This is a genomic window from Massilicoli timonensis, assembly GCF_900199515.1.
Classification (GTDB): Bacteria; Bacillota_I; Bacilli_A; order Erysipelotrichales; family Erysipelotrichaceae; genus Massilicoli; species Massilicoli timonensis.
This window is the reverse complement of the sequence record NZ_LT963434.1, coordinates 139,400-197,070: the sequence shown is the minus strand read 5'-3', so window position 1 is coordinate 197,070 and position 57,671 is coordinate 139,400. Positions and strand designations below refer to the sequence as shown.

Genomic DNA, 57,671 nt, shown 5'->3' with positions numbered 1-57,671 from the left:
CTAAGTCTTGGCAATAATTGATTCGACCCGACATCGATCGCATAAACATGCTTTGCGCCCTCTTTCAGACAGACATCGCTGAAACCGCCGGTACTGGCACCGATATCGGCGATGATGCGCCCGTTCAGATCGATCCCAAAATCAACCAACGCACCGTATAGCTTAAAACCGGCTCGTGAAGCAAATTGCAGCTCACGGTGCAGCACTTCGATGGTATCTTCTTCCTTTAGCACATAACTGCTTTTGACAACGGTCGTACCATTGACCTTGACATAGCCGCCCTTGATCGCATCTTGTGCCAGTGTTCTTGTTTCAAATAAGCCGCGGGCTGTTAAAGCCACATCTAAGCGTGTTTTAGCGGATGACATGCAGCAGCTCCTCAAATAAGGTATTCAGATCGATATGCTCCTGCTTGCGCAAATTCGGCAGTGAGCCGTGTTCGACAAAATGATCGCCGATGCCGATGCGATGGATCTTCCAGTCTTTGCCACTGTCATTTCCATATTCCAAAATGGCGGAGGATAAGCCGCCCGCAAGCAGATCCGTTTCATAAACGAAGATCGGCAAGTGCATTTGTGCCAGTTCATCTAAACAGTTATGGTCTAACGGCTTAAAGAAACGGGCATTCACAACGAGCAGTGCGATCTCATTGACCTTTGCCTTTGCGATGATCTTATCCACATCGCTGCCATATGCGATCACGATTGCTTTCGCTTCAGCAATACATGGATATTTCACCCAAGTACCGCAGGTGATGGCTTCGCACTCCGTGCTCTGTGCTTCACTGCCGCGCGGATAACGGATCACAAAAGGATGACTGCCGGAAAATGCCAGTTTCAACAGCGAACGCGCTTCCTTTGCATCCTTTGGCTGGGCGATGATGAGGTTGGGAATACTGCGCAGCATTGCGATATCAAAGACTCCATGATGCGTTTCCCCATCTTCGCCTACCAGACCAGCGCGATCGACACCGATCACCACCGGCAGATCCATTCTGGCCACATCGTGGTTGATCTGATCATAGGCGCGCTGTAAGAAAGAGGAATATACACTGATAAAAGGGCGAAATCCGTTTAATGCCAAGGCAGCCGCAAAAGTCATCGCGTGCTCCTCCGCAATTCCACAATCAAAGCTGCGCTGCGGATAGGCGCTAAAGAAACGTTCTAATTTACTGCCGCTGATCATCGCCGGTGTGATCGCTACGATCTGTTTGTTTTGCTCAGCCAGATCGCAGACCGCATCCGTTATGATCTCGCTCCAGCTTTTGTGTCCATGCGGCAGCATGGACAGCGAACGTCCGCTTTCAATATCAAAGGGCGAAACACCATGCCATTTCCCTTCTTTGTCGTTTTCTGCATAAGGATAGCCTTTCCCTTTTTTGGTGATGACGTGTATGACGAGCGGTCCCTGATGCTGCTTGGCACTTTCAAATACTTTGATCAATTCGCCGATGTCATGTCCGTCTACCGGTCCGATATAGTCAATGTGCAGTTCCGTAAAAATATTGTCCGGAATCACATTTTCCTTCACAGCGTTTTTTACGCTGCGCATCGCTTTTAATAGTGCATTTCCTGCCTGATTGCCTGATAACGCGCCTTTCAGGTCGCTTTTTAATGCCGTATAAGACTTCGATACCCGCATCTTGGTCAAGGTCTGCTGGATCGCTCCGACATTTTTAGAAATCGACATATCATTATCATTCAAAATGATGATCATATTGCGCTGCTGTTCACCGATCTGATTCAATGCCTCAAAGCTCATCCCGGAAGCAAATGCGGCGTCGCCGATCACCGGAATGACTTGATAGTGCTCCTTTTGCAGATCACGGGCAATCGCCATACCTAACGCCGCGGAAAGCGATGTTGAAGAATGACCTGCTTCCCAGACATCGTGCACGCTCTCACGCCGCTTCTGAAAGCCGGAAAGTCCTTTATACTGCCGCAGGGTCTTAAACTCTTTGATCCGCCCGGTCAGTATCTTATGCACATAGCTTTGATGTCCCACATCGAAAAAGATCTTATCACGTGGAGAATCAAACACTTTATGCAAAGCGATCGTCAATTCGACGACACCCAGATTGCTGGAGAGATGACCGCCGGTCTTAGCGATGCTCATTATCAGAAAACGGCGGATCTCCTCGGCAAGCTCTTTCAGTTCTTCTTCCTTAAGCGCCTTGATATCGTCAGGCGATCGCAGATCAAAAAGATTCATACTATCCCTCCTACTTAGAAGCTGCGGTGGGCAAGTGCCTCAAATACTTGTAACAGCGGTTTTGGATCGATCGCCAACGTATGAAGCAAGTTCGTCGCTTCCTCATAATAAGCTGCGGCCAGCGCTTTGGCCTGCGTAAGACCCAAAAGCGTTACATAAGTCGTCTTGTGATTTTCTTCATCACTGTTGATATTTTTACCGAGGACCGCACTGCTGCTGGTCACATCTAATATGTCATCCTGTATCTGAAAAGACAAGCCCAAGCGTTTGCCGATTTCTTCCCAAATTGGCAGATCCGCTTCCCTTTCGCATAAAACGGCCGCTGCCAGAAAAGGAATCGTCAATAACCTCCCCGTTTTGTTTTCGTGGATCCGCTCTAACTGTGCTGCCGTTAGATCGCCCCGCTCCCCTTCCATATCTAAGATCTGACCGAGCACCATGCCGTTTGCCCCGCTGTAAAGAGAAAGCAGCTTGATCAAAGCGACCTTTTGTCTGTCATCACAATGACAAAGCGTCACCTGATAAAAAGCTTCGCTCAACAATGCGTCACCGGCCAAGATCGCCGTTGCTTCATCAAAGGCTACATGACAGGTCGGCTTGCCTCGTCTCAGCGTATCGTCATCCATCGCCGGCAGATCGTCATGGATCAAAGAATAGGTATGGATCATCTCCAGCGCTGCCGCAAAAGGATAGATCTGCTGAGGATCTTTTCCATATGCTTCCATCGCCGCTATGGCGAGCTGTGGGCGCACCCGTTTACCACCCGCAAATAAGGAATAGGACATCGCCTCTTTTACCCGTGAAGCGTCAAGATGATCAAGCGTCGTTTGCAAATACGTATCAAAGTGCATCTTCATCACGCTCCTGATACTGCTCCAATAAAGCGCTAACCTTTTCTTCAAAGCCTTTCAGCTGTCCATCACACTGATGGATCAGCTTCAGCCCCTCTTCAAATAAATCAATGGCTTCTTCTAAAGCGATATCATTTTGTTCCAACTGTGCAGTGATTTCATCTAAACGCGCCATTGCGTCCTGAAATGTCATTTTTTCTTTCATTTGCTTTCCTCCTGATTCACGACTTCGACTTGTATGCGTCCATCCTGCAAGCGAATGCTCAAACGATCCTTGTCATGTACATCGCGGATCGAGCGAATGATCCCTTCTTCATCAGAAACGATCGCATAGCCTCGCTTTAACACCGCAAGCGGATTATAAGCATCTAACAGAGCAATCTGCTTTTCCATCGTGTTCTTGGTGATCTTCAGTTTTTCCTGTATGTGAGAAAGGAGCGTATGTCTTTTCGTAAGCAATGCCTGTTCCTCTTTTTTCATGCAGCGGCTGCTCAAATAGGCGAACTGCGCACTGCGTTTCTGTAAAGTCTCACGCTGTTTGTAAAAGCGCTGACGGGTTTCCAAGAAACGGCGTTCCTGCATCGCGAAGCGCATCTCTTCATCATGCAATAACAGCATCGGCTGATCGAAATAACGAAACCGTTTGATGAGCAGCAACTCGCTATGTGCATGACGCAGTCTTGTCCATATGCGTTCATAAAGATATTTCCTCATCGCTTCCAGCTGTTCTTTTACTTCCCGTAAGTCCGGGACGCTGTGTGCAACGGCTGCCGTCGGTGTCGCAAATCGCTGATCGGCAACATAATCGACAAGTGTCGTATCGCTTTCATGACCGACCCCGGTAACGATGACCGTTTTCAGATCATAGATCAAACGTGCCAAACGCTCGTCATTGAAACACCACAGATCCTCAAGTGAACCGCCTCCGCGTGCCAGTATGATCAAATCATGACCGGCTTCATCCGCCTGAAGCAAACGCTCCATCAAATTCAGCGCCGCTCCTTCTCCCTGCACCAAGGAAGGATAAAGCGATATTTTGGCGATTGGCCAGCGTTTGTTCATCGTCGTCATGATGTCATGGACCGCCGCTCCTTCTTTAGCGGTAATGATCGCGATATCCATCGGATACAGCGGCAGCTTCTTTTTATGGGCATCGTCAAACAGTCCTTCTTCCCTTAGCTGTCGCTTCAGCTGTTCAAAGCGAAGAAACAGATCGCCGATGCCATCTGCCTGCACCCCGGTTACATAAAGCTGCGTAGAACCGGTTGCCTCATACATAGACAAAGAAGCATGAACGATTACTTTCATGCCTTCTTCCAGTTTGATATTCAGTTTCCGCACATAGCTCGCAAACATCACGCAGCTGATCCTGCCGCTTGTATCCTTCAAAGAGAAATAGTAATGTCCGCTGCGATGTGCAGTGAAGTTAGAAATTTCACCTTTTACCAAAATCGCACGCAGTTGTTCGTCTTGTTCATAGCTTGCTTTGATATAGCGAAGCAGTGCGCCGACCGAATATACCGGTTTCATAGACGATCCAATACACCGTTGATCAGCTTGTAAGCATCATCATCGCAATATTTCTTGGCCAGCGTGATCGCTTCATCAATCACGATTGCTTTTTGCGCCGTTTCCAGATCCAGTTCACAGCACGCCATTAACAAGATCGCCTGTTCGACATAGCCCAGACGATCAAACGACCAGTCTTTGTTGATCACGGCATTGATCTTTTGTATGTAGATGTCTTTATATTTCATTGCATCAATGGTGATCGTATATAAAAACGGATCGATCTCATTGCTTTCACTGTTTTCAAATACGATCTGGCGAATGTTGCCGTTCAAAAGAAATGACTGATACAGACAAGTCATCCCCACCTCGCGCAGCTGATGTCTGTTCATCCCTTTTTTTGCCTGCATAATGATTCCTCCATTCATCTTCCCTATTTTATCATAAATCACAATTATGTGGCTACTATTCGTTGTAAAAACACCACAAATTTGATCATGATTCCCGCTTTGGGTACGCAACTCTGGCACTTGGCACAAATGCACTGGCCGCTTCCCCATGAACCTGCTGATCATCAAAGAAAATATGCGGACGAAATGCCGCCAAGATTGGCTGTTTGCTTAGTCCGCCCAAGAAAAAGGACTGATCGACCGTAACATGCCATGCCCGAAAAGTCGATACGACCCGTTCATGCGCCGGTGCATTGCGGGCGGTTACAAGCGCAGTGATGATCGGCGCTTCTCGCCCCTTGAATTCCTCTTGCAGCTGCGCAATCGCCTGCAAGAAATGCGCAAAAGGTCCCTGTGGAAGCGGTTTGGCAGCGTTTTCTACTTCATGGCGGACAAAGGCGTCCAGTCCTTCTTTCTGGTAGATCTGTTCAGCTTCATCGGAAAATAAGACCGCGTCGCCGTCAAACGCAATGCGGATCGGCAGTGCTTCATACTCGTTGCTTACAGAAGGATAGATCAAACCCGCTGCATAGTGATGACGGATCGCCTCTTGCACATCGCTTTCCTCTGCCGATAAAAACAGATCGATCGAAAAGGCACGCAGATAAGGAAACAGATCATGATCGCCGCAAAATGCCGCTCGCGAAATATCTAATTGATAGTGAGCGATCGAATGAAAGATACGTAATCCTGTTTCCACACTGTTATGCGACAAGATCACCACTTCCACCCGTTTGCGTTTCGGTTCCAGGTCATTGAGTGTTAATAACGAACGCACGAGCGGAAAACCGGTGCCGGGCTTCAAAACATCATGCTCATGTTCTCGCTGATAGTCTGTATATGCCTCTAGTCCCGCCTTTTCAAAGATCGCATTCTCATAAGAGAGATCAAACAATGCCCGGGAACTGATCCCTACGGCCAGACAGCCCGCTAGTGATTTGGGCATGGATGTATCGCTCCTTCTCCATCCTTTGATAAGATGATGTCATGACTGAAAAAAGCGCTTAAAGCAGCGATCATATAAGCAGTGTCCTTGGCGCCGCCGATTTCATAGGCGGAATGCATTGCCAGCTGTGCCAAGCCGATGTCGATGCTGGGAATCGACACATGTGAGCTGGAGATCGCCCCCAGCGTTCCTCCGCCGATGATTTCATTGTGATTGACAAAATCCTGTACCGGCACGTCTGCCTGCTCACAGAGCGTGCGAAACAGCGCCGCACTGAAAGCGTCGGAAGTATAAGCTTTACGGGCACTGTGCTTGATCACGACCCCTTTGTTTAGATAAACATGATGGTTGGGATCTGCTTTTTGCGGGTAATTCGGATGGAACGCATGCGCATTGTCACAGGACACAAAGAAAGATCGTGCCCGTATCGCCGCCTGCTGGGCGGGTGTTTTCTCATAAGCCGCATCGATGCGCACCATCACATCGGCAAGAAAGCAGCCGTCTGCTCCCTGTCTGCTGCCGCTGCCGATCTCCTCATTATCGAAGCAGCAAAGCATGCTGACGTGACCCGGATGATGAGCCTGCAAGAGCGCCTGTAAAGAGGAAAAGGCACTTTGCAGATTATCCAGTTTCGGACAGCCGATCCATGCGCCGCCATCACCAAGCAGCGTTCCCTGTGCACGTGGATATACATACAGCTCATGCGTTACGATCGCATCTTTCTCTACACAGGCTGCCTGTGCGACACATGCCAGCAGATCAGTGTGTTCACCCATCGCGTACAAAGGCAAAATATCATTCTGCGCGGCGATGCGGACTCCTTGATTGGCCTCACGATTCATATGAATGGCTAAATTGGGAATGATCAGCAGATCCTGATCGACATTGACATATTTGGATACGATCTTCCCGTCTTCCTTTACCAGCAAACGGCCGGCTAAAGAAAGCGGACGATCAAACCAGGTGCTCAATAAAGTACCGCCGTACACTTCTACATTCAGCTTGATAAAACCTTCGCAGGCAAGCTCTGCATGCGGTTTCACTAAAAAGCAGGGAGAATCGCTGTGGCTGGCGACGATCTGGTAATGATAATCGTCTGTCTGCGGCATGCGAAAAGCGATGATGCTGCTGTGATTGCGGGTAACCATATAGTCCTTTCCCGCCTCCAGCTTCCATGGCTTTGTTTCATCCAGCAGGATAAAACCATGTGCCGCCAGCTCTTTTTTCATCGTATCAACCGCGTGAAACATACTGGGACTGTTTTTGATAAAAGCGAATAATCGTTCATTTACATTCATATAATATACCTCCTCATCAAACAAAAAGAAAAAACCACACGAAGTGGATTTTTACTTATTCAAACAGAAATCCGACAATGCGAATATCGATCACATCGGGACTGTAATCGCTCATATGTGAAATACTGTCATAAATCTTCGCCTGTAAACGCGCGCAAATCTCTTCGACCTTGGCAAGATATTTTACTTTCACATCAAGCGTGATGATCAACTGATCATCGGTAATCTTGCATGTGAGGGCAGATCGAAACGCCCCATCCGCCAAAGCAAGCTGTTCTTCCTCTTCCACCGCGATCTTCGCGATCGTTTCGAACACCGATTTGCTGAGTGCGATCTGTCCCAACTGATTTTTATTTTTGGCTAATAAATATTCTTGTGCCATGCTTATCACCTTCTGCCACCATTATAGCAGATATTATTCGCTTTTGAAAGTAACTTCCACAAAATATTGCTGGCCTACGATATCATATACCTGCTTTAATACGATTTTCGCATTTTCTTTATTGTCCTCACTGTGAAAGATCGAAACGCTGCACACTTCATCCTCGATTTCCACAACGCTTTCAAAACCGCTTTTCTGCAATGCTTCCTTGATCTTTGTTTCGGTCTTTTTCGTATCCTTGATCGCATCCATCGTTTCCAGCGCTTCTTTCTTGTCTTCCTCGCTGGCGGCTTCATCGGAAAGCGTTGCCGATTCTTCGCTCAGCTGCTGATCCTTCTTTTCATCGGCGTTTTCCTGCAATGTTTCACTGGTTTCTTGCTTTGATGTAGTAAGTGGCTCGCTGTTATGTTCCTTTGTGGATACGCTCATATCATCGGCAGGTATGGTAACATAGTAGACCGACAACATCAGGATGAGCGAAAACAGCGTTAAGAATGCCAAAGCTTGTCTGTTCATAAAAAATCCTCCTTGCTACTTCACTGTATGCAAGGAGGAAACAAAACATGCCTGGATCAAAAGAAGCGATGAATGCGTTTCAGCCATTCCTCATAGTAAGCTTCTTTATAATGGCGGAAATCATCGTAGGAGATGACGCGTTCTTCCAGTTCATTCACAAATTCCACAAAGGCCTGATTGATCATGATCATCTTATCGTCATGGATCATGCGAATACTGCCGATCTCCACCAAAGCGTCCGCTAGGATCTTCCATAGATCATGATGGATCTGTTCACTTTCCGCAAGCGGCAAGCGGGCAAAGCTGGTGTCCAGCCAATAGGAATCGACCAGATAGTTCTTGATGACCTTCAAAAACAGAGAAAAATCCTCCAGATCGTCGCCCGGTTCGATCACAAACAGCATTTTGAAGAACACATACCAGTCATAATCAAAATTGATGATGGAAAGCAGATAATTTCCCAACGTATCAATAAATACATCGGATGAAGAAAAATTACCGGTGATACGAATTTCGTTTTCAAAGTCGAGATCGACGCTGTTTAACTTCTTGAACGTCGCAAATAAGCGGGACACCTGATCGCTGTTCTTGCTCTCATTGCGAAAATCCTTGATGAACAGGTAATGGCCTAGGATCGAACTCGTATTTTTGATATTCAGCGTAAAGCCGATCGAGGCGCTCATCTTCATTAAGAATAAGTCGTTGATCGCCTTGATGATCACTTGTTCAAAATCATGTTCAGACATGCCATGTCCATCACGCGACATCTGATCCATCTGTTTGTAAACGATCCGCAGCTGTTTGTCCAAGATCGTTAAATTGGCCATGATCGAAGCCAAGATCTCTTTCATGAAATTATCATAGACATAGAAATTGGAATTCTTATATACCAGCTTATGCTCGATCTCTCCCCAAAACATGTGTACCAAAGACTTGATCTGTAATTCAAAACGCACTTTTTCCTCATGATTCACATAATAACCGTCGATGCGATAGATCGAAAACCCGTTTTTCTGCATCTGTGGCTGCGGACTGTTCAATTCCAGAAATAAATGGGCATCTTCCTCACAGCGTGAATAACCATCATCCGTTAAAGAAGGAATCGTAAAACGACTGCGCAGTTCTTGCAGGATTTCGTTTTCTTCATCGATAAAACGGCATTCGATCGCGAACCCGATCAGATCGCTTAGATCCGCTAAGATCTGCTGCGGACTGTCTTTTTCAATATAAAGACGATTGCGGATGATTTTCTCACGCAGGCTTTCCTTCCCTTTTACGCGGGAAGTCACATCGACGATCGCCTCCTGTTTATCGATAAAGAAGTTCATCCAGAAGCGTTTGACTTGGCGGCGGATCTTTTCCAGCTGGGTATTTTTTTTATCCAGCAGACACAAAGTTTCATCAATCGTTCTAAAAACCGGTAGCTGCACTTTCTTTCCCTCCTACTCTGGCATATGCAGTAATGCGATCGCCCGCATCTGATCCTGCTTTAACTGCTCGATCAGAGCGTCTTGCGATGCAAACTTTTTTTCATCACGCAGATAATCATAAAACGAAACAGTTAGATGGCGATCGTACAGATCACCGCTAAAGCCTAATAAGTGGACCTCCAAAGATAACTGTTCTTTTAAGTTAAAGGTCGGGTTATGACCGATATTCAAAATAGCGCGGTAGCGTTCACCACCTACTTCCGCATAACCGGCATAAACACCGGAAGCAGGCAAGTACTGCTCTTTTTCACATCGTAAATTAGCCGTCGGAAAACCGATGGTCCTGCCTAATCCTCTTCCATGAACAACCATGCCCTCTACACAAAACGGCCTTCCCAAAAGCGCTGCTGCCAGTTCTACATCGCCATGATCCAGCGCCTGCTCGATACGGGTGGAAGAAATCTTTTCATCCAGCAGCTTGACCTCCTTGCAGATGATGACATCGAAATCACGCTGCTCTTGCAAAGTATCACAATTCCCCGCACCAAAATGCGCATAGTGAAAATCAAAGCCGCTTACCAGCACCTTTACCCGTAAGCTTTTTAACAGTGCATGGAAGGCAGAAACCGATAAGGAAGCCATCGCTTCATCAAAGTGCAAAATGATCCAATAAGCAAACCCAAATGCTTCTCCATAGGCAATTCTTTGTTTCATCGTCATCAGATGCTTTAATTCCTGCTGCTGCTTCGTAATCGTCCAAGGATCCGGATCGAAGGTAATGAGCGCGGATCGTAAAGCACTTTGCTTACAAACCTGAAATACCTGATGAAAAAGCGACTGATGCCCGATGTGCATCCCGTCAAAATAACCGATACAGGCACATAGATCATCTGGTATGACAATTTCTCCTGCATGGATCTTCACTGTAATAATTTCCATATGCTCACCTACCAAAGCCCGCGCACACAGGCGAACACACAGTCATGGTGCCTTCTGTAAATCGCCAGCGGTTCATCCTGATACGTAAACAGGAACTGGTCGTAAGGCACATCCAAACGCAGATGTTTCCCATTCAGCACATCACTTGGATCCGTAAGGGCGACTTGCGGATAATGCCGCAGCGCTTCTTTCAGCGGGATGATCTGAAACATGCCTTTTTCCACTTGTTCCAGCGTTACGGCATCGCTTAGCTTAAAACGGCCAACCTGAGTGCGCACCAAGGATTTCATGCAACCCAGATTACCGCTTTGCAAAGCCATGTCTCGGCAAATGGCCCGCACATACGTACCGCTGCTGCACCTGCAGCGAAACCGCAGGCTTGCCTCCTCTAATACTTCCATTTCATAAATTTCCACCTGGCGCGGTTTAACGGTAACGCTTTGCTTGGCCCGTGCATACTCATAGAGCTTTTTACCGTTTACCTTGATGCTGGAAATCAACGGCGGCACTTGCTGCTGCACACCGATCATGGAACGCACCAGCGCAGGAAAATCTGCGATTGGCGTTACTTCTCTTACTTCCTGTACTTCTCCCCAAATATCATCACTGATCGTTTTGCGCCCCAGTTCCATTTCCGCAATATATTCTTTATCGACATCTTCTAAATAAGGAAGCGCCTTGCATGCTGTTCCAAGCAGCACGACCAGCAATCCGCTCGCCTGCGGATCCAGTGTGCCGGTATGTCCGATTTTTTTCATATGCAGGATCTTACGCAGCCGATTGACTACATCATGGCTGGTCATGCCCTTTTCTTTATTGATCAATAAAATTCCATTCACAATATCACCTATTCATTCCTTTTAGCATTATATCATAGAAATCCTATCGAATATCATTGATTTGATGTGAAATCACCTCATTTCTTCCCCTTTCCCTGCATCAGGTTTCTAATTTTCTCAAAATACGCTATAATAGGAAACGAAATGAGGGATCTAACGATGGAATTAAAAAATATACTGGCAAAGCTACGCAAAGCAGATCATCACTACCATATGATCGAAGAAGGAGATCGCATTGCGGTCGGTGTATCCGGCGGTAAGGATTCAATGGTGCTGCTTACCGCTCTGCATTGGTATTCCAAGTTCAAAGATAAGCATTTTGAGGTAGTCGGCATTCATATTGAAATGGGGTTTCCCGACATGGATTTTACAGCGGTCAGGCAATACTGCGCAAAATATGGGATCGCTTATGAGGACTGTCCCAGCAATTTATATGCGATCTTGAGACAATATCCGGGAAAAGATGGAAAGATCCAGTGTTCGCGCTGCTCTGCCTTAAAAAAAGGCGCTGTGATCAAAGAAGCAAAAAAACGCGGCTGTAATAAAGTCGCTTTCGGTCATCATGGTGATGATGCAGTTGAAACGCTTTTCTTAAATATGATGTATGGCGGAAAATTGGCAACCTTTGAGCCGAGCATGTACCTTACCCGTGAAGCGATCACCTTTATCCGCCCGCTCATCTATTGCTTTGAAGAGGAAATCACCCATGCCTTGCGGACGAACGACATCCCGTTTGTTGCTTCTACCTGTGAAAAGGAAGGCATTACCAAACGCACGGACATGAAGCGTTTTTTACAGATGCTTTATCAACACGATCCGCTTGCCAAAGAGAACCTGCTGTTAGCGCTTCATAATGAAGAACAGGTAAAGCTCTGGCACAAAGATCCCACTTTTGAAAACAATAAACGCGCTTTTCACGCCGCTCGCGCACAGCTGAAGCAAAAATAAAACCTGCGTCAAGCAGGCTTTTTTTCTTAAAGTTCAGAAGGTGAGATCTTTCCCTGTCAGTACAGGTGGGTATCCTGTGTGATTTTTTAGGATCCCTGCAAGCTTTGCCGGTATTCGACACCAAAACACAACGTCCGGATTCCCTTATCTCAAAGTGTAGGAAAAATGTTATCCTTCTGAACAATTATAGTATAACACGGTTCCCGCAAATGATACACTCTTGACTTTTAGAAGTTTCTGAATATAATATTTTGCGCTTTTCCTCATCATCCAAAACGATTTCGATACGATCAAAAAACGGCAGTCGCTGAAACTGCCGTTCGTTTATTTTTCATCAGTTGGCTGAATTTCTGCCTCCGCCTGCAGTACCGCCGCATTTTCTTCCTCTTCAGAAATATCGGCCTTGGAAACCAATACCCAGCGAATCGTTTTACCATCTGCCTGTAAAATCTTAAATTCGAGATTTTTGAAGTAAATGACTTCATTGACGGCAGGCACATGTTCACTGATTTCGATAATGAAACCGCTCAAGGTATTAGAGTCGTAAATATCATCTTCATACAGATCGTACAATTCAAATACATCGTCAATATTTACGGTTCCATCGATCTTATAAATATCATCGCCCATCGGCAATATTTCTTCTTTCACTTCATCGTGCTCATCCCAGATCTCGCCGACCAGCTCCTCGATAATATCTTCCAGCGTGATAATGCCCGCTGTGCCGCCAAACTCATCGAAGACGACGCCTAAATGTACTTTGCGTGATTGAAATTCTTTCAGGGCATCGCTGATGGAAGTAGTAAGCGGCAGATAAGCCGGAATCTGGATCACAGACTCGATCGGCTGATCGTCACCCAGTTCAAAGAAATCGCGGTAATGGATAAAACCAACGATGTTGTCGACGCTCTTGCGATAAAGCGGAATACGCGAATAAGGATAGTTTTGAAACAACTGTGCCAGTTCTTCACGAGAGTCATCCAGATCAAAAGCGATCATATCCACACGCGGTGTATAAATATCAGCAATGTCTACCTCACTAAATTCGATTGCGGACTGGATCAGTTCACTTTCCTCTTTTTCCAGATTGCCTTCTTTTTCGACTTCCTCGATCATCGTGATCAGTTCTTCGCCGCTCATGCCTTGATTGTCGTCATCCTTGAAAAAGCTGCCGACTAATTTCTGCCATACATTGAACAGGAACACGATCGGCGTTAATAAAACGATCGTTGCTTTCAAAAGCGGATAAGCAAACATCGCAAACGCATCCGGACGATAGCGTGCCAATGTTTTCGGCGTAATCTCACCGAAGATCAAGATCGTTACCGTCATGACCACAGTCGAAACACTAGGTCCCTGTGTGCTGCCCAGAAGGCTGGTAAACAACATTGTTGCGATCGTCGTCGCAAAGATATTTACGAAGTTATTTCCGACCAAAATACCAGAAATCAACTGATCATAATTTTCAGCCAGTGCCAGTACCTTGCCGGCTTTCGCGTTGCCGCGGTTGTGCATTTGCTTCAAACGAATCTTATTGCATGTCGAGTATGCCGTCTCTGATGCGCTGAAAAAAGCGGAGCACAATACCAAAAATACTACCAAAATAATTAAAGTCTGCTCGGGGACATCGTCCATATATTCAATTACCTCCTCGTTTCTTTCATGAATCGCCGCTTTTTGAAGCAGCCATTCAGCCAGAAACATTCTGAATGGCATTATTGTAGCATTCCTATGCGTATCTGTCAATTTTTCAAGTATTGCTGATCATACAGATGCCAAGATATATTGCCAGTTTATGCTGCTTACAGATCGGTGATGCCTTATTTTCTGTTTTTTATCTATTGTACGATCACATATATAGATCGATATGCGGATAAGAAAAAAGCGAAACAGCTCGCTTTATTCTGTAATCGTCAAATGTAATTCTTCCAACTGTTTTTGATCGACGCTGCTTGGCGCTTCACTCATCAGATCAGAGGCACTGGCAGTCTTTGGAAAAGCCACCACATCACGAATATTATCGGTACCGGCTAAGATCATGATCAAACGCTCCAGGCCGATTCCTACCCCTCCATGCGGTGGGGTGCCATACTGAAAAGCATCGAGAAAGAAGCCAAAACGCGCCTTTGCTTCTGCTTTTGTCATGCCGATCGCTTCAAATACTTTTTCCTGTAACTGTTGGTCGTGAATACGGATCGAACCGCTCAATAATTCATAGCCGTTCAAAACCAAGTCATATGCGCGTGAATAGCAGTTTGCCTTGTCATCGAGCAGTTTATCGACATCTTCTAAATTTGGCGAAGTGAACGGATGATGTGCCGCGACATAGCGCTGTTCTTCCTCGCTGTATTCAAACATCGGGAAATCGGTTACCCAGAGGAACTGGTATTTGCTTTCATCGATCAGATGCAGTTCTTTCCCAAGCTTCAAACGCAGTGCGCCTAAAGCCGTCTGCGATACGCGTTTTTGATCAGCCACAAAGAAAAGCAGGTCGTTTTCTTCTACCTCCAGCATTTTGATCAGGGAGGCTTGCTCTGCATCACTTGTCACTTTGGCAATGCTGCCGGTAAACGTGCTATCCTTGTATTTGAGATGTGCCAGCGCTTTTGCACCATAGATCTTAACATATTCCTGTAACTGATCCAGCTGCTTGCGAGAGAAGCGATCTGCGGCATTTTTTACATTGATCGCATTGATTTCTCCACCCTGTGCCAAAACCTGCTGAAAGATCGTAAAATCGGTATGAGCGAAGGCTTCATTCACACAGTGCAGTTCCATCGCAAAGCGCATATCCGGCTTATCACTGCCAAAGCGCTTCATACATTCCACATATGGCAGTCTGGTAAAAGACGGCAGCTTGATGCCTTTGATCTTATCAAAGATCTCACCCATCAACCCTTCCACTAAGGCAAATACATCGTTTTCTTCTACGAAGCTCATTTCAATGTCGATCTGGGTAAATTCCGGCTGTCGATCCGCACGCAGATCTTCATCACGGAAACAGCGGGCAATTTGAAAATACCGGTCAAAACCGCCGATCATCAATAATTGTTTATAGATTTGCGGCGATTGCGGCAAGGCATAAAAACCACCTTTGGTAATTCTGCTCGGCACTAGATAATCCCTTGCCCCTTCCGGTGTGGATTTACAAAGGATCGGTGTTTCGATCTCATAAAATCCTTTGTTCGCCAAATAATTGCGTGTCAATAGTGTAACCTGATGACGCAGCTTTAGGTTTTTCTGTAAAACGCTGCGGCGCAGATCCAAATAACGATACTTTAAGCGTGTATCTTCTAATGCGTCGGTTTCATCAGCGATAATGAGCGGCGTTGTTTTGGCGCTGTTCATGATCGAAACCGCTTCTACCAGCACTTCGACATCACCGGTGGCGATCTTCGCGTTTTTATCCTGACGCTCTACGACTTTTCCTTTCACGGACAATACATATTCATTTCGCACTTCTACGATCTGTGCGGAAAGGGTTTCGTCAAAAACCAGCTGGGCAATGCCTTCACGATCTCTTAGATCGATGAAGACCAATGCTCCGAAATTGCGGCGCTTCGCTACCCAGCCTTTTAATACGACTTCTTTCCCGACATCGCTCATGCGCAATGCGCCGCAGTAATGTGTTCTATTCATGGTGATGTGCTCCTTCCTCTTCTTCCATCAACCGATCCATGACTTCTACCAGCTCATCGATCGCTCCCTCAAACTGCATGCGATCCGCTGTACGCTTGATCGTAAGCACACCGCTTTGCACCTCTTTTTCACCGACCAAGATCGCATATTTCGCATGACGGCGCTCTACGCTTTTGAACTGTGCTTTGAAAGAACGTCCCAGATAATCGCGTTCACAGCGATAACCGGCAGCCCGCAGCATCGTCGTGATCTGCAGCGCCGCAACCGATGCCGATTCATCTAAGCAAAGCACGTAAGCATCCAGTCCTTCTTCTTCTGATAAGACGATCCCCTCCGCTTCACAAGCGAGGATCAGCCGCTCTAAGCCCATTGCCCATCCAATACCGCTCATGCCTTCCGGACCGCCGAAATAGGAAACCAAGCCGTCATAACGGCCGCCCGCAAATACGGTGGACTGACTGCCCATTTCCTGATTGACCGATACGACCTCAAAGACGGTATGCGTATAATAATCTAAGCCGCGTACCAAACGATCATCGATTTCATAAGGAATGCCTAAGGCTTCCAATCCTTCGCATACTTTCGCAAAATATGCTTTTGATTCCTCATTTAGATAGTCTTTCATATGCGGCGCTGTTTTCATGATATCTTTCTCAGCGTCGATCTTACAATCTAAGATGCGCAGCGGGTTTTGTTCATAGCGACGTTTGCAGTCTGCGCACATGTCGTCGATCGCATCGGCAAAATGTGCCTTTAAGGCTGCGCGATAAGCATCTCTTGAAGCATCATCACCCAGTGTATTTAATAAGACCTTCATATCTTTTAAGCCCAAAGCATTCACAAAGGACCATCCCAGTGCGATCACTTCCACATCCAACAATGGATTTTTCGCACCGATGACTTCGACGCCGAACTGATGAAAGATGCGCTGCCGTCCTTTCTGCGGACGTTCATGACGAAACTGCGGTCCCAGATAATACAGCTTTGCCGGCAGCTCCGCATCGCCATACATCTTATGCTCGACAAAGCTGCGTACGACACCGGCTGTCCCTTCCGGACGCAAAGTCAAAGAAGTACGGCTGTTTGTTAATTGAAATGTATACATTTCCTTGTTTACCATATCGCTGGAATCGTTGCCGCGCTTAAAGACCTCGGTATGTTCAAAGATCGGCGTGCGGATCTCGTTATAGTTATACACATAGCAAAACTGCCGGATCAGCTCTTCCAAACGATGCCATTTTGCAATATCCTTCGGTAAAATATCCTGTGTGCCTCTTGGCATTTGATAACTCATGTTTCATTCCTCCTTTAGTATAAAAAAACGTCCTTGTCTAAGGACGTATGATACGCGGTGCCACCTTAGTTCATATCGAAACGATATGCCCTTTCATGCGATAACGCCGCCGACGGTACCTGTTTTGCAGATACTTCTCCAAAGTGTCCCAGTCCTTCGCATGCAGGAATTTTCAGCGTCCTTCCCTCTCTGTGCCATGCATCCGTTCTTTCTCTTCTTCATCGAATCTAGGTACAGTATAATCAAAAACAGCGTTCTTGGCAAGTATTTGTCATGAAAATCGCATGGTTTTTCTTGTTTTCACAAAGGGGCGTCCTATAAAACGACTCGCTCCACGCTTTTGACCGAATTGACCTTACTGAGATTCGCGATCAGCGTGCGCAGATGCTGCGCATCGTTTACCACCACCGTCATCTTGGTCGTTGCCGTAACACCATCCTCATTGACCTTACTGTCCACATGATTTAAGCCTGCTTTACACTGTGAAACAATGGTTACGATATCCGAAAGCAGATAATTGCGGTCATTGGACTTGATCAGCAGCTTCACCTCATAATTACGTGATTCAAGATCATCATCCCATTCCACTTCAATTAACCGCTTGGTTTCATTTATAATGTTTGGACAGTCTTTGCGGTGTACTTTTACGCCCTGTCCCTTGGTAATATAGCCGATGATCTCATCACCCGGCACCGGTGAGCAGCACGCCGCCAGCGTGATCTTCATGCTGCCGATTCCCGCCACACTGATACCGGAACGCGAGATCGTTTTTTTCCGTCCTTCTTGCCGGTTAAACATTTCGATCATTTCCTGATTATCCAACTGATTGAACTGTTTATGCTTCGTCAATCGTTCAATGACCGAAGAAACGGATACGATCTTAGTGCCGATGGCGTACATGATATCGTCATAAGAGGCAAAGCTCATGGAATTGGTAATTGCATTGATACGCTTTTCTTCCATGAAAGAAACATCCAAGCCGCGTTTCTTCAATTCCTCTCCCAGCAGTTCTTCCCCTTTGCGGATTCCTTCTTTTTTCCGTTCTACCTCTTGTTTGGCAAAAAAGGCACGAATCTTATTGCGGGCATGTGAGGACTTGACGATTTTAAGCCAGTCTTCGCTTGGACCGTTGGATTGATTGCTGGTGCGAATCGATACAACATCACCTGTCTTTAACGGTGTATTCAACGGCACGATGCCGCCGTTTACCGTCGCCCCGATCATTTTATGTCCGATTTCCGTATGGATGCGATAGGCAAAATCGATCGGGGTCGCTCCATTTGGCAAAGCGATCACCCTGCCCTTAGGCGACATGACATACACATTGGCTTCAAAAATATCCTTTTGCAACAGATTCATATATTCCATTGCATCATCACTGACCTCATCGCTCATAAGCGAGAAATCACGCAGCCAGTGCAGTTGTTCCTCAATTTCCTTCTGCGGCACTTCTTTTCCGCCATTGCGGTTTTCTTTATAGCGCCAGTGCGCTGCGATCCCCTGTTCGGCGATCTCATCCATCTTTTCCGTACGGATCTGCACTTCGAAAATATTGCCTTCTTCCGCAACGATCGTCGTATGCAAGGACTGATACATATTGACCTTCGGCATTGCGATATAATCTTTGAAGCGACCCGGGATCGGCCGATATTTCGCATGGATATAGCCTAATATTTCATAGCATGCCGTTTCATCGCTGGTGATGATGCGGATCGCCAGAAGATCAAGTATCTCCTCAAAGCGTTTTTTCTTGGTCACCATCTTTTTATAGATGCTGTAAAGATGCTTGCTTCTGCCGAATATCCGATAAGCGATATGGTGTTCATCCAGTAAAGCCGATATTTCATCGATCATCTGGTGCACCTGTTCATCCCGCTCGGTTTTGCGTTTTTCTACCAAATGCGCAATTTCATAATATTTCTCCGGATTCAGATATTGGAAACAAAGATCCTCCAGTTCATTTTTGATTTCGCTGATACCCAAACGATGGGCGATCGGTGCATAGACCTCCAGTGTTTCCGAAGCGATCTTTTTCTGCTTTTCCTCCTTCATGTATTGCAGCGTGCGCATATTATGAAGACGGTCGGACAATTTAATGAGAATGACGCGGACATCCTGCGCCATCGCGATAAAGATCTTGCGGTGATTGCTGGCAAGATATTCTTTTTCATCCTTGAATTTCAGATTGCCAATCTTGGTAACCGCTTCTACCAGCCGATACACTTCTTCCCCGAAGCGCTGCTTAAAATCATCATCGCTGACACTGCAGTCTTCGATCACATCATGAAGCAGTCCTGCTGCGATCGTCTGCGGCCCGGTGCGCAGCTGCGCTAAAATATAGCCGACCTGGATCACATGTACAACATAAGGCTCGCCGCTTTTGCGAAATTGCCCTTCATGCTTTTCATGAGCAAACGCATAAGCATCTTCGATCAGCTTGATATTTTCTTCCTTATGAATGTACTGTCTGACTTCCTCCATCAGTTCCGGATAGCCGACCGCTGTCTTTCTTACCATACCATCACCCTCTTTCTATTTCAAAAAGGGGGAACGCCCCTTTGTTACTCGTATGAGATCAATGTCTTGATCGGTGTTTGTACCCCGATCGCAGCACGACCGTTCAGATCCTTCAATTCGATCAAAAAGGCACAGCCGACAACTTCACCGCCCAGCTGCTTGACAATATCCATTGTTGCCCTCACCGTTCCACCGGTTGCCAGTAAATCGTCAATGATCAGCACTCTCTGTCCTTTTGTGATGCCGTCCGCATGGACATGCAGTTCATTGCTGCCATATTCCAGATCATAAGAAACGCTGACGGTCTTGCGCGGCAGCTTCCCCGGTTTGCGCACCGGCACAAAACCGATGCCGAGCTGATAAGCAACCGGACATCCGAAAATAAACCCTCTAGATTCTGGACCGACGATCACATCTGCTTTTACTTCTTTGGCAAAGGCGATCATTTCATCACATGCTGTATGAAACGCTTTGCCATCAGCCATCAAAGGCGTAATATCTCGAAACAAGATCCCTTCTTTTGGAAATCCTTCGATATCCGCAATATATTTTTTGTAATCCATAACCATGCCTCCCTGTTTATCGCTTGTTTTATAGATAGTATCATTATATCAAATATTCCGTGTTTTTGCATTACATAAATCAGTGCATTTTCATCCGCATCGATCTTTCTTGCGGAAACAAATACCTATAAGAGCACACTGGTACCATCGCTTACGGAAATCACATCCTGTATTTGAAGCAGCACACTTTGTTTGCCGCGATAATGCTTGATCGCAACGGATACGACAAACGCATGATCGTCCTGATCAAAGAAAGCTTCATCTAACTGCGGAGCGTTAAAATAGATCAATTCCAGATCTCCTTTGTTGAATTTTAAGTGTCCGCCTTTTAAGCGCGTCATCGTCAGATCGTCTAGTTTCACAAGAAAAAGCGGTTTCTTCCACCCTTCTCCAAAGGGCGCCAAACGCATCAAGTCCAGCGCTGCTTCCAAGGTGATTTCCTCCGGCTCTAAGCAAATCAGCGTTTCATCGTGCTCCTCTTGTAAGAGCGTTGGATCGATTTCCTGTTCACAATACGCGCGCAGCTGCGGCAGCTGTTCTGCGTCTATCGTGATCGCGCAGGCTTTTTGATGTCCGCCAAAGCGGATGAAGCGATCTTTCCATGGCGCAAAAAATGTCATCAGATCCAAACTGCCGACACTGCGCACACTGCCGCTCACATGATCGTCTTTCTTTGTCAATACCATTGTCGGAACATGCAGCTCATTTGCAATACGTCCTGCCGCGATACCTAATAAACCCTCATGAAAGGTTGGATCATATAAGATCTGAAACTGTGTTTGTGGAAACGTTAGCTGCATGCAGCGCTGATACATCTCCTCGCTTTTTACCTTGCGGTAGGCATTGAGCGCAATGATCTGCTGCGCACACTTTTCGATTTCTTCCATATTGCCGGACAACAGATAGCGCACTGCCATGTTCGCATTGGCTTCATCTGCCATTCTGCCGATCGCATTCAGTTTGGGAACGATCTGGAATGCCACAGCGGTTTCATCCCATTTCACAAAAGGCGCCGCCAGTTTTTGGATCGGAACTGCGAAACCGCGTCGCAGATAAGAAAGCCCCTTGCGCACGATCATCCGATTTTCCGCCTCCAGCGGCATGACATCGCCGATGGTCGCGATCATGGCCCAGATCATCGTATCATACTGTTCCCCGATCAGTGCATTGGCAATGAGCAATGCCATCGCCGCCCCGCACATATTAGCAAAACGCTTCGGCAAGATCGCCGGATGTAAAAACAAAAGATGCGGCGGCAGTTCCTCATATTGGTGATGATCCGTCAAGATCAGATCTAACTGTAACGCCTGTGCCCGCTCACATGCCGCAAATGCCTTTACTCCGTTATCGACGGTAATCAACAGCTGATAGCCCTTTTCATAAGCCAGCTCCACGGTATTGCACGATAAGCCATACCCTTCTCGAAAACGATTGGGAATATAATAGCCACAGGTGATGCCATAGCGGCGCAGTGCATAGACCATGATCGTCGTCGCACAGATCCCATCTGCATCATAATCACCGCAGACCAATACGTGTTCCTGTCGTTTTTTTGCCAGCTTCAGACGGTCGATGATCTGCGCAAGCGGTTCGATCTGTGCGGTTGACGCAAGCAGTGGATCTGCCAGTAATTCATGCAGCGTTTGATCATCAAGCGCTTTTGCACAAGCAACTTTTGCGGCCAGCTTCTTTAAGGAAAAGTTTTCTTCATAATACTGTGTATCGGTTATAGCAACGATTTTATAATTCATAATTCTACCTCATTTTTACTATTGTAACACAAAAGCGTTGATCCTACATCTGCAATGCCAAATAAAAACTGCACCATCATAAGACGGGCAGTTCATGCATGCATATAGATTTCTCAGTCATTTACGCCGGGAATGATCATCTCTGTCAATTCATCTAATTTTTTCGCTTTTTTACGCTTCTTTTGCTTTGGTTTGTGATGTAAACGGATAAAGTACCAAAGCTGTGCCGCGATAAACATCGAAGAACCCCCGCCGGCAACTAATCCAACGATCAACAGCAGGTTAAAGTTAAAGATTGCCGAGCTGCCCATAAACAACAGACAGATGACCGGAAGCATCGTTGTAAACGTAGAGAACAAGGAACGCAGCGCCGTATCGCCAAGCGCACTGTTTACAATGCTAATCAAGCGCTCCTTCGTGATCTCATGTGGTTTTACGCCTTTCATGTAATCACGGATCCGATCGAATACGACGATCGAGTTATTGATGGAGTAACCGACGATCGTAAGCAGTACCGCTACGATTTCCGTATTGACCTCCAAGCGCAGGATCGCACAAGCAGCCAAGATGATGATCACATCATGTAATAAGGCCACGATACCGCTGATGGCATAGTCCCACTTAAAGCGGAATGACACATAGATCAAAATACCGATCCAGGCAAGTATCGAGATCAAAACCGCCGATTTTACCAAGTCGCGGCCGATTACCGGAGTAACGACATTGTCACTGGCAGGATAGCCATATGTATCTTTCAGATAAGCTTTCACTTCCTGCATCGTTTCAGAATCGATCACATCGGTAATGGAAATCTCGGCACTTGTTTTATTTTCGCCATTGATCTGAATCGTACTAGGCTCAATATCAAAACGGGCAAGATCTGCTTTTAAGTCCGATTCATTTAATTTCTGATCGCTTTGAACGGTTATTTTCGTACCGCTCACGAAATCAATGCCCAAATGGAACGGCCCTTTTCCCTGTGCGATAGAAAAGAACATACAGCCAATCGCAATGACGATGATCGCCAAAGATGTTGCCACAAAGTATTTCGCATTCTTGACAAACTGAAAGCGATGGAAGAAGCCGAAATAGAATCGTTCTTCCCCCTTTGCCACATTGGCAACCTGATCTTGCTTGACGCCAAACCAGCTGAGTTTTCCATCCAGCATACCGCTTTCTACCAACTGTCCTAACAGGAAACGTACAATGCCGACGATCAGTGTGATCGTTGCCACGACCGAAACGATCAACATCGTCGCAAATCCCTTTACCGAACCACTGCCGAGCGCAAATAAAATAATAGCGGAGATAAACGTCGTCAGCTGTGAGTCAAAGATCGTCCAGAAGGATTTTGAAGTTCCTTCATAAAAAGCGCTTTTGATGCTGCGACCGCTGTACAGCGCATCCTTGATACGTTCAAAAGTAATGATGCTGGAATCCACTGCCATACCAACGCCAAGCACCAGCGCCGCTAAACCGGAAAGCGTAAAGACGCCGCCCATCAGGTTATAGATAAAGAATACCACAAAGACGTAGGCCGCAATCGAAATCGCGGAGATCAGGCCCGGCAGGCGATAATAAACGATCATAAACAGCATGATCAAAGCAATGCCGATACCGCCCGCAAACATCGTCGTTTCAAAAGCCTGTTCGCCAAAACTTGCGGTAACCGCTTCTGAGTACAGCTCCTTCATCTGGAACGGCAGTGAACCGGAATTGATCAGATCTGCCAGCTGTTTTGCTTCTTCCTTCGTAAAAGAACCGTTGATGATCGCATCACCGGAAATCGCTTCGCTCACGCCGGCAACGGAAATGTATTTTGGATTCTCCTTGACCTTTTCACCGTCATAAGAGTCTTCTCCCTCCACAAAGTCAAGCCACGTTACGATCATATTTTCACCGGATGATTTCTGCGCCAGCTCGCTTGTTACTTCATAAAACAGATCTTGATCGGCGATCTTCAAAGAAACCGCCGGTTTTCCTAAACTGTCGCTGCTGAGCGCCGCGCCGCCTTTCTTCAAAACGGTCGCATCCATCAACAAATTGTCATCAACATCGCGAAAAGATAAGTTTGCCGTAGAAGAAATGACCGTCCGTGCCTGCTCAATGTCATTTACACCGGCAAGCTGCACCCGGATCCGGTTATCGCCTTCCACCTGAATATCCGGCTCATTTACACCTAAGATATCAATACGTTTGCTGACGGCCTGTGCTACCGAACTCATATCCGGCAGTTCATCGCCCTCCTTCAGCGGTTCGATCTCATAAACGATTTCAAAACCGCCCTGCAAATCCAAACCGAGCCGCATCTGCTTGCTGACATCGTCCGCAAAAACGGCAATGATCGCAAAAATAGCGATTACGCTCAGCAAAAACGTATAAAAACGTGATCTCTTTTTCATCTAATGTCCTCCTATTAAATCCTGAAAATCATCCAGTTCCATCTGCGAGCCGACCACGATCGCCTGATTCGACAGATAGCCGACGATCTCACCCAACTGTAATGCGAAAATATCATCAACTGCCTGATGCAGCGAGGCAGGCTTCTTATATTTCCAAATATAGTGAAGCATCGTTGCTTCCACCTGCTGATAAGTAAGGGAAGCGAGCTCTTCTCTTTGCAAGTGCAGATGCTTGAGTGAAATGGCGAGCTTCACCTGTGGATTATGAACAATATCTTCGTAATTCATAATTCCCTCCTTAACATCATAGACAATATTATAATCGAAAAAGCGAGAAATGTGGAGTGAAAATGTGAAAAAAACAATATTTATATCGACCTGTACTTTAATCCTACTATCTGTTATCGCCAAAGCCGCTTCCTTTTTTATACGCATTTTATTGGCCAGAGGCATGAGCACTGAGGCAATGAGCCTTTATTCATTGGTATCGCCGACGATGCTGATCCTGATCACCATCGCGCAAATGGGAATACCGGCCGCAATCTCCAAAGTAATGGCACAAAACGATCGTTATCAAAAACCGCTGTTTTCCGCTTTGCTTTTCACCATCGTTACGACTGTGGCAACCGTTGTGCTGTTTGCCGTCTTCATCCCTTTCCTTTCCACCCTGCTGTTTCATGATGCCGCAATCGATCAGATCCTCTACGCGATCCTTCCTTTGATCCCATTAGTGGCATTATCAGGGCTATGCAAAGGCTATCTGTTAGGAAAAAGGCACCATTTGCTTTCTACCTCTTCACAGATCATCGAAGAAGCAGCACGCATCGCCTTTCTGCTGTTTACCTTTCAACGGGTACACACCTTCGATCCCTATCAAATGGCAGCCTTGGCCATGTTTTCCATCAGCATCGGTGAATTTGCTTCCGCTATCTACATGATGCTTTGCATGCACCTATCTTTTTCTTCCTTAAAAGCCTTTCCACATGCTGTTCCCACGCTGAAAAAAGAGCACTATGATCAAGTGCTCCAAATCTCCATTCCGATGACATCTTCTCGTTTCATCGGATCCTTTACCAGTTTTTTAGAACCGCTGCTGATGCTTGCACTCATCAAAGAAAGCATGCATGCCGCCATGATCGAAGCATATGGTATCATAAACGGCTATCTGTTGCCATTGCTAACGATGCCTTCTTTTTTAACGATCACGTTATCCAATATGCTTTTGCCTGCTTTTACGTATCGGCTTTATCGCCATGATGCGCAAAATGCCAAAAAACTTTGCGTGATGATCCTGGGGACTTGCTTGCTTATCGGCAGTGGGTGTGCAATCATCTGTTTCTTATTCCCATCACAACTGCTTCAGTTATTTTATCATCAAAGCTTAGGGGCAAAAACACTGAAACATCTGGCGATTCCCTTTATTCTATACGCTTTGCAGCCTCCTCTCACTTCCCTGCTGCACGCTTTATCCTGTTCCAGACAGGCGATGTGGGATACGATCCTTGGATCTTTGCTGCGCTTGTTCTGTGTTTGCTTTCTTTCTCCGTTCTTTCAGGCAGATGTGCTGAGCATCGGTTTATGCGCCGGTATGTGCCTCACGACATTGTTACATGCAATTCGGCTGTTTGGACGGTTCCTCCATCATGAACAAGGTTCATTTCTTCCAAAAGCATAATGCTTTCATCAGGCGGTTGGTTGACTTCGTCTCTTTTTTTAACACATACCAGCCGCTTTTCAAATACATTGCCATAAATACCTCATCTATATCGCGGATGCCCTCTTTATACATCTGTTTCCGCAGCCATGTCTCATCCTGATGCAAATCTTTCAAGGCTGACTGGTTGATGATGCCATCACTGATGATCGGAAAAGGATGTTTGCTTTTACAGTCGCTTTTGGCAACGACTGACAGCGTTCCTTTATTTTCCAGTACTGCGAATCCGACTTCCTCAGGAGTGGTCAGCTGGGCTTCTCGAACCTGTGTCATCATATCATCGATCGTATAACGTTCTTTTTTCATTCGATCCTGAAAGATGTGCCCATTGTGGATCAAAACGACCGGTTTACCGTCAATCAGATCACGGATGCGTTTGCTCTTTAAGGAAATGAGTGAAAAAACGATCTGTAAGATCGCCAAGGTTGCGATCGGAATGAGCGAACGAAAAATACTGCCGTCATTTTCAATGGAAATCGCCAAAATCTCTGACATTAACAAAAAGATCACGATATCGAAGATCGAAAGCTCGCCGACTTCCCGCTTGCCCATGACACGCAGTGCGACCACAATGACCAAATAACACATGATACACTTTGCAATCAGTGATAAATAAAAATCCATATCCTTTCCTCCATACATATTTTTCAAGCTTTTTTCATATGTTTGAGTGAGGTGAATGAGATGAATGTCATTTTGAAGAATCCATTGCTCCGTTTCGCCGCACTGTTTGTGATAACAGTATTAGTGTCGGCATTAACGGCTTATTTATACCATAGATCGCTTTTATCTTTTTCGATCTATGCGGCGTTGATCCAGTTGTTTGCGCTGCCGCTCTTTCTTTTATTGGGACACTTGTTTGGGAGTGCTTTAGCAAAAAAAGAATTTATCGGCGCATTAGTAGTTGTTTTTTTATTTTTGGGACTTTCCTGGATGATAAAAGGATGGTCGATTTTCTACCTCTGGCAGTTGGTCAAAGGAGTCGTCTTCTGTATCGGCACATTGCTTGCCAAAGCAAAGAAAAAACCGCTAGATCGATCCATCTAGCGGATGTAGCATCATATCTAAGATACAGTGATCGGTCTCTCGCATACCGATGCGTCCCAGTACACCGATCGCATCAATGGTCTTTTCAATATCCTGCTGGATGATGCCGGTATCTGGCTCAAATACATGCCCGCACATGGCCAGATTCTGTGCGATCATACCACTGTACAGCGCACTGGCGATCTTAGCGGCGCAGGATGGCTTCGCCCCGTCGCACACCATGCCGGATATGCTGCCGAGCGTATTGATGATCGTGTGTTCGATCTGTTTCATCGTACCGTTTTGCAAATAGGTGATCGCGCTCATTGCCCCGCACGCCGCACAGACGACACCGCAGTAAGCGGATAAACGACCGATACCGGCCTTTAAGCGAACCGTAACCAAATTGGAAAAGGCCAGCGCCTGCAATAAACGTTCATGAGAAAGATTGTTTTCCTGTGCATATACGATAACGGGAACGCTGGCGGTAATGCCCTGATTGCCGCTTCCCGAATTGGCGACCACGGCCATCGTACAGCCGCTCATGCGGGCATCGCTGCCGGCCGCCGCATAAGCGATCGCCTTATGAAAATTATCACTTGCTTTGGCAAGCAGGCTGGGACCTACCTGTGCGCCATAGCCTTTTTTGATCCCTTCTTCAGCGATTGCCAGATTATAATGGATCTGATCTTCTAAAAGCGGCTTGACCGCCGATAGATCCGCATGCGATGCAAATTCATAAATAGCACGGATATTCAAACAGCTGCGATCCGTTAAGCTCGCATTCAGATCGCTGTCATCACAAGGACGATCCAATAAAATTTCCTGATTTTTTACGATACGGATCACATTGGTATGCGTCTGTTTGATCTGTACGCTCACATGATCCTGTTCATGATACAGATGGATCAAAATATCCAGGCCGGGGATATTTTCCATCAGTTCTACTTGGCAATAGCGTTTTTTTAATAAAGCATGCGCTGCTTCGATCTGCGCTTGGTTTATATCTTCCAGTACCGCCAAAGATTTGTCGGCATTGCCGCCGATGACCCCCAGCACCGCCGCCGCCTCGACCCCTTTCAATCCACCGGAATTGGGTACGATGACGCTTTTCACATTTTTGATGATATTGCCGCTGCAGCATACTTTGATCCGCTGCGGCTGCACTCCGAGCACATCACGTGCAATCGCCGCTCCATAGGCGATGGCGATCGGCTCCGTACAGCCAAGTGCAACCACCAGTTCTTCTTTTAAGATCTGCTGATACTGTTTTTTGGTTTCATCCGAGATCCTCATGGCAGCTTTCCTCCAAACAAATCGTCCTGATAAGCAATGCCCAAATGCTGATATGCTTTAGCGGTAACGACACGTCCCCGCGGCGTACGATTGATAAAACCGATCTGAAGCAAATAAGGCTCATACACATCTTCTAAAGTCATCGCTTCTTCGCCAATGCTGCTGGCGATTGCCTCCATGCCGACCGGACCGCCCTTAAAGCGTTCGATGATGCCTCTTAAATATTTATGATCGACATCATCTAAGCCCATATGATCGACCTTTAAGCGATCAAGCGCCATCGTAGCGATTTCCTCAGAAACCACACCGTCATTCATCACCTGTGCAAAATCCCGCACCCGACGAAACAAACGATTGGCAATACGCGGCGTCCCTCTTGAACGGCGGGCAATCTCCATAACCGCACCTTCCGCGATCTCATTGCCCATCACTTTGGCAGTTCGGGATACGATCTTGCACAATTCATCTAAATGATAAAACTGCAACTGATTGACAATACCGAAACGATCACGCAGCGGCGCACTGAGATCCCCTGCCCGCGTCGTTGCCCCTACCAGTGTAAAAGGCGGCAGATCCAGACGGATCGAACGCACGGCCGCATCTTTGCCGACAACGATATCAATGCAGAAATCTTCCATTGCCGGATACAGTACCTCTTCTACCTGTTTTGGCAAACGATGGATCTCATCAATGAATAAAATATCGCCGGGTTCCAGCTGTGAAAGAATCGCCGCCAGATCACCGCTTTTTTCGATTGAGGGCCCACTTGCCGTTTTGATGTTGGTTCCCATCTCATGCGCTAAAATGTAAGATAAGGTCGTTTTTCCAAGACCTGGAGGACCATATAACAGCACATGATCCAGCGCCTCTTCCCGCTGTTTAGCGGCTTCGATAAATACCGCTAAATTTTCCTTCAGATCCTTTTGTCCAATATATTCCGCTAATGTCTGCGGACGCAAAGATGCATCGTCATCCCGCTGATCCGCATGTCCGTCAACCAATCGATTCATCTTTACACACCCTTTCGTTTCAGCATCAATGCCAGACCTGTTCTTACATATTCATCCACGCTTTTATTTTGATCCTTCGCCAGTTCTTTTTGGATCGCATTGATCTCGCCCGGCTTATAGCCAAGCGCCTTTAATGCCTCCAGCGCATCATTGAGATTTTGATTTCCCGCTTGCGGCGCTGTTTCACTTTCCGTTTCCACCAGCTTTCCTTTTAGATCTAAAACGATCTGCGAAGCGCTCTTCGCACCGATTCCCGGTAGTTTTTTCAAAAAGGCGGTATCCCCCGCTTCGATCGCGGCGATCAGTTGATGCAAAGAACATGCGCCTAAGATTGCCAGCGCACTTTTAGGACCGACCCCTTTTACGGAAAGCAAACGCAAAAATAAATCATGCTCCTCCATATCGGAAAAGCCAAACAGCACGATCGCATCTTCCCGTACATGCTGATAAGTATAAAGCGTTACTTCTTTTCCCATTCCGATCATCTGCGGATTCGGCGTATAAATGCGAAATCCAATGCCCTGATGATCGATTACCACGCTGTCCGCATGCATCGAGCAGACAACGCCTTTTATAAATGCTATCATGTCATCACCTAACTCATCTTCCTAACGACAATCATTATACCATACTTTCCTCTATCCCCCTAACAATAATCATGACTTTGCTGCATAAATTTTACGCAATATTTTACCTGTTCCTATTTCATCGCTCTAAAAAAACGAAGTCAAGAGGGCTGATCTATCAAGGACAGAGAAAATAATATCGCAGAAAGTGAGATGCAGCGAATCAAACAGCAACAGAATACGAGAAAATCACAGGTTATACGAACGTTTATGACGTGATGATGAAATCAAAGATGAGGTGTGATATGAAATTGCGATTACACCGGATAAGTGATATAATGACGATATTAAAAGACGATAAAAAAATTGAAACTCATGGAGGAAATGAAAATGAAATTGAAAAATCCTATGCTGGTGGTAACAGATATAGACAAATCAGTTGCGTTTTATAAAAAAGTATTCGGGCTTCATGTGATTATGGATTTTGGAGCAAATAAAACTTTAACGGGCGGTTTGGCTTTGCAGACAGTTGAAACATATAAAGACTTTATCGGAAAAAGCGACATTTCTTTCGGTGGCAATAACTTTGAAATTTACTTTGAAGAAGATCATTTCGATGAATTTGCGGATAAGCTGAAAGAATGTGATGTTGAATATGTCCACCCTATTGTTGAACATGCATGGGGACAGCGTGTTGTTCGTTTCTATGACCCAGATCAACACATTATCGAAGTTGGCGAGAACATGAAAATAGTATGCAAACGCTTCTTAAATAGTGGAATGACCCCGGAACAAGTAGCAGAACGCATGGGCGTACCTATGAAATTTGTCCATGCCTGTATGCGTTAAACCCAGTTGTTATTTTGAAACCGCCTTGTATCGTTGCGTAGTAGGCAATTGAAAAAAGCCTATTCTTGCAAGGCTTTTTTTCAGTGTTAAAATCGCTAAGACGGGATTTTATGCCTTTGCCCCCAAAATGGGTTTCTATTGCATAATAGAGCCATTGAAAACATACAACCACTACCCGCAAAACAGTTAAGAATACCGCCGCGCAAACGCAGTCAGACTAACGAAAAAAGCGACATGCGTGTTTATGAATGATCGCTCCATTTCGCTCAGACAAACAGCGCAAATGCTTCCTCTCTCCTTGATCGTCATTTCATAAAACCGTTTGCACTGCCGACACTGTAATGAAAGTAGAAGCATCTTCTCGATCCTTATCATATCCGACATATGCTTGACTTGGATATATCTCATCTTCGATTACGTGTTTCATCATAGTTGTTTCCTTCTGTTAGCTGATGTCTAATTCGATCGGACAGTGATCGCTGCCCATTACCTCCTTATGAATGATCGCATCCACCAAACGTTCCCGCAAACACTGCGATACCAAAAAATAGTCGATGCGCCAGCCGATGTCCTTCATTCTTGATTGAAAGCGATAGCTCCACCAAGTATAAGCGTTTTCTTTATCAGGATAAAAATAGCGATACGTATCAATGAAACCGCTGTTTTGTAAAATACGCATCTTTTCTCGCTCCGCATCGGAAAAACCGGGATTCAAGTGATTGCTTTTCGGATTTTTCAGGTCGATCTCTTCCTTGGCAACATTCATATCGCCGCAGATGATGACCGGTTTTTTCTGTTCTAATTTTTTGACGTATGCCAAAAAGCATTCTTCCCATGACAAGCGATAAGGTAAGCGCACCAGTTTTTCCTGACTGTTTGGTACATAGACATTCACAGAATAAAAATCCTTAAATTCTAAAGTAAGCGCACGTCCTTCCTCATCAAAGCGCTCATCGCCGATTCCTTTCTGTACGGAAAGGGGAGCTTCTTTCGTATAGGTGATTACCCCGGAATAGCCTTTGCGCAAAGCGCTGTGCAAATACATATGATAGCCAGGCATGTCGATATCAGCCTGTCCTTCCTGCATCTTGCTTTCCTGAATGCAGAATAAATCCGCATCGATTTCTTGAAAAAAATCGTCAAAGCCTTTCTTTTTACAGGCACGAATGCCGTTTACGTTCCATGATATGAGTTTCATTGTTCTTTCATGCTCCTTTTCGTCATTTCTATTGTAACATAAGGCGCTCATAGAAAGAAATGCTTTACCTAACAAAAAAAGCTTTGACCATAAAAGATCAAAGCAGTTCATTTATTCCACAAAGGTAAATTCTACATTGCAAAGCGTTACGATATCGCCATCTTGGCAGCCGGCTTCTCGCAGCGCATCATCTACTTTCATCATCCGCAGTTTGCGGGCAAAGCGCATCGCATCTTCATCAGAATCGATCTTGCTTGTTTTGAAGGCGCGTTCAATTCCTTCTCCATCCAACAGCCATCTGCCGTTTCCTAAATTATGAACCGCAAATGCCGGCTTTTCCTCTTCAAATTTATAAACGACACCTTCCATCGTTTCTTCTTCCTCATCGATCAGCGGGAACATCGGCGCATGTGCCAGCGCATCCGCAATGGCATAAAGCAACGGTTCCATTCCCTCAGCGATGATCGTCGTCGTTTCAAATACGCGAAGATCTGGGTAAGCCGCTTTGAATCGTTTCAAATTTTCCGCTGCGCCCTCTAAATCCATCTTATTGGCAACGACGATCTGTTCACGTTCCATCAATCGATAAGCATATGCGCTCAGCTCTTCATTGATCACACGGTAATCTTCTAACGGATCGCGTCCATCATGCGCGCCCATGTCGATGACATGCACAATGACCCGACATCGCTCGATATGACGCAGGAACGCATGTCCTAAGCCTTTTCCCGCCGCAGCACCGGCAATGAGCCCCGGCAGATCGGCCATCACGAAGCTGCGCCCATCTGGAACCTGTACCATTCCTAAATTCGGAACGATGGTCGTAAAATGATAGGCCGCAATTTCCGGTTTTGCTTTTGATACCACTGACAACAAGGTGGATTTTCCTACCGATGGGAAGCCGACCAAACCGACATCCGCAAGCAGCTTCAATTCCACCTGCACATCGCGTTCCTCACCCGGTTCGCCTAGCTCGCTATAACGCGGTGCGGTGTTTTTTGACGTCCTGAAACGGAAATTGCCACGGCCGCCTTTGCCTGCGTTCGCAATGATCGCCTGCTGATGATTGTGCGTAAGATCGGCTATGATCTGATTGGTGCTCGCATCTTTTACGATCGTACCGAGCGGTACTTTCACGATCGTATCCGCCCCATCGGCACCGTGCATCTTCTTGATCTTGCCGTTCCCTCCGTTAGGCGCGTTCACATGTTTTTGATAACGCAGATCTAATAAAGTCGTCTTATTGCTGTCAGCTTCAAAGATGACGTTGCCGCCGCGTCCTCCATCTCCTCCGCTCGGTCCACCCAAAGGCACATACTTTTCCCGGCGAAAAGCAACCATGCCATCTCCGCCTTTTCCCGCTTTTACGTGCAGTTTTACTCGATCGATAAACACTTTCACACCTCCTTTTCTTTCTAAAAGAAAATCCCCTTACGGGGACTTTTTTGAAATATTATGCCTGAGGATAAACAGAAACCTGTTTTCTGTTTTTTCCTAAACGCTCATATTTCACGATGCCACTTGTCATTGCAAACAAAGTGTCATCGCCGCCTCTACCCACGTTTTTACCTGGGTGGATTTTCGTACCGCGCTGACGATAAATGATGGCGCCTGCATTCGCATGCTGACCGTCAGCCAATTTTGCCCCAAGGCGTTTTGATTCGGAATCACGGCCGTTCTTAGTGGAACCTACACCCTTTTTAGAAGCGAATAACTGGTTATCTAATACGAACTTAAACATTGATCTACACCTCTGCTTTCCTTACTTTTATATAGTTTTGATTGGTATATTCAACCGTCATCAGCTGAATTTCCAATGTTTGTAAAATGATCTGCAGTTTCGCGCTGCTTTGGATCACTTCAATGTGAACATATCCGCTCTCCATCTGTATCTGACAGGCAGAGGGACACAATTCTTCAATCGCATTCAGCACACCGACTGAAATAGCGCTGACTTCGGCACAGACCATATCGATCATCGCTGTACCGGAATCGGCATGACCGGCAATCAAAACGGAAACGATTTCCTCATGATCGCGATCAATTCGAACATCAATCATATTAAGCCTCGATTGATTCTACAACTAATTTCGTATAAGGCTGACGGTGTCCCTGTTTGCGACGGGTACTGCCCTGTTTGCTGTTGTAACGGAAGATCGTAATTTTCTTGCCTTTTCCCTGTTTTTCCACTTTTGCAGTTACTTTTACTCCCTTTACATAAGGTGTACCGACACGTGTCGTACGGTTTGAATAAGCAACGACTTTGTCAAATACGACCGTTTCTCCTTCAGCAGCGTTCAGTTTTTCAGTGAAGATCACACTTCCTTCTTCCACCTTGATCTGCTTTCCGCCAGTTTCGATAATTGCGTACATTTGCGCACCTCCTTTATGATTCTTTAGACTCGCCACAATAGGTGATGATTGCTCATGCTTATTGCCTATTAAGAGCGGTTGTAAGCCTTAAAGGACATACAACGTAGATATACTACCATAAAGCAAACGATTCGTCAATTCTTTTTTATCGTATCATCTACCCCTGTATGAATCGAAAATGATAATGTCTTAATGAAACGAAATTGAATTTGTCCCAAAAGTGATATATGATAAACCTTTCGTGAAAGAGAGGTTAATATGAGAGAGGTTGTATTAAGAATGAAAGAACAATATAAATATGAAATTATTAAAAAATTAGTTGATACCAACGGAAACAAGAAAAACGCTGCTTTGAAATTGCATTGCACGATCCGTACCGTGAATCGTTTGATTCTGTTATATCAGAATGAAGGAAAAGAAGGTTTTATCCATAAGAATAGAAACAGGAAACCTTCTACCACTATTCCTGAAGATACAAGACGTAAAGTGATCGATCTGTATCGTACTAAATATCATGATGCCAATTTTACTCATTTTTCTGAACTCCTTTTGAAGAATGAGAATATTTCTGTTAGTGATTCTACCATTAAGAAATGGTTATTTGATGAAGGGATCCTTTCTCCTAAAGCAAGAAAGAAAACGATCAAAAAAATGAAATCTATCTTGAGCGAGCATAAGAAACGATCAAATTCTAAAAAAGAACTGGTTAAGATCGAGGAAAAACTTGAACGCTTAGATAGATCTGATGCTCATCCTCGCCGTCCTCGTTGTGCTTACTTTGGTGAATTGATTCAGATGGATGCCTCTCCTCACCTTTGGTTTGGTGATACCATCTCCCATCTTCATTTAGCGATCGATGATGCCACCGGTATGATCGTGGGTGCTTATTTTGATCGTCAGGAAACATTAAATGCTTATTATCAAATTACCTACCAGATACTCACTGCTTATGGCATCCCCGCTAAGTTCTTCACAGATCGTCGTACTGTTTTTGAATACAAAAGAAAAAACGCATCTTCTGATGAAGAAGACACGTTTACACAGTTCTCTTATGCCTGTCATCAATTAGGGATCGAATTAGAATGTTCAAGCGTTCCGCAAGCAAAAGGGCGTGTAGAACGCTTGAACCAAACCCTGCAATCTCGTTTACCTATTGAACTTAGACTTGCAGGTATTTCCACCATAGAGGAAGCCAACGAGTTCTTAAACTCCTACATAAAAGAATTCAATGACATGTTCTCTCTACCCTTAAATAATACTAAAACAGTATTTGAAAAGCAACCGGAGAACACAAAAATCAATCAAATCTTAGCTGTATTGAGTACACGTAAAATAGACAACGGTCACTGTATACGCTATAAGAACAAGTATTACATACCTGTTACAAAAAATGGAATCAGGACATACTTGAAAAAAGGTACTACAGCCATGGTCATCGAATCCTTTGAAGGAAGTTTATATGTCAATATTCTTGATCAGCTTTTCGTTATGGTAGAAATTCCTGAACATGAAGAACTGTCTAAAACTTTTGATGTACAATATGAGAAACCTAAACAAAGAAAGTACTATATACCGCCTATGTCACATCCTTGGAAACATGCTTCTTATCTCAATTATGTGGCAAAACAAAAGCACCGAATGAATGGTGCTAATGTTTGACTTTTTTTGGGACATTTTCATTTTCGCTTGACATTCTTTTTTATCGTATCATCTACCCCTGAAGCTGTACTTTTACCATTGCTTTTTCATCCATGATGATGCCCGCATAGCAAGCCGTTTCAACATCGTGAATGCCATTCATATAAATGCTGTCAAAAAGCACGTTCCCTTTTTCATCCAGCAAGATCATACGCGCATTTCCATAGCAGGTCAGCTGCTCGAAAGAAGCCGTGATCCGATACCAGTGCACCTTGGCGTCTCGAAAACGATATTCTCCTTCCTCCAGCAATGGCAAGGCATCTGCACACCGGTAGTGATACATGCCATATTGCAGCTCTTTTTCATTGATCCATAAAAGATTGCCGATCTCAGCGGCATTGGTGCCGGGAAAACGCAGCGTATTGACCGCTTCCCGCTCGTTTTGTTCCCAAAGCGGATGTGTCAAGCATAGATATCCGCCATAGCCTTCTAAATGATGCGGGCGGATCAATAGCGGCTGATGGGCGAATTTTCTTTGGAAAAGCCACTCATCGTCCTGCAAATAAAGGTGTCCGTCCAGCTGCAGCCATTTTGTCTTTTTCGCTTCGCCTGGTATTAACTGCTCCGCATAAACAAAGCGGCGCTTTAACGCAGAATCTAATGGATGCGGCGTTACCAGTACCATATAAACATGCGCATCTGCCGCAGTGAGCCGTAACTGTGCATCGTGATGACGAAGCAAACTGCCGCTTTCTGAAACAAGTGCGCCCGATCGATCGGTGTGAAGCTTCTCCGCTCTTACCCAAGTACCGTTTTCATCTAGCTCCAGCACATAGTGATCCATTTCTTTGCGCAGCCGCAAGATCCCTTTGTTATAGGCATATACACCTTCCCATTTTCGCATATCGCATGGTTTTGGCAAGCTATTTGAAACAGGCCGTTTCACTAGCGGCATCGTCTCACTTAAATACGCCAACGCCAGCTCCTCATTTAATAAGGTCGGACTGCCTTTCTGCGTACAGAGGGTAACCGCACAGCTGAACTGCTCCTTCAACAAGAGAATGGAATGAGAAGAAAAGCCGAACGTGCCGCCGCTTTTTTCACATGCCGTTAAGCCATACTGGCAAAACAGCGGATTTTCGACATCATCCCAGCCAAACCCATAACGCGCGTCGCTGTAAGCGCTGATGCCACAGTGATCTGCCGCATGTTTGGTATTCATAAGCGCCAAAGTAGCAGGGTGAAGCAGATTCCCTTGCATGAGATGATCAAAAAAACGACAAATATCTTCCGCCGTGCTGTAAATGCCGCCGGAGCCGATGCCATTTACATATTCCTGCGGATAATCGAAATCAAAACCGCTGTCCGCATGCAAAAATTTGCCTTCTTGCAGAGAATGAAGCGGAAAATCGGTATGCTTCATCTCACAAGGCCGTAAAATTTCCTCTGTGATAAACTGTGCATAAGTTTGTCCGCTCACTGCTTCGATCAATGCCTCCGCCAAAGAAAAGCCATCGTTGCAATACGTACTGCACATCCCCGGTGTATCTTTTAAGCGCACTTGATTGGCATAAGCGATGCACTGCTGTAAATGCCTGCGATTCACGGCATTGCCATATTTCCCCTGGTAACAGTTTCCGGCCAAGCCGCAGCTGTGATCCAAAAGCATGGATACACATAGCTTTCCTGCTCGCTCATCGGGAATATGCAGCTCTTTGAGATACCGCGTAACCGGCGCATCCAGCTCCACCTTGCCCTGCTCAACCAGTTTCAAAACCGCAACCGTGGTCATGATCTTAGAAATCGAACCGACAGAAAAAAGCGTATCTGCCTTTGCTCCGGCATGATAGGTGTAAACACATCGATCATGGTGATGAATGCTGACTGCCATCGCTTTCACCTGATACGTTTCTTCAAATTTCTTACAGATCTGATCTAATTTCTCCATACAAACACCCGCTGTCATACGATTTTCCTTTCTTCCGTGCAACTATCATAAACCCTACACCTCCCTTTTTCACAAAACAATCATAACACTTTTTCTACCAAAAACCTATGTCCAAACACAAAAAGCGAATCAGATGATTCGCTATAAATCAAAATTCAGATTTTCCACATGCACATCCTGAGACGGCGTTTCCTGCGGCGCTGTTGCAAAGTGAATTTCCGCAATGCCGCGATAACGATAATCCTGTGCCTTTACGCTGCCTGAGAAGGTAGCGTCTTTATTCATCAAAGTGAAATCCGTCACTTCATAAGTTTCCATCTGTTCTTTGACAAAATGAATCTGTGCATGACTTGGCACGGCGATCGCCTCGCTCATAACAAATGGCTTGCTCTTCACCTTTTTACAGATGAGATTGCCCTTCGCCGGACGTCCGGTTACCGTAATATCGGAAAGCTTGATGCGTTTGCTTTGATATTGATCATTGATCACGATCACAAACACATCCTGCTCGGTAACCGCATTTGCATCGACAATGTGGTCTTCACTTAAATTCATCGCTTTGACCCCTTTTGCCTTCAAGGCGGTTAGCGGGATCAATGAGAGCGGATAACGCACCATATAGCCGTTTTGCGAAAGGATCATCACTTCCTCTTTTTCATATGCCACAAAAGCAGCCACCACTTCATCATCACCGCTTAAGCTCATGGCGGTAAAAGTTTTATTGCTGCGGGAAACCGCAAACTCTTTCAACAGTGACTTTTTGATCATGCCTTTGCGGCTGACCGTAATGACATAAGCATGTGAAGTAAAGTCTTTCAGCGCATAAGCACTGATGATTTTTTCCTGTGAGGACAGCTTCATGATCGAGCTGATATGACTGCCGACTTCTTTCCATTTCGTATCTTCGATCTCATACACCGGCGTATAGCCATAGGTTCCCTTATTTGTGAAAAACAGGATCTGATCAAAGGTATTCATTTCCCGATAGCCGATCAGCTGATCGCTTTCCTTCATGCCCGGCAATCCTTCGCTCGCGCCAAAGGAACGCATCGAAACCTTTTTCAGATAGCCGTCGCGGGTAATCGACACCATGACCTGTTCATTGGCGATCATCGCCATTTTATCAATGACGATCTCTTCGATTTCCTGTTCGATCTTCGTCAAACGCGGTACGCCGAATTGTTTTTTTACTTCCTTTAACTCATCGATCATAACTTTCTTTAAGATCTTCGGATTCTCAATGATGTCATGCAGTTCCTCGATCTCATTCAGCAATCTCGCATATTCTTCCTTTAGCAGGGTCACATCGGTATTAGACAGACGGTATAAGCGCATCGTAACGATTGCTTCCGCCTGCGCGTCGCTGAAATGAAAGCGATCGATGATCTTGTTTTTGGAATCGGCTTTGTCTTTGGCGCTGCGGATCAGTGCAATGATCTCATCTAATATAGAGATCGCCTTGATCAGTCCTTCCAGAATATGACAGCGCTGTTCTTTCTTCTTCAGTTCAAAAACCGAACGCTTATAGATCACTTCATGACGATGGTCGATAAACGCATCCAGCATTGCGGCTAAGCCGATCTGCATCGGTCGCTTATTGACGATCGCGATGATATTGTAATTGTAGGACACTTGTAAATCGGTATTTTTATAAAGGTATTGCAAAATGAAATTGGCATCGGCGTCTTTTTTGAGATCGACTACGATCCTAAGACCGTTACGATCTGATTCATCGCGGACATCGGTAATGCCGTCGATCTTTTTCAACAAACGGATCGCATCGATCTTTTTTACCATATTTGACTTAACTACTTCATATGGAATTTCTGTAATCAGCAGCTGCTGCGCCGTCTTGCTTTGGACGATCTCCACCTTAGAACGGATCATGATCTTGCCTTTTCCGCTTGCAAACGCATCCCTGATGCCCGCTAAGCCCTGCACGATGCCGCCGGTCGGGAAATCAGGACCTTGTATATATTCCATCAATTCATCCAACGAACAGTTTGGATACTGGATCCGATAGATCGCCGCATCGATCGCTTCACTTAAATTGTGGGGCGGAATATTCGTCGCATAACCGGAAGCGATACCGGTGATCCCATTTACCAAAAGATTCGGATAACGAGCTGGCAGCACCGTCGGTTCTACTTCCGTATCATCGAAATTCGGTGCCCATGCGATCGTTTCTTTGTCATAATCCTGCAGCATCATCTGTGCGATCGGCGCCAATCTGACTTCCGTATAACGCATCGCGGCTGCCGGATCATCATCGATCGAACCGTTGTTTCCCTGCATGTCGATCAAAGGGATCCTGCTTTTCCAATCCTGCGAAAGGCGCACCATCGCGTCATAGATGCTCCCATCCCCATGCGGATGGAAATTACCCATGATGATACCGACCGCCTTGGCGCTTTTTCGATATTTGTGCTCATGTGTATTGCCTTCGATCTGCATGGCATAAAGGATCCTGCGCTGCACCGGTTTGAGCCCATCACGCACATCCGGCAAAGCACGATCCTGGATGATATATTTAGAATAGCGGCCGAAACGATCGCCCATGATTTCTTCTAAAGGCGTCGTGATGATCTTGGAATGATCTGCAAATTCCGGTTTTTTTGCCATTATCGCTTCACCTCCACCGTAAAGGAATCTTCCATCGTAAAGGATACATTTTCTTCGATCCAGTTACGTCTGGCATCCGGCTTATCTCCCATCAGCGTATTGACGCGCATCTCCGCCATGATCGCATCGTCGATACTGACCTGAATCAGGGTGCGGGTCGATGGATCCATCGTCGTTTCCCACAACTGTGAGGCATTCATTTCACCCAGACCTTTATAACGCTGCAAGCTGTATCCTTTGTGCGTCGCTCGCATCGCCTCTAATTCCTCTTCTGTCCAGGCATAGGCGATATTTTTATTTTTTTCCAGCTTAAACAACGGCGGCAGGGCGATATACACCATGCCCTTTTCTAATAGTTCGCGCATATAGCGATAAAAGAAGGTCAAAAGCAGACACTGGATATGAGCGCCGTCGGTATCGGCATCGGTCATGATGATCACTTTTTGATAGTTGGCGTCCTCTGCCCGAAAACTGGCGCCGACCCCTGCTCCCAAAGCATGAATGATCGTATTGAGCTCTTCGTTTTTTTCAATCGAAGCGATGCTTGCCTTTTCCGTATTCAGCACTTTCCCACGCAGCGGCAGGATCGCCTGATAGCGGGAATCACGCCCCTGTTTGGCACTGCCCCCTGCCGAATCTCCTTCGACCAGATACAGTTCCTTCAAACGTGCGTCTTTCGACTGTGCTGCCGCCAATTTCCCGGACAGTACCTTTTCGCTTTTTCCTTTGTTTTTCCCTTTGCGGGCATCTTCCCTGGCTTTTCGCGCCGCTTCTCTGGCTGAGGAAGCACGCACCATTTTCTTTACCAGAGCGCTTGCCAGTTCCTTGTTTTCCTCTAAATAAAAACTCAACTGTTCACTGACGATCGATTCGACGGCAGATTTGGCTTCCGGCGTACCGAGTTTCCCCTTTGTCTGTCCTTCAAACTGCAACAGATTTTCCGGTATGCCCAAAGAAACGATCATCGTTAAGCCTTCCCGTACATCGCTTCCTTCAAAATTCTTGTCCTTTTCCTTTAACAGTGCATATTTTCGAGCATATTCATTAAAGATCTTCGTAAAAGCGCTTCTTGCACCGACTTCATGTGTACCGCCATCCTTGGTGCGCACCATATTGACAAAGGAAAACATGTTTTCCTGATAGTCGTCGCAATACTGGAAGCAGCACTCGACCTTGATCTCACCGACCGTTCCCTGAAAAGACACCGGTTTATGGAACACCTGCTTATCTTCATGCAAATATTCCATAAAGGCCTCTAAGCCGTTTTCATAATGATATTCCTCTACACGGACATCCTCTTTTTTACGGCAGTCGGTTACGATCAAGCGCAGTCCTTTCATTAAAAACGCATCTTCCCGTGCCCGTTCACAGATCGAGGTAAATGAATATTTTAAGGTCGAAAAGATGCGATCATCTGCCCGAAAACGCACTTTACTGCCGCGTTTATGCGTTTTGCCAAGCTTTTCCAGCTTGCCGACTTTCTTGCCGCCGTCCTCAAAACGCATAAAATATGCATTTGCCCCATCATAAACACTGACCTCTACCCAACGGGAAAGCGCATTGACGACGCTCGCACCGACACCGTGCAGACCGCCTGATGTCTTATATCCGCCTTCGCTGCTGAACTTGCCGCCCGCATGCAGCACCGTAAAGATCACTTCCAAGGTAGAAACACCGCTGGCATGCTTGCCAACCGGCATTCCCCGTCCTTCATCTTCCACACAGATCACACTGTCTTCTTCCAAGGTAATACGAATCGTATCGCCATATCCGTTCAGCGCCTCATCGATCGCATTATCCACGATTTCCCAAACGAGGTGATGCAGCCCTCTGCCATCCGTACTGCCGATATACATGCCCGGACGTTTTCTGACCGCCTCTAACCCATCTAATATCTGAATGCTGCTTGCATCATATGTCTGCTTTTCCATATTTCACGCTCTTTTCCTTCTTTTTTCAAAATCGCTTCGCTTTTTACAAACGCATGCACAATCTCAAGATATTTTATCAAAATTCAAACTGCTTCGCAAGAAAATTCCATACTTTCCATAAAGGTGAATGATTCGTATCCATGAGATAAAAACATAACCTTTTTCATTGAGCGTCTTTTTTATTTTTCTAAATAATGATAAAATAAATGAGGTTTTAAGGAGGAGTCTTTATGAGTGAACTCAATTTATTATATGGGGTCGTGATCGGCTATCTATTGGGATCGATTCCCGGTGCGTTATTCATCGGCAAGGTTTTTTATCATACGGATATTCGTGAATACGGCAGCGGCAATCTCGGCGGTTCCAATGCCGGACGTGTACTGGGCAAAAAGGCGGCGATCGCCGTGATCGCTATCGACATCGGCAAGGTCGTGCTGGCGGTGGCGCTTTGTTCTTTATTTGATCAGGAAGCGAGCATCTGGGCCGGACTGGCCGCCGCATTTGGACACTGCTATCCGCTGTTTGCCAATTTCAAAGGCGGTAAAGCCGTTGCGACGATGTTTGGCTTTTTACTGTCCACCTCGATCTTTACTTTCCGCGATGGCTTATTTGTGATCGTACCGCTGGTCGTATTTCTCATCGTGCTCTATCTTGGCAAGATGGTATCGCTGGCAAGCATCTTCGCATCTTTGACATCCACGCTTTATATCGCCATCGCACAGGATAATCTTTCCATTACGATCGCATCCTGTCTGCTTACGGTACTGATCATCTATCGCCATCGTGCCAATATCGGCCGCATCGCAAACGGCACCGAAAATAAGGTATCATGGCTGTAACAAGTGAGCTGTTAAAGCGGATCCTCTTTTTTCTCATCGGCTTGATCCTGATCGCGCTGGGCATATCGGTTACGATCATCGCCGATTTTGGCTGCGGCGGCTGGGATGCGACCAATATCGCGCTCGTGCGACATTTCGGCTTAAGCGTCGGCACTTGGCTCAATATTTGGGCGTTTGTTTATCTGCTTGTCGCCTGTATGATCGAGCGAAAACGCTATCGTATCGAATGTATGGCGACTTCCCTGATCATCGGTGCAGGCGTCGATCTGTTTAACTATCTGTTACGCTTTGCTGTATTTGAGGAAGCTTGGCTCAAACCGCTTGTTTTTATTCTCGGAACGATCATTATTTCCCTTGGTGCCGGATTTTATCTCGTATCAAAATTACCGCCTAACCCCACCGACTATATGATGATGTGCATCAAAGAGCATTTTCATCTTTCCATCACCTTTGCCAAAACATTGGTGGAAGCGATCGGTATTGTGCTTGCGCTTTTACTGGGTGGACCGGTTGGCATCGGTACATTTTTGATGATCGTGATCTTCGGGCCCTGCATCGACTTTTTCTATCAGATCGCAGAACATTTCTATCAGCGTCTTTCACGTGCATAAAAGCACGTTTTTTTGAAGATGAAAAATTTGTAAGGTACAGAAGCAAAAAAATTGCTATAATAAGGACAAGGAATTGGTGATGACAGTGGAAAAGCAAAAGGAAACGCGCGTACAGGTCAATCTGCGAAACGGATTAAATAAAAAACAGGTCGCAGAGCGCATGCAGGCACATCTCTACAATGAACAGTTGAAGCAGACGACGAAGTCTTATCAGCAGATCATCAAAGACAATGTCTTTACCCTGTTCAATTTTATCAATGCGATCTTGGCCGCTGCGATCATTTTTGTGCAGTCCTACAAAAATCTTTTGTTTCTCGGTGTCATCATCAGCAATATCGCCATCGGTATCTTTCAAGAGATTCGGGCAAAAAGGGTGCTGGATCGCCTGTCTTTGATGGCTGCGCCAAGCGCAACCGTGATCCGAGATGGCGTACAACAGGAAATCGACATTGAAGAAGTCGTCTTAGATGATATCATGGTGCTGCAAAGCGGTGATCAGATCTGCAGCGATGCGATCATCAAAGAAGGACGCTTAGAAGTAAATGAAAGCTTATTGAGCGGCGAAAGCGATGTCATCATCAAAAGCTGCGGCGATCTGCTTTATTCGGGTAGTTTTGTTACCAGCGGCAAGGCCATTACCCAAGTGGCGCATGTCGGCAAGCACAATTACATATATGAGATCATTAAAGAGGCAAAGACCTTGAAGCGCCATAAGTCGCAGCTGCGGGACTCGATCAATGTCATTTTGAAGCTGATCGGGTTTATCATCATTCCCCTCGGTGTTCTGCTTTTTCTCAAGCATTACTGGATCGCCTCTTACAGTTTTACAGAATCTGTCGTTTCCACGGTTGCGGCACTTGTCGGCATGATCCCGGAGGGGTTGGTGCTTTTGACTTCCGTAGCACTTGCGGTCGGCTCCATCAATTTAGCAAAGCGTAAGACCTTAGTGCAGGAATTATACTGCATTGAAACGCTCGCTCGTGTCGATACGCTTTGCCTTGATAAGACCGGTACGATCACCAAAGGCATGATGCAGGTGGAAGATGTGATCACGTTATCAAACGATCTGCCGATCAAAACGATCCTGGCCGCATGCAATCATGCGCTGCAAGATGACAATGCGACCGCTCAGGCGTTAAAGCAATATGCGGGATGTGAGAGCGATTGGAAATCCGAGGTACTGCTTCCTTTCTCCAGCGTTCGCAAATACAGCGGTGTTACCTTTCAGGAATACGGCACTTATTATATCGGCGCCTATGAATTTCTGTTTGCACAGAAAGATCCGGCAGTCATAAAACAGCTGGAACAGTATGCAAAGCAAGGGATTCGGGTCATCGTATTGGCGCACTGCCAAGAAAGCATCGAAGAAGACAAACCGCCGCATGATCTGGAACTGCTCGCCTATTTATTGCTCAGTGACCCGATTCGCGCAGAAGCAAGTGAAACGCTGCTGTATTTTGAAAAACAGGGCGTTGATATCAAGATCATTTCCGGCGACCATCCGGCAACGGTCCATGCCATTGCCCAAAAGGCCGGCGTACTGCACTGCGATGCCTATGTGGACGCATCCACATTAAGTGATGACCAGCTAAGCGATGCGGTAAAAAAATATGCGGTATTCGGACGCGTATCGCCAAAACAAAAGCAGTTGATGGTCCGTTTATTAAAAGAACAGGGGCATACGGTCGCTATGAGCGGCGATGGCGTCAATGACGCCATCGCATTAAAGGAAGCTGACTGCTCGATCGCCGTTGCCAGCGGCAGCGATGCAGCAAAAAATATCGCCAATTTGGTACTGCTCGACAATAACTTTGCGAATATGCCGCAGATCGTATTAGAAGGTCGCCGCGTCATCAATAACATTCAGCGCGCCGCTTCCTTATTCTTAGTAAAAACGACTTTCTCCACGATCTTGTCAATACTCGTTTTATTCTTAGATACACGCTACCCGTTCATGCCGATCCAATTAACGCTTATCTCTACACTGACGATCGGTGTGCCTTCCTTCTTTTTGGCACTGGAGCCTAATTATGAACGGGTCAAGGGCAATTTTATCATGAACGTACTGGGACGCGCGCTCCCGGGCGCATTGAGCGTCATCACTTATATGATCGCAGTCAATATCATCTGTTCGATTCTGGGTTATCGTGATGAAATCGCTTCTACCATGGTCGTACTGCTGACCGGGGCGAGCGGCTTAAACGTATTATTGCGGGTATGCAATCCTTTTACCTGGACCAGAAAACTGCTGTTTTTCAGTATGTGCTTCGGTTTTATCGCAGCAGTCGTACTTGTTCCCGGTTTGTTTTCTCTAGTAGAACTGCCGACCGTCGCTTTATTATTTGTATTGGGCGGTACGCTTACGATCCCTTTTTATATGGCATTGCTCAGCAGCGTATTGTCCCGTATGCAAAAAGCAAAGCACATCGTAGAAACGATGATGAAAAAAGAAGATGCAAAAGACTAAACTACTTTCCAAACAATAAAAAGAAAGCATCTGTCACAAAGCAACAAAAAAAGACCGACTTCATGTCAGTCTTTTTTATCTTTGTCATGGAAAGAAGCAATGATCGATTCGATCCGATTTCCTTTTGCCAAAGAGCGATCTTGAATAAAAGTTAAGCTCGGCACTTTGCGCAGCTTCATCCGCTTTGCCAATTCACTGCGAATAAAGCCTTTGCTTCTTTCTAATGCCGCCAGTCCCGCATCATTGCGCTCCTGTTTACCGAGAAAAGAAACATAGATCTTGGCGATCGAAAGATCATTGGTTACTTCTACATCGGTAATCGTCACAAAACCGATCTTGGGGTCCTTTAATTGAAACTGAATGATCTCTGAAACATTTTTTAAGATGATGCCGGCAATTTTTTCAGTTTTTACGCTCATCTGTTATGCCTCTACGATCTGATCTTCATAGGCCTCAATGATATCGCCTTCCTTGATGTCATTGAAATTCTCGATCGTTAAACCGCAGTCATATCCGGCTGTTACTTCTTTCGCATCGTTTTGGAATCGTTTTAAGGAACCCAGTTTTCCGGTATAGATCACCACGCCGTCACGAATCAATCGCACGCTGCAATCACGCTTGATCGAACCGTCCGTTACCATCGAACCGGCAATCGTTCCGACCTTGGAAACCTTATAGATCTGACGTACTTCGGCCTGCCCGATGATGACTTCTTCATATACCGGCGCCAACATTCCCTTCATCGCCGCTTCCATCTCTTCGATCGCTTTATAGATGATATTATGGAGACGAATCTCAACGCCTTCTTCTTCTGCTTTTTTACGGATATTGGCGCTTGGACGGACATTAAAGCCATAGATGACCGCCTTGCTCGCACTGGCAAGCATGATGTCTGATTCTGAGATCGCACCGGCAGTTGAACGAATGACGCTCACTCTGACGCCGGATACATCAATTCGCTCTAAGCTGGCCTTTACCGCTTCAGCTGAACCCTGTACATCTGCTTTGACAATCACATTGATATCGGCGACATCGCCTTCCTCAATGCGCTTTGCCAGATCATCCAAGGTCATGGCACTGGAGCTGTTACGTTCTGCTTCGATTCGTTTTTCCAAACGTTCTTCAGCAATCTGACGCGCTTTCTTTTCCGAATCAAATGATTTGAACAGATCTCCTGCTACCGGTACATCATTTAATCCGATGATCTCTACCGGTGTGCTCGGCTCGGCCGTCTTGATTTCCCGTCTTTGATCATCTACCATTTTTCTTACACGTCCAAAGGCAGTACCTACCACCAACGCATCTCCGGTATGCAGCGTACCGCTTTGCACCAACAATGTCGCCACCGGTCCACGGCCCTTATCCAGTTTTGCTTCAATTACCGTACCCATTGCATTTTTATGCGGATTTGCTTTGAAATCTTCTACTTCCGCTACGACCAAAATCGTTTCCAATAACTCATTGACACCGGTTCCCATCTTCGCGGAAATCGGCACGAAGATCGTATCGCCGCCCCATTCTTCCGGCATCACGCCGTGCTCTGCCATTTCTGACATGATCCGATCCGGATTCGCACCGGCTTTATCCATTTTATTGATGGCAACGATCACCGGCACTTCGGCAGCTTTCGCATGGTCGATCGCTTCCTTCGTCTGCGGCATGACACCGTCATCTGCCGCTACCACGATGATAACAAGATCGGTAACTTTGGCACCGCGGGCCCGCATTGCTGTAAAGGCTTCATGACCCGGTGTATCCAAAAAGGTTACTTTTTTCCCTTTTACCGTTACCTGATAAGCACCGATATGCTGGGTGATCCCACCAAACTCACCGGCTGTAACATGTGATTTACGAATCGTATCAAGCAGTGTCGTCTTTCCATGATCGACATGCCCCATGATCGTAACGACCGGCGGACGGCTTTCCAAGGTGCTTGGATCGTCTTCTTCTACCTGTTCCTCGAAATCACTTTCTTCAATGATGATTTCTTTATGCACATCAATTCCAAATTCCATGCAGATCAGTTCAATGGTTTCATCATCCAGCATCGAATTGATGGTTACCATCGTTCCCATCATAAACAACAGTTTGATGATCTCGCTGGAATTGCGATGAATCAGATCTGCCAGTTCGCCCACAGTCAAAGAGCCGGAATAAGTGATTTCCTTTACTTCTTCTCTTTGTTTCGGTGGGAAATTGCCGTAACTGCCCTTATTGTGATTCTTTTTATGGGCATGATTCGGCTTTTTTCGATTCGGCTTGTTATTTGCCATTTACATCACGTTCCTTTCCATTTCCGAAGTGCGTTCGCAAACCCCTGATCGCAGATCGCAATCGCCTTGCGGTTTTGCCCGATCGCGTTCATGATCGTCTGCGCACGCGGTGCTATCATTATTTCGATTCCATAGAAGGCACATTTATCATTCAGCTTCTTGCGTGTGTTCATTCCGATGTCCGCATCGATCACAACTAGCTTTGCCTGCTTTTTGCGGATGCTTTCCCAGATCAGATCGCCGCTGACCACCTTCCCCGCGCGTTTAGCAAGTCCCAGTGTTCCTTCAAAGTTATTCATGCGGCACCATTTTCAACAAGGCGTCGTAGATCTCTGCCGGGATCTCACAGGACAGCGCTCTTGCCAGCGCCTTTTTCTTTTTCGCAAGCTCGATCGCCTCTTTGCTGAGCTTCAAATAGGCACCGCGCCCATTCGCTTTGCCGGTTACATCGATCTGTACCTCGCCCTGCGGGGTACGAACCACGCGGATCAGTTCTTTTTTCGGCAGCTGCTCCTGCGTTGCGACACAGCGCCGCATCGGGATCTTTCTCATAAACGCCCTCCTTGTCTATTCCTCGTAATACTCATCGTATTCATCAAAGTCGATATCGTCGTTGATCCAATCATTGGCACGCTCTTCCTCTTCCTGTCGAGCGATCTCTGCCAGCTCTTCTTCGGAATAGATTGGCTTAAACTCATAATCCCTTTTCTTCGGATCAAAGGTCGGTTTACGACGTTCTTCCTTATCCTCTTTTTCAGTGCGTTTCTTTCTGCTCACCGTTTTTTCTTCGCTCTTTCCGGAAGCATCAGCCAACTGTTCCAGTTTAGAAACATATTCATGCTTCACGCTCATGCCGCTTGCCTTTTTCTTCTCTTTGGCAATACGTGCCGCTTCTTCCAATTCATCTACGACAACCGTCGTTTCCAGCGGTGCGCTTTCCTTGCTTTCTGCAACCGCAGCATCCCTATTTTCTTCCTGCGCAATGACATCCGCCACATATTCTTCAATGATCGGCGTATGGATTTCTTCCGGCAGCACGCTTTCCTCCTGCTCCATTTCATTGCGAACAGAAGCAAAGTGCTCCATCTGTTCCAAAGCCCGACGCTCTTCCAGCTTCGCCCGCGCTTCTTCCTGCTGACGAATGGCGATCGCCCGCCAGTCAATGCCCATTGCTTCAACATCGCTTTCCGATTTGATATCGATCTTATTACCGGTCAGTTTTACAGCCAGACGTGCGTTCTTGCCCTTTTTACCGATCGCAAGCGACAGCTGATGATCCGCTACGACGACCAACAGACCGCGTTTTTCCTCGCTTGGAATGACCGCCAGCACTTCAGCCGGTGATAAAGCGTTCTTGATCAGTTCGCTGACATCCTCGCTCCATTCAAAAATATCGATCTTTTCACCGCCCAGCTCTTCAATGATCACCTGTACGCGGGAACCTCTTGGACCGATGCAGGCACCGATCGGATCAACATTTTCATTATGACTGTAAACAGCCATCTTCGTACGTTCTCCGGCATCACGGGCAATCGCGCGAATCTCAATCACGCCCTGATAGATCTCCGGCACTTCTTTTTCAAATAAACGCTTTACCAAAGCCGCATCAGCACGGGATACCAGTACCTGCGCCCCTTTGGTTTCTTTGTTTACTTCCGTAATCACTACTCTTAGGCGCTGATTCTCATAATAGCGTTCCCCCGGGATCTGCGCCGTTCTCGGCATCAACGCCAACGTTTTGCCGATATTGACCAAAGCAAATTTCTCCTCGACCGTTTCAACGGTGCCGACTACCATTTCTTCGACCTTATCGCAGTATTCATCATAAATGACCTGCTTTTCCGCTTCTCGGATCTTCTGCTTCATGACGTTTTTCGCCAAGATCACCGCTGCCCGGCCCAGCTTGGTGATATCCACCTCGCTGTCTACCAGATCGCCCAGCACATATTCCTGATTCAATGCTTTTGCATCGGCCAAAGCAATCTCCAATTCATCATCTTCCACAGTTTCCACAACGGTGCGCTGCTGATAAACATGGATCTCTCCGCTTTTTTCATTGATGTCCACGCGCACCAACGCATCTGGAATCTCGATCTGTTTTCGAAATGCTTTTGACAACGCTTCCTCTAATGCGCTTACCACAACCTCCTTAGTCAGTTTGCGGTCGCTCTCGATTGCGGACATCGCAGCCATAAAATCTTTTAACTTCATCTTCTTACTCTCTCCTTATAGTTTTACCGCTAAGCGAATCAAGGCGACATTGTCATAGGCAATATCGATTTTCCGCTTGCTCGCTTTATCCATATATGTCATGGAAAGCATCCCTTCTTCACACTTTTCCAATGTGCCAAGCACTTCGTAAATCCCTTTGGCCATGACATTCTTCAATTTTACATACACATATTCGCCCACAGCCGCCTTTACTTCTTCAAAGTTTCGCAGTTCTCGTTCCGCACCGGGCGAACAGACTTCTAAATAATACTCATGCTTGATCAGATCTTTTTCATCAAGCATAGCGGAAAGCTGTTCCGATATCATCGCGCAGCTGTCCAGATCCATCGTGCCGTCCCCTTTCATGATCGATACCTGCAAGCTTTTCATATTTCCCATCGGCTGCCAAGAAATATCATAAACAAGCATGCCGTTTTGTTCCACGATCGCTGTGATCCACTCCCTTAATGCGCTGATTTGATCCATATACCCTCCTTTTTTTCATAAATGAAGGAGTGGGAAGACCCACTCCTCGTTTGCTCTACTTGATTATAATAACCTATTTTCAAAGGGTTATCAAGTATTTTATCAAATTATTTTGCATGAATCAGCCGTTTTTTCATCGCCGCAAACGCCTTGTTTTCCCATGTATCATCTAATGGTGCCAGCGTTACTTCACCATAGCGCTTTTTCAACGCTTTTTTCAGAATGTGATCGGCCAGCTTCGCATTTTTCGGCAACAACGGTCCATGTAAATAAGTACCCAGTACCTGTCCGTTATAAAATCCCTCATATGTGCCATGAAACACATTCCCATGTCCGATGATCACTTTGCCAAATGGCTGCGTAACGCCTTCACTTTGGCCGCCGTGATTTTCAAAGCCGATGACTTCAACCCTTTCTCCATCTAAATTTGCTTCGATCAAGACGTTGCCGATACAGCGCTTATTGTCCGCCGCCGCATTGGTGTAATAAGGAAACAGCCCCAATCCTTCGATCTGATTGCCGAACGCATCGACATAATACTTGCCAAACAGCTGATATCCGCCGCAGATCAGCAATATAAAACTGCCGCTTTCCAAAGCCGCCTGCACCTGTTCTTTTCGCTTGATCAGATCCTGGTACAGCAAAGACTGCTCCTTATCTGCTCCTCCCCCCATAAAAATCAGATCATAGGCGCACATATCTGCCCTTTCCCCCATCCCGCATGTATCGATCTGCACTGCAATTCCTCTGCGTTCACAGCGTTTTTTCAGCACTGCGATATTTCCTTTATCCCCATAAAGATCCATGACATCATGATACATCCACAATATCTTTAATTCCATTATGTCATCCTCCTCAGCACGCTGCGTGCCGGCTGCAATGCGGTATAAGTCGCGATGACATAAGGCCGATCAGAGGTTTGCCTCACTTCTGCAAGCGCTGCTTCTAAATCCTCGATTACCGTAAGTTCTCCGGCAAAATCTCCATAGTGAAACCGCAGCGCCATATCATATGCGCGCTTCCCGCTGCAAACAATGCGCGTGACACTGTGATCGCAAAGCCGCTCAAAATGCGCATCCCAGATCCAGGAAACATCACAGCCGTCCTGATCGTTGTCATTCAAGATGATCACGATCATTTTTTTACTTGGATCCTCCATGATAAACTTCATCGTTTCATTGGCGCCGGTCGGATTTTTCACCAGATTCAGCATACATCGCTTCCCGCCGATCAAAAACGCTTCGCTGCGTCCGTCCTTTAATTCAAAATGATCTAATACCGCTTTGGCATATACGAAAGAGATGTCGGCTGCTTCACATACCCCTAGCAAAGCAACGGCATTATACATCGCATATAATGCGTTCTGCGGTGCATGATAACGCGTAGCGCCAACCATAAACGAACGATCCGTAAAATCACAGTTTTCTCCATATACACGATAAGACACATCGCCAAAGCCGCATTGTTCACAATGAAACCGTCCGATATGCGAATACTGATAATACGCATAAGTAAGCGGTCTTGCACAACGCGGGCAAAATTTCCCTTCGCTTGCCTCATCGCTTTTTTCACTGCTGCGGCTTGTTTCCGCAATTCCGAAAAAACGCACATCGGCATACGGAGCATCGTCCTGTAAGCGAACGACATTGGGATCATCGCCATTCAAAACCAAAATACCTTTGTAATGAGCAAGCGCACCGCTCATGCGGCGAATGATCGTTTCCATCTCACCGGCGCGATCTAACTGATCGCGAAAGAAGTTGTTGATGCAGAAAATATTGACCGGCACATCCTGCATGACTTTCGGCACATTCAGTTCATCACATTCCATCACGATCACTTCCGCTTTTACCTGCATCTTCCATGACGCATGCGCTGCGATCAATGTCGCAATGCCCGCTTTCAGATTATCGCCTTTGCGGTTGGCGATCACTTTTTTCCCCGCAGCGGCAATCGTTTCATAAATCAGATTGCTCGTCGTCGTTTTGCCGTTCGTACCGGTTACCATGATTACCGTATCCGGATATGCGAAGCGCGTTAAAAACGCCGGATCCAGTTTCAGCGCAATCGTTCCCGGCAAAGAACCGCCCCGCTTCATGAGCAGCAGCATGCGCCTGATCAGTTTTACCATCAGCAATATCGCTCTTGCTTTCATGCCAGCCTCCTAACCTGCCTGTTTCATCAGTTTATCATAAAATGCAAAAAAAGAGCAGCAGCTCTTTTTTATGCTCATTACTTTTCTACTACGTTTTCACCTTTGTAGCTGCCGCATTCGCACATTCTGTGAGCCATTTTGTACTCACCGCATACCGGACACTTCGTCAGCGTCGGTGCAGCTAATTTATAATGCGTTCTGCGTTTTGCTTTTCTGGTTTTCGAATTACGTCTCTGCTGTACTGCCATACTCGCACCTCCTGCTATTCATCAATCTTAAATTCCCGCAACTTTGCCAAACGCGGATCGATCTCATCCTTCGCTTCTTTGACATAGTCTTCTTCTTTGACAACTTCCCAGCCATCCCCTTTCGGGTATTCCTTCAATCCTTCTTTGACGCATTTCAGCGGCACTTCCATTAAGATCAACTGAAATATGACTGGCAACAATTCCACGACATCGCCTTTACATTCATGGATATCATCCCCTTTTTCCTTCAAAAAGGAAAAGACCTCATCACTTTCACAGGAAAAGGGATATTCCACATCTTCCATCGTGATCGCACAAGGGACAACCATGATCCCGTCGATTTCCAAGTGCACATACACTCTTTCCTCACGCGGTTCATAATGTAAATCGCCGGACACGTTTACTTCTTGCAGGCTTCTGATCTGGGGGAAATTCGCCAGCGCTTCCTTCGGAAACGACAGGCTCTCATCAAAAGAAATCACTTTATGACTTGCTTTCAACAGTTCATTTCTCGACCACTTCAAAAGCATCACCTCGTTGTCTACCTAATGTATTATAGAAAAACATTCCGGTAAAGTCAATCTTTTTTTATCTGCTTATTTCAAAACTGCTCTTTTTTGAACACCTGGCTTCTCTTTTTTTACTTAAAATACAAATAAATGCTTGAAATCAACGCTTTTTACTGTTCACGGCAGGATTGTTCGACCCATGAAACAATGTCCTCGTAAACGCTGTGACGCTTTGTTTCGTTCAAGATCTCATGACGCATACCTGGATATAATTTGCTCATTACCCTTTGATAGCCAAGCTGCCGCATAAAGGATACCGCTTCCTGAAAATGCTTTTTAGAAACGATGCAGGGATCTTCTTCACCGGCAATGAATAAAATCGGCATCGTCAAATGCCAAAGCGACCAATTGTCTTTCTCATAGGTATGGATCATGAGCTGAAATAGTGTCTCAAAGCCGTTTAACGTAAATATAAAGCCGCAGCGAGGATCTGCATCATAAGCCGCAACCACTTTATGATCACTGCACAGCCAAGCATTCTCGCTTTTATCGGAGGCAAACCGTTTGGCGAAACTGCCAAAGGCAAGCTTTTGTATAATCGAGCTGCGATGATAAGGACCAAAGCATTTTTTGAACGCCTTTACCAAAAGCAAACCGCTTTTAGCCAGCGGATTACGACTTGGCGAACCGCAGACGATCAAAGCATCCACATCACGATCACAGCGCTTCACTGCATTTCTGACAACCAAAGACCCCATGCTGTGTCCAAACAAAACAAGCGGTATAGCCGGAAAACGTGTTTTGGCATAATCGATCATTTGCCGCACATCGCTGATCATTGCCGCTTCCCCATTTTCATAGAAATAGCCTAGATCCTTCTCATTCTTCACACTGTCGCCATGTCCGCGATGATCGTGCATCACCAGTGCATAGCCCTGCATGCAAAGATAAGTCATAAATTCTACATAGCGTTTTCGATGTTCCGCCATGCCGTGCACCAAGACGAATACCGCCTTTGCGGGTATATCCGGGATCATTACGCTTGCCCCAAGCAAACTATCGTCATAGCGGCTATGCAGCAGTATTTCTTCTGTTTTCATCAGATCATCCTCATTTCTTTTTTATTATACCATGTTTCCCTTTCGTATAAACCTATTTTCCAATTGCCTCTTTCATGGTAAAATAAATGACAACAGGAGGAATGAAGATGAAGGCATGCGGCATCATTACCGAATACAACCCTTTGCACAACGGACACATCCATCATATCAAAGAAGCGCGGCGCATCAGCAACTGTGATGTTTTGATCGCCGTCATGAGCGGAAATTTCGTACAGCGCGGCGAACCGGCAATCTGCGATAAATGGACAAGAGCCAAAGAAGCGATCGCCCAAGGCTGCGATCTGATAATCGAATTGCCCTTGCCTTATGCCATTCAAAGCGCACAACAGTTTGCCTATGGTGCAGTTGAAACACTGAAGCTGGCACAGGTAGAGGATCTGGTATTTGGCAGCGAGACCAATGATCTGGGTGTTTTACAGAAAATTGCGGCATTAGACAGTGATGGGTTTCGTGATTTGATGAAAGAAGGTTTATCGCCGGTCAAAGCCTATGAAATGATCTTCGGCAGATTTTACGCCAATGATATTTTAGGGATTCACTACCTGAAAGCACTGCAAGGCAGTACGATCACACCGCATACGATCAAGCGCATCGGTAACTATCATGACAATACGCTGACTGCGGCGCAAAAGCAGATCGTCAGTGCCACCGCATTACGCACCGCTCTTGCAAACAAAGAAGATATCAGTGCCTTCTCACCGATGCAAATCACGCCCCATCCTTCTTTAGAAGCCTATTATCCACTCATTCGCTATCTCTTGCTCAGCATGCCCGCATCATCATTAAACACATACGCTTTAATGGATGAAGGCATCGAAGCATGGCTGTGCAAACAGGCAAAGGAACACGCAAAATGGGATACATTTCTTTCTGCCTGTATCTGTAAACGCTATACGGCAAGCCGCATCAAGCGCACCCTGCTGCACCTGCTGTTACAAATGCAAAGAGGCAGTTATCCGATCGATCACCTGCGCGTTCTTGCTTTCAATGCCAAAGGAAAAGCATGGCTGAAGCAGTTAAAAGGAAAGACCGCGATCGCTGTAAAATTCGCACAGCTGCCTGTCGCTTACCGCCGTCTTTATGAAAAAAGCGCCTACTTATATGCCTATCCCGAAGTAGTGGCAAATGATAGCGTCAAGAAAGAATGGCAGTCGGCTCAGTTTTTGACAAATGAATGATATGTTCGCAATCATAAAAAACCACTTCACAGCTTATCTTATTTCAAGCTTGAAGTGGTTTTATCATTTATTATGCAGCGCTGACATTGGATACATTGTGATATACATTCTGCACATCATCAACATCATCCAACAGACGCAGCAGGCGTTCGAACAATTCCTTATCCTCGCCCTCTAGTTCTACGTATTCATGCGGCAGCATCGTCGGTTCCAATACATCATATTTCACCTCATCACCGATCAATTCATCAATGGCATCTTTTGCCTTATACAGATCGGTCGGTTCAACGGTTACCGTCATCTTGCCGTCCTCTACTTCCAGTTCTTTCACATCGACATCTGCCATGATCAGTGCATCCAGCATCGCTTCTTCATCCGCAAAGTCAAATACCAGCATACCGACATGATCATAATTGAAAGATACACTTCCGGCAACGCCCATCTTTGCATGTGATTTATTAAAAGCACCGCGCAGATCCGCAATCGTACGATTTGAATTATCGCTCAGACATTCTACAATGATCGTCGCACTGCCGCCGGCACCGAACCCTTCATATGTCATGCTCGTATAATTCTCGTTAGAACCGCCCTTCGCCTTTTCGATTGCCCGCTTGATTACATCAGCAGGAACCTGATTTGCCTTAGCACGTTCGATCGTTTTCTTCAAAACCGCGTTCATATCCGGATCAGGAACACCGTTTTTTGCCGCTACGTAAATTTCTTTTCCATAGCGCGAATATACCTTGGCTTTTGCGGCAGCTGTTTTCGCCATAGCCGCAGCTCGTACTTCAAAATGTCTACCCATTGTTCATCACTCTCCAACTATACAAAATTACCGTAACTAGTATATCATACATCAAAAAGCAGTTCAATCTTTTTCAATTTTCTTATATTGAGAACACACCTTATCAAACACCT

General features: G+C 46.0%; 55 protein-coding genes and 1 other annotated feature (2 of these 56 running past the window's edge). Of the genes, 9 read left to right on the top strand and 46 right to left on the bottom strand.

Going from position 1 to position 57,671, the window contains the following annotated elements; all coding sequences use genetic code 11:
• The 13 genes from C1712_RS02930 to truB form a co-directional block, all read right to left on the bottom strand.
• Nucleotides 1–368: the 5' end (the start) of a TlyA family RNA methyltransferase gene (locus C1712_RS02930; protein ID WP_102266650.1), read on the bottom strand. Its footprint begins 433 nt before the window's first position; 368 of the gene's 801 nt are visible here — the first part of the coding sequence; it begins with the start codon at nt 366–368; its stop codon lies beyond the left edge, outside the window.
• On the bottom strand, nt 355–2,211 hold the full coding sequence (dxs, locus tag C1712_RS02925) for a 1-deoxy-D-xylulose-5-phosphate synthase (RefSeq protein WP_102266648.1): 1,857 nt from the start codon (nt 2,209–2,211) through the stop codon (nt 355–357). The genes C1712_RS02930 and dxs overlap by 14 nt, the downstream gene beginning before the upstream one ends.
• A 14-nt stretch (nt 2,212–2,225) precedes the next feature.
• Nucleotides 2,226–3,062: a polyprenyl synthetase family protein gene (locus C1712_RS02920; protein ID WP_245858045.1), complete on the bottom strand. Its 837-nt coding sequence runs from the start codon at nt 3,060–3,062 to the stop codon at nt 2,226–2,228.
• Nucleotides 3,052–3,267, bottom strand: coding sequence for an exodeoxyribonuclease VII small subunit (gene xseB / locus C1712_RS02915; RefSeq protein WP_102266645.1), 216 nt, complete (start codon nt 3,265–3,267; stop codon nt 3,052–3,054). The genes C1712_RS02920 and xseB overlap by 11 nt, the downstream gene beginning before the upstream one ends.
• Nucleotides 3,264–4,592, bottom strand: a complete 1,329-nt coding sequence (gene xseA, locus C1712_RS02910; RefSeq protein ID WP_102266644.1) for an exodeoxyribonuclease VII large subunit — start codon at nt 4,590–4,592, stop codon at nt 3,264–3,266. The genes xseB and xseA overlap by 4 nt, the downstream gene beginning before the upstream one ends.
• Nucleotides 4,589–4,981, bottom strand: a complete 393-nt coding sequence (nusB, locus tag C1712_RS02905; protein WP_245858044.1) for a transcription antitermination factor NusB — start codon at nt 4,979–4,981, stop codon at nt 4,589–4,591. Before nusB ends, xseA begins: the two co-directional genes overlap by 4 nt.
• Before the next feature lie 85 nt (nt 4,982–5,066).
• Nucleotides 5,067–5,966, bottom strand: a complete 900-nt coding sequence (locus C1712_RS02900; protein WP_102266642.1) for a 5'-nucleotidase — start codon at nt 5,964–5,966, stop codon at nt 5,067–5,069.
• Nucleotides 5,951–7,264 carry a M18 family aminopeptidase gene (locus tag C1712_RS02895; protein WP_102266640.1) on the bottom strand — a complete coding sequence of 438 codons (1,314 nt, stop codon included), beginning with the start codon at nt 7,262–7,264 and terminating at the stop codon, nt 5,951–5,953. Before C1712_RS02895 ends, C1712_RS02900 begins: the two co-directional genes overlap by 16 nt.
• Before the next feature lie 55 nt (nt 7,265–7,319).
• Entirely contained in the window at nt 7,320–7,646 is a 327-nt protein-coding gene (locus C1712_RS02890; protein ID WP_102266639.1) for an Asp23/Gls24 family envelope stress response protein, read from the bottom strand.
• A 33-nt stretch (nt 7,647–7,679) separates the two neighbouring features.
• On the bottom strand, nt 7,680–8,162 hold the full coding sequence (locus tag C1712_RS02885; RefSeq protein WP_102266637.1) for a stage III sporulation protein AH: 483 nt from the start codon (nt 8,160–8,162) through the stop codon (nt 7,680–7,682).
• Between the two features lie 56 nt (nt 8,163–8,218).
• Nucleotides 8,219–9,592, bottom strand: coding sequence for a nucleotidyltransferase family protein (locus tag C1712_RS02880; protein ID WP_102266636.1), 1,374 nt, complete (start codon nt 9,590–9,592; stop codon nt 8,219–8,221).
• A gap of 12 nt (nt 9,593–9,604) precedes the next feature.
• Nucleotides 9,605–10,531, bottom strand: a complete 927-nt coding sequence (gene ribF, locus C1712_RS02875) for a riboflavin biosynthesis protein RibF (RefSeq protein WP_102266634.1) — start codon at nt 10,529–10,531, stop codon at nt 9,605–9,607.
• Nucleotides 10,532–10,539: 8 nt separating this feature from the next.
• A complete protein-coding gene (gene truB / locus C1712_RS02870) occupies nt 10,540–11,370 on the bottom strand; it encodes a tRNA pseudouridine(55) synthase TruB (protein WP_102266632.1) in 831 nt (276 codons plus the stop codon).
• Nucleotides 11,371–11,529: 159 nt separating this feature from the next.
• Between truB and C1712_RS02865 the strand changes: the two genes are divergently transcribed.
• Entirely contained in the window at nt 11,530–12,318 is a 789-nt protein-coding gene (locus tag C1712_RS02865; RefSeq protein ID WP_102266630.1) for a tRNA 2-thiocytidine biosynthesis TtcA family protein, read from the top strand.
• A gap of 324 nt (nt 12,319–12,642) precedes the next feature.
• Here C1712_RS02865 and C1712_RS02860 read toward each other — a convergent pair whose 3' ends face one another.
• From C1712_RS02860 to C1712_RS02825, 8 genes are all read right to left on the bottom strand, one after another.
• Entirely contained in the window at nt 12,643–14,034 is a 1,392-nt protein-coding gene (locus tag C1712_RS02860; protein WP_102266629.1) for an HlyC/CorC family transporter, read from the bottom strand.
• Between the two features lie 183 nt (nt 14,035–14,217).
• The gene (gene aspS / locus C1712_RS02855) at nt 14,218–15,957 is read right to left on the bottom strand and encodes an aspartate--tRNA ligase (protein ID WP_102266627.1); all 1,740 of its coding nucleotides are present in this window, start codon (nt 15,955–15,957) and stop codon (nt 14,218–14,220) included.
• Nucleotides 15,950–17,251: a histidine--tRNA ligase gene (hisS, locus tag C1712_RS02850; protein ID WP_102266626.1), complete on the bottom strand. Its 1,302-nt coding sequence runs from the start codon at nt 17,249–17,251 to the stop codon at nt 15,950–15,952. The genes aspS and hisS overlap by 8 nt, the downstream gene beginning before the upstream one ends.
• A 315-nt stretch (nt 17,252–17,566) precedes the next feature.
• A complete protein-coding gene (locus C1712_RS02845; RefSeq protein WP_102266624.1) occupies nt 17,567–19,768 on the bottom strand; it encodes a RelA/SpoT family protein in 2,202 nt (733 codons plus the stop codon).
• A 44-nt stretch (nt 19,769–19,812) separates the two neighbouring features.
• The gene (locus C1712_RS02840; protein WP_102266623.1) at nt 19,813–20,331 is read right to left on the bottom strand and encodes an adenine phosphoribosyltransferase; all 519 of its coding nucleotides are present in this window, start codon (nt 20,329–20,331) and stop codon (nt 19,813–19,815) included.
• Nucleotides 20,332–20,456: 125 nt separating this feature from the next.
• Nucleotides 20,457–22,082, bottom strand: a complete 1,626-nt coding sequence (locus C1712_RS02835; protein WP_102266621.1) for a single-stranded-DNA-specific exonuclease RecJ — start codon at nt 22,080–22,082, stop codon at nt 20,457–20,459.
• 113 nt (nt 22,083–22,195) lie between these two features.
• Nucleotides 22,196–24,484 carry a protein translocase subunit SecD gene (secD, locus tag C1712_RS02830; RefSeq protein ID WP_102266620.1) on the bottom strand — a complete coding sequence of 763 codons (2,289 nt, stop codon included), beginning with the start codon at nt 24,482–24,484 and terminating at the stop codon, nt 22,196–22,198.
• Nucleotides 24,485–24,772 carry a post-transcriptional regulator gene (locus C1712_RS02825; protein ID WP_102266618.1) on the bottom strand — a complete coding sequence of 96 codons (288 nt, stop codon included), beginning with the start codon at nt 24,770–24,772 and terminating at the stop codon, nt 24,485–24,487.
• Between the two features lie 64 nt (nt 24,773–24,836).
• Between C1712_RS02825 and C1712_RS02820 the strand changes: the two genes are divergently transcribed.
• Nucleotides 24,837–26,159, top strand: a complete 1,323-nt coding sequence (locus C1712_RS02820) for an oligosaccharide flippase family protein (RefSeq protein WP_102269717.1) — start codon at nt 24,837–24,839, stop codon at nt 26,157–26,159.
• Here the strand turns inward: C1712_RS02820 and C1712_RS02815 are convergent.
• Entirely contained in the window at nt 26,139–26,822 is a 684-nt protein-coding gene (locus C1712_RS02815) for a DUF421 domain-containing protein (RefSeq protein ID WP_102266616.1), read from the bottom strand. The genes C1712_RS02820 and C1712_RS02815 overlap by 21 nt on opposite strands.
• Nucleotides 26,823–26,882: 60 nt before the next feature.
• Here C1712_RS02815 and C1712_RS02810 point away from each other — a divergent pair, with 60 nt between their 5' ends.
• Complete coding sequence (locus C1712_RS02810) at nt 26,883–27,245, top strand: hypothetical protein (RefSeq protein ID WP_102266614.1); 363 nt, start codon at nt 26,883–26,885, stop codon at nt 27,243–27,245.
• Here the strand turns inward: C1712_RS02810 and C1712_RS02805 are convergent.
• Genes C1712_RS02805 through ruvA form a run of 3 tightly spaced genes read right to left on the bottom strand, consistent with a single transcriptional unit; the run spans nt 27,228 to nt 30,117 of the window.
• The gene (locus tag C1712_RS02805) at nt 27,228–28,520 is read right to left on the bottom strand and encodes an L-cysteine desulfidase family protein (RefSeq protein WP_102266612.1); all 1,293 of its coding nucleotides are present in this window, start codon (nt 28,518–28,520) and stop codon (nt 27,228–27,230) included. The two genes, C1712_RS02810 and C1712_RS02805, sit on opposite strands and share 18 nt — an antisense overlap.
• Nucleotides 28,517–29,530 (bottom strand): Holliday junction branch migration DNA helicase RuvB, encoded by a 1,014-nt coding sequence (gene ruvB / locus C1712_RS02800; protein ID WP_102266610.1) that lies wholly within the window; start codon nt 29,528–29,530, stop codon nt 28,517–28,519. The genes C1712_RS02805 and ruvB overlap by 4 nt, the downstream gene beginning before the upstream one ends.
• 2 nt (nt 29,531–29,532) lie before the next feature.
• Entirely contained in the window at nt 29,533–30,117 is a 585-nt protein-coding gene (ruvA, locus tag C1712_RS02795) for a Holliday junction branch migration protein RuvA (RefSeq protein WP_102266608.1), read from the bottom strand.
• A 369-nt stretch (nt 30,118–30,486) separates the two neighbouring features.
• Between ruvA and C1712_RS02790 the strand changes: the two genes are divergently transcribed.
• Nucleotides 30,487–30,945: a VOC family protein gene (locus tag C1712_RS02790; RefSeq protein WP_102266606.1), complete on the top strand. Its 459-nt coding sequence runs from the start codon at nt 30,487–30,489 to the stop codon at nt 30,943–30,945.
• Nucleotides 30,946–31,390: 445 nt separating this feature from the next.
• Here the strand turns inward: C1712_RS02790 and C1712_RS02785 are convergent, their stop codons facing one another.
• The 5 genes from C1712_RS02785 to rplU all read right to left on the bottom strand — a co-directional run bounded on the left by C1712_RS02785 (nt 31,391) and on the right by rplU (nt 34,516).
• Nucleotides 31,391–32,143: an exodeoxyribonuclease III gene (locus C1712_RS02785; protein WP_102269715.1), complete on the bottom strand. Its 753-nt coding sequence runs from the start codon at nt 32,141–32,143 to the stop codon at nt 31,391–31,393.
• 111 nt (nt 32,144–32,254) lie between these two features.
• Nucleotides 32,255–33,538: a GTPase ObgE gene (obgE, locus tag C1712_RS02780; protein WP_102266604.1), complete on the bottom strand. Its 1,284-nt coding sequence runs from the start codon at nt 33,536–33,538 to the stop codon at nt 32,255–32,257.
• Nucleotides 33,539–33,596: 58 nt separating this feature from the next.
• Entirely contained in the window at nt 33,597–33,884 is a 288-nt protein-coding gene (rpmA, locus tag C1712_RS02775; protein ID WP_102266602.1) for a 50S ribosomal protein L27, read from the bottom strand.
• A 4-nt stretch (nt 33,885–33,888) separates the two neighbouring features.
• Nucleotides 33,889–34,203 carry a ribosomal-processing cysteine protease Prp gene (locus tag C1712_RS02770; protein WP_102266601.1) on the bottom strand — a complete coding sequence of 105 codons (315 nt, stop codon included), beginning with the start codon at nt 34,201–34,203 and terminating at the stop codon, nt 33,889–33,891.
• A 1-nt stretch (nt 34,204) separates the two neighbouring features.
• Nucleotides 34,205–34,516 (bottom strand): 50S ribosomal protein L21, encoded by a 312-nt coding sequence (gene rplU, locus C1712_RS02765; protein ID WP_102266599.1) that lies wholly within the window; start codon nt 34,514–34,516, stop codon nt 34,205–34,207.
• A 15-nt stretch (nt 34,517–34,531) separates the two neighbouring features.
• Nucleotides 34,532–34,606 (bottom strand) — a sequence feature (ribosomal protein L21 leader region).
• Between the two features lie 189 nt (nt 34,607–34,795).
• Here rplU and C1712_RS02760 point away from each other — a divergent pair.
• Nucleotides 34,796–36,175, top strand: a complete 1,380-nt coding sequence (locus tag C1712_RS02760) for an ISNCY family transposase (RefSeq protein ID WP_102269713.1) — start codon at nt 34,796–34,798, stop codon at nt 36,173–36,175.
• Between the two features lie 52 nt (nt 36,176–36,227).
• On the opposite strand, the gene C1712_RS02755 is transcribed toward C1712_RS02760, so the two are convergent.
• From C1712_RS02755 to parE, 3 genes are all read right to left on the bottom strand, one after another.
• A complete protein-coding gene (locus tag C1712_RS02755; RefSeq protein WP_180963048.1) occupies nt 36,228–38,102 on the bottom strand; it encodes a serine hydrolase domain-containing protein in 1,875 nt (624 codons plus the stop codon).
• Nucleotides 38,103–38,243: 141 nt separating this feature from the next.
• Nucleotides 38,244–40,724 (bottom strand): DNA topoisomerase IV subunit A, encoded by a 2,481-nt coding sequence (parC, locus tag C1712_RS02750; protein ID WP_102266595.1) that lies wholly within the window; start codon nt 40,722–40,724, stop codon nt 38,244–38,246.
• Nucleotides 40,724–42,655, bottom strand: a complete 1,932-nt coding sequence (gene parE, locus C1712_RS02745) for a DNA topoisomerase IV subunit B (RefSeq protein WP_102266593.1) — start codon at nt 42,653–42,655, stop codon at nt 40,724–40,726. The genes parC and parE overlap by 1 nt, the downstream gene beginning before the upstream one ends.
• Nucleotides 42,656–42,885: 230 nt before the next feature.
• Here parE and plsY point away from each other — a divergent pair, with 230 nt between their 5' ends.
• From plsY to C1712_RS02730, 3 genes are all read left to right on the top strand, one after another.
• On the top strand, nt 42,886–43,494 hold the full coding sequence (gene plsY / locus C1712_RS02740; RefSeq protein WP_102266591.1) for a glycerol-3-phosphate 1-O-acyltransferase PlsY: 609 nt from the start codon (nt 42,886–42,888) through the stop codon (nt 43,492–43,494).
• A complete protein-coding gene (locus C1712_RS02735; RefSeq protein ID WP_102266589.1) occupies nt 43,485–44,105 on the top strand; it encodes a YczE/YyaS/YitT family protein in 621 nt (206 codons plus the stop codon). The genes plsY and C1712_RS02735 overlap by 10 nt, the downstream gene beginning before the upstream one ends.
• A 79-nt stretch (nt 44,106–44,184) precedes the next feature.
• The gene (locus C1712_RS02730) at nt 44,185–46,572 is read left to right on the top strand and encodes an HAD-IC family P-type ATPase (protein ID WP_102266588.1); all 2,388 of its coding nucleotides are present in this window, start codon (nt 44,185–44,187) and stop codon (nt 46,570–46,572) included.
• Nucleotides 46,573–46,637: 65 nt separating this feature from the next.
• Here C1712_RS02730 and rbfA read toward each other — a convergent pair whose 3' ends face one another.
• The 11 genes from rbfA to C1712_RS02675 all read right to left on the bottom strand — a co-directional run bounded on the left by rbfA (nt 46,638) and on the right by C1712_RS02675 (nt 55,554).
• Complete coding sequence (gene rbfA, locus C1712_RS02725) at nt 46,638–46,991, bottom strand: 30S ribosome-binding factor RbfA (RefSeq protein ID WP_102266586.1); 354 nt, start codon at nt 46,989–46,991, stop codon at nt 46,638–46,640.
• 3 nt (nt 46,992–46,994) lie between these two features.
• Nucleotides 46,995–48,845: a translation initiation factor IF-2 gene (gene infB, locus C1712_RS02720; RefSeq protein ID WP_102266584.1), complete on the bottom strand. Its 1,851-nt coding sequence runs from the start codon at nt 48,843–48,845 to the stop codon at nt 46,995–46,997.
• A 5-nt stretch (nt 48,846–48,850) separates the two neighbouring features.
• Nucleotides 48,851–49,144: a L7Ae/L30e/S12e/Gadd45 family ribosomal protein gene (locus tag C1712_RS02715; protein ID WP_102266582.1), complete on the bottom strand. Its 294-nt coding sequence runs from the start codon at nt 49,142–49,144 to the stop codon at nt 48,851–48,853.
• Entirely contained in the window at nt 49,137–49,397 is a 261-nt protein-coding gene (gene rnpM, locus C1712_RS02710) for an RNase P modulator RnpM (protein WP_102266580.1), read from the bottom strand. Before rnpM ends, C1712_RS02715 begins: the two co-directional genes overlap by 8 nt.
• A 15-nt stretch (nt 49,398–49,412) precedes the next feature.
• Nucleotides 49,413–51,056 carry a transcription termination factor NusA gene (gene nusA, locus C1712_RS02705; protein ID WP_102266578.1) on the bottom strand — a complete coding sequence of 548 codons (1,644 nt, stop codon included), beginning with the start codon at nt 51,054–51,056 and terminating at the stop codon, nt 49,413–49,415.
• 15 nt (nt 51,057–51,071) lie between these two features.
• Nucleotides 51,072–51,542, bottom strand: coding sequence for a ribosome maturation factor RimP (locus C1712_RS02700; RefSeq protein WP_102266576.1), 471 nt, complete (start codon nt 51,540–51,542; stop codon nt 51,072–51,074).
• A gap of 107 nt (nt 51,543–51,649) precedes the next feature.
• Nucleotides 51,650–52,384, bottom strand: coding sequence for a type 1 glutamine amidotransferase (locus C1712_RS02695; protein WP_102266574.1), 735 nt, complete (start codon nt 52,382–52,384; stop codon nt 51,650–51,652).
• Nucleotides 52,384–53,697 (bottom strand): Mur ligase family protein, encoded by a 1,314-nt coding sequence (locus C1712_RS02690; protein ID WP_102266572.1) that lies wholly within the window; start codon nt 53,695–53,697, stop codon nt 52,384–52,386. The genes C1712_RS02695 and C1712_RS02690 overlap by 1 nt, the downstream gene beginning before the upstream one ends.
• A 77-nt stretch (nt 53,698–53,774) precedes the next feature.
• Complete coding sequence (gene rpmF / locus C1712_RS02685; RefSeq protein WP_102266570.1) at nt 53,775–53,945, bottom strand: 50S ribosomal protein L32; 171 nt, start codon at nt 53,943–53,945, stop codon at nt 53,775–53,777.
• A 14-nt stretch (nt 53,946–53,959) separates the two neighbouring features.
• Entirely contained in the window at nt 53,960–54,475 is a 516-nt protein-coding gene (locus C1712_RS02680; protein WP_245858179.1) for a YceD family protein, read from the bottom strand.
• 149 nt (nt 54,476–54,624) lie between these two features.
• The gene (locus C1712_RS02675) at nt 54,625–55,554 is read right to left on the bottom strand and encodes an alpha/beta fold hydrolase (protein ID WP_245858043.1); all 930 of its coding nucleotides are present in this window, start codon (nt 55,552–55,554) and stop codon (nt 54,625–54,627) included.
• A 107-nt stretch (nt 55,555–55,661) separates the two neighbouring features.
• Between C1712_RS02675 and C1712_RS02670 the strand changes: the two genes are divergently transcribed.
• Nucleotides 55,662–56,753 carry a tRNA(Met) cytidine acetate ligase gene (locus C1712_RS02670; protein WP_180963047.1) on the top strand — a complete coding sequence of 364 codons (1,092 nt, stop codon included), beginning with the start codon at nt 55,662–55,664 and terminating at the stop codon, nt 56,751–56,753.
• A gap of 70 nt (nt 56,754–56,823) precedes the next feature.
• Here C1712_RS02670 and C1712_RS02665 read toward each other — a convergent pair whose 3' ends face one another.
• Nucleotides 56,824–57,558: a YebC/PmpR family DNA-binding transcriptional regulator gene (locus C1712_RS02665; RefSeq protein WP_102266566.1), complete on the bottom strand. Its 735-nt coding sequence runs from the start codon at nt 57,556–57,558 to the stop codon at nt 56,824–56,826.
• Nucleotides 57,559–57,661: 103 nt separating this feature from the next.
• Nucleotides 57,662–57,671, bottom strand: partial view of a hypothetical protein gene (locus tag C1712_RS02660; protein WP_102266565.1) — the 3' portion only. 518 nt of this gene lie beyond the right edge of the window; the window shows 10 of its 528 coding nt (coding positions 519–528); the start codon falls outside the window, past its right edge — the gene reads right to left on this strand; its stop codon occupies nt 57,662–57,664.

Bases quoted from the DNA above. Each gene is read 5' to 3' on its own strand.
- xseA (WP_102266644.1), bottom strand. From the start codon at position 4,592: ATGAAACCGGTATATTCGGTCGGCGCACTGCTTCGCTATATCAAAGCA.
- C1712_RS02885 (WP_102266637.1), bottom strand. From the start codon at position 8,162: ATGAACAGACAAGCTTTGGCATTCTTAACGCTGTTTTCGCTCATCCTG.
- C1712_RS02900 (WP_102266642.1), bottom strand. From the start codon at position 5,966: ATGCCCAAATCACTAGCGGGCTGTCTGGCCGTAGGGATCAGTTCCCGG.
- infB (WP_102266584.1), bottom strand. From the start codon at position 48,845: ATGGCAAATAACAAGCCGAATCGAAAAAAGCCGAATCATGCCCATAAA.
- C1712_RS02665 (WP_102266566.1), bottom strand. From the start codon at position 57,558: ATGGGTAGACATTTTGAAGTACGAGCTGCGGCTATGGCGAAAACAGCT.
- C1712_RS02680 (WP_245858179.1), bottom strand. From the start codon at position 54,475: ATGCTTTTGAAGTGGTCGAGAAATGAACTGTTGAAAGCAAGTCATAAA.
- C1712_RS02700 (WP_102266576.1), bottom strand. From the start codon at position 51,542: ATGGATCAAATCAGCGCATTAAGGGAGTGGATCACAGCGATCGTGGAA.
- C1712_RS02760 (WP_102269713.1), top strand. From the start codon at position 34,796: ATGAAAGAACAATATAAATATGAAATTATTAAAAAATTAGTTGATACC.
- C1712_RS02790 (WP_102266606.1), top strand. From the start codon at position 30,487: ATGAAATTGAAAAATCCTATGCTGGTGGTAACAGATATAGACAAATCA.
- parC (WP_102266595.1), bottom strand. From the start codon at position 40,724: ATGGCAAAAAAACCGGAATTTGCAGATCATTCCAAGATCATCACGACG.
- C1712_RS02735 (WP_102266589.1), top strand. From the start codon at position 43,485: ATGGCTGTAACAAGTGAGCTGTTAAAGCGGATCCTCTTTTTTCTCATC.
- C1712_RS02805 (WP_102266612.1), bottom strand. From the start codon at position 28,520: ATGAGGATCTCGGATGAAACCAAAAAACAGTATCAGCAGATCTTAAAA.
- C1712_RS02770 (WP_102266601.1), bottom strand. From the start codon at position 34,203: ATGATTGATGTTCGAATTGATCGCGATCATGAGGAAATCGTTTCCGTT.
- nusB (WP_245858044.1), bottom strand. From the start codon at position 4,981: ATGCAGGCAAAAAAAGGGATGAACAGACATCAGCTGCGCGAGGTGGGG.
- ruvA (WP_102266608.1), bottom strand. From the start codon at position 30,117: ATGATAGCATTTATAAAAGGCGTTGTCTGCTCGATGCATGCGGACAGC.
- rpmA (WP_102266602.1), bottom strand. From the start codon at position 33,884: ATGTTTAAGTTCGTATTAGATAACCAGTTATTCGCTTCTAAAAAGGGT.
- C1712_RS02690 (WP_102266572.1), bottom strand. From the start codon at position 53,697: ATGAAAGCAAGAGCGATATTGCTGATGGTAAAACTGATCAGGCGCATG.
- C1712_RS02730 (WP_102266588.1), top strand. From the start codon at position 44,185: ATGACAGTGGAAAAGCAAAAGGAAACGCGCGTACAGGTCAATCTGCGA.
- C1712_RS02865 (WP_102266630.1), top strand. From the start codon at position 11,530: ATGGAATTAAAAAATATACTGGCAAAGCTACGCAAAGCAGATCATCAC.
- C1712_RS02670 (WP_180963047.1), top strand. From the start codon at position 55,662: ATGAAGGCATGCGGCATCATTACCGAATACAACCCTTTGCACAACGGA.
- C1712_RS02835 (WP_102266621.1), bottom strand. From the start codon at position 22,082: ATGAATTATAAAATCGTTGCTATAACCGATACACAGTATTATGAAGAA.
- plsY (WP_102266591.1), top strand. From the start codon at position 42,886: ATGAGTGAACTCAATTTATTATATGGGGTCGTGATCGGCTATCTATTG.
- C1712_RS02825 (WP_102266618.1), bottom strand. From the start codon at position 24,772: ATGAATTACGAAGATATTGTTCATAATCCACAGGTGAAGCTCGCCATT.
- C1712_RS02845 (WP_102266624.1), bottom strand. From the start codon at position 19,768: ATGGTAAGAAAGACAGCGGTCGGCTATCCGGAACTGATGGAGGAAGTC.
- C1712_RS02675 (WP_245858043.1), bottom strand. From the start codon at position 55,554: ATGAAAACAGAAGAAATACTGCTGCATAGCCGCTATGACGATAGTTTG.
- C1712_RS02920 (WP_245858045.1), bottom strand. From the start codon at position 3,062: ATGCACTTTGATACGTATTTGCAAACGACGCTTGATCATCTTGACGCT.
- rplU (WP_102266599.1), bottom strand. From the start codon at position 34,516: ATGTACGCAATTATCGAAACTGGCGGAAAGCAGATCAAGGTGGAAGAA.
- parE (WP_102266593.1), bottom strand. From the start codon at position 42,655: ATGGAAAAGCAGACATATGATGCAAGCAGCATTCAGATATTAGATGGG.
- hisS (WP_102266626.1), bottom strand. From the start codon at position 17,251: ATGAGTTATCAAATGCCAAGAGGCACACAGGATATTTTACCGAAGGAT.
- ribF (WP_102266634.1), bottom strand. From the start codon at position 10,531: ATGGAAATTATTACAGTGAAGATCCATGCAGGAGAAATTGTCATACCA.
- C1712_RS02810 (WP_102266614.1), top strand. From the start codon at position 26,883: ATGAATGTCATTTTGAAGAATCCATTGCTCCGTTTCGCCGCACTGTTT.
- C1712_RS02785 (WP_102269715.1), bottom strand. From the start codon at position 32,143: ATGAAACTCATATCATGGAACGTAAACGGCATTCGTGCCTGTAAAAAG.
- rbfA (WP_102266586.1), bottom strand. From the start codon at position 46,991: ATGAGCGTAAAAACTGAAAAAATTGCCGGCATCATCTTAAAAAATGTT.
- C1712_RS02895 (WP_102266640.1), bottom strand. From the start codon at position 7,264: ATGAATGTAAATGAACGATTATTCGCTTTTATCAAAAACAGTCCCAGT.
- C1712_RS02695 (WP_102266574.1), bottom strand. From the start codon at position 52,384: ATGGAATTAAAGATATTGTGGATGTATCATGATGTCATGGATCTTTAT.
- C1712_RS02715 (WP_102266582.1), bottom strand. From the start codon at position 49,144: ATGAATAACTTTGAAGGAACACTGGGACTTGCTAAACGCGCGGGGAAG.
- C1712_RS02840 (WP_102266623.1), bottom strand. From the start codon at position 20,331: ATGGATTACAAAAAATATATTGCGGATATCGAAGGATTTCCAAAAGAA.
- secD (WP_102266620.1), bottom strand. From the start codon at position 24,484: ATGAAAAAGAGATCACGTTTTTATACGTTTTTGCTGAGCGTAATCGCT.
- ruvB (WP_102266610.1), bottom strand. From the start codon at position 29,530: ATGAATCGATTGGTTGACGGACATGCGGATCAGCGGGATGACGATGCA.
- rpmF (WP_102266570.1), bottom strand. From the start codon at position 53,945: ATGGCAGTACAGCAGAGACGTAATTCGAAAACCAGAAAAGCAAAACGC.
- C1712_RS02755 (WP_180963048.1), bottom strand. From the start codon at position 38,102: ATGGAGAAATTAGATCAGATCTGTAAGAAATTTGAAGAAACGTATCAG.
- aspS (WP_102266627.1), bottom strand. From the start codon at position 15,957: ATGAATAGAACACATTACTGCGGCGCATTGCGCATGAGCGATGTCGGG.
- rnpM (WP_102266580.1), bottom strand. From the start codon at position 49,397: ATGAGAAAGATCCCGATGCGGCGCTGTGTCGCAACGCAGGAGCAGCTG.
- C1712_RS02815 (WP_102266616.1), bottom strand. From the start codon at position 26,822: ATGGATTTTTATTTATCACTGATTGCAAAGTGTATCATGTGTTATTTG.
- C1712_RS02860 (WP_102266629.1), bottom strand. From the start codon at position 14,034: ATGCCATTCAGAATGTTTCTGGCTGAATGGCTGCTTCAAAAAGCGGCG.
- dxs (WP_102266648.1), bottom strand. From the start codon at position 2,211: ATGAATCTTTTTGATCTGCGATCGCCTGACGATATCAAGGCGCTTAAG.
- xseB (WP_102266645.1), bottom strand. From the start codon at position 3,267: ATGAAAGAAAAAATGACATTTCAGGACGCAATGGCGCGTTTAGATGAA.
- nusA (WP_102266578.1), bottom strand. From the start codon at position 51,056: ATGAAGTTAAAAGATTTTATGGCTGCGATGTCCGCAATCGAGAGCGAC.
- C1712_RS02890 (WP_102266639.1), bottom strand. From the start codon at position 7,646: ATGGCACAAGAATATTTATTAGCCAAAAATAAAAATCAGTTGGGACAG.